The sequence below is a fragment of the Streptomyces ipomoeae 91-03 genome (assembly GCF_000317595.1).
Taxonomy (GTDB): Bacteria; Actinomycetota; Actinomycetes; order Streptomycetales; family Streptomycetaceae; genus Streptomyces; species Streptomyces ipomoeae.
This window is the reverse complement of record NZ_AEJC01000007.1, coordinates 1-49,898: the sequence shown is the minus strand read 5'-3', so window position 1 is coordinate 49,898 and position 49,898 is coordinate 1. Positions and strand designations below refer to the sequence as shown.

Annotated in this window: 39 protein-coding genes and 2 pseudogenes; 8 read left to right on the top strand and 33 right to left on the bottom strand. The window is 71.4% G+C overall.

What is annotated here, in order from left to right; genetic code table 11:
- The 6 genes and pseudogenes from STRIP9103_RS00480 to STRIP9103_RS00455 form a co-directional block, all read right to left on the bottom strand.
- The coding region (locus STRIP9103_RS00480) for a UbiA family prenyltransferase (RefSeq protein ID WP_009293389.1) at positions 1-602 on the bottom strand (602 nt) is incomplete at its 3' end.
- 114 nt (positions 603-716) lie between these two features.
- Positions 717-2,129 (bottom strand): phytoene desaturase family protein, encoded by a 1,413-nt coding sequence (locus STRIP9103_RS00475; RefSeq protein WP_048819446.1) that lies wholly within the window; start codon positions 2,127-2,129, stop codon positions 717-719.
- Between the two features lie 238 nt (positions 2,130-2,367).
- Positions 2,368-3,213, bottom strand: coding sequence for an inositol monophosphatase family protein (locus STRIP9103_RS00470; RefSeq protein WP_009293391.1), 846 nt, complete (start codon positions 3,211-3,213; stop codon positions 2,368-2,370).
- Positions 3,214-3,325: 112 nt separating this feature from the next.
- A complete protein-coding gene (locus STRIP9103_RS00465; RefSeq protein WP_009293349.1) occupies positions 3,326-5,110 on the bottom strand; it encodes a gamma-glutamyltransferase family protein in 1,785 nt (594 codons plus the stop codon).
- Positions 5,111-5,227: 117 nt separating this feature from the next.
- Positions 5,228-6,057: pseudogene (locus STRIP9103_RS00460) on the bottom strand (class I SAM-dependent methyltransferase).
- 56 nt (positions 6,058-6,113) lie between these two features.
- Positions 6,114-6,668, bottom strand: coding sequence for a Uma2 family endonuclease (locus STRIP9103_RS00455; protein ID WP_009293369.1), 555 nt, complete (start codon positions 6,666-6,668; stop codon positions 6,114-6,116).
- Between the two features lie 251 nt (positions 6,669-6,919).
- Here STRIP9103_RS00455 and STRIP9103_RS00450 point away from each other — a divergent pair, with 251 nt between their 5' ends.
- Entirely contained in the window at positions 6,920-7,591 is a 672-nt protein-coding gene (locus tag STRIP9103_RS00450; protein ID WP_009293394.1) for a hypothetical protein, read from the top strand.
- Positions 7,592-7,674: 83 nt separating this feature from the next.
- On the opposite strand, the gene STRIP9103_RS00445 is transcribed toward STRIP9103_RS00450, so the two are convergent.
- The 9 genes from STRIP9103_RS00445 to STRIP9103_RS00405 form a co-directional block, all read right to left on the bottom strand.
- The gene (locus tag STRIP9103_RS00445) at positions 7,675-9,249 is read right to left on the bottom strand and encodes an NCS1 family nucleobase:cation symporter-1 (RefSeq protein WP_009293357.1); all 1,575 of its coding nucleotides are present in this window, start codon (positions 9,247-9,249) and stop codon (positions 7,675-7,677) included.
- A gap of 160 nt (positions 9,250-9,409) precedes the next feature.
- The gene (locus tag STRIP9103_RS00440; RefSeq protein ID WP_009293404.1) at positions 9,410-10,435 is read right to left on the bottom strand and encodes a TIGR03842 family LLM class F420-dependent oxidoreductase; all 1,026 of its coding nucleotides are present in this window, start codon (positions 10,433-10,435) and stop codon (positions 9,410-9,412) included.
- A 10-nt stretch (positions 10,436-10,445) separates the two neighbouring features.
- Positions 10,446-11,849 (bottom strand): dihydropyrimidinase, encoded by a 1,404-nt coding sequence (gene hydA / locus STRIP9103_RS00435; protein WP_009293367.1) that lies wholly within the window; start codon positions 11,847-11,849, stop codon positions 10,446-10,448.
- Between the two features lie 100 nt (positions 11,850-11,949).
- Entirely contained in the window at positions 11,950-12,792 is an 843-nt protein-coding gene (locus STRIP9103_RS00430; protein WP_009293392.1) for a nitrilase-related carbon-nitrogen hydrolase, read from the bottom strand.
- Between the two features lie 155 nt (positions 12,793-12,947).
- Positions 12,948-14,510 (bottom strand): PucR family transcriptional regulator, encoded by a 1,563-nt coding sequence (locus tag STRIP9103_RS00425; protein WP_009293363.1) that lies wholly within the window; start codon positions 14,508-14,510, stop codon positions 12,948-12,950.
- A gap of 28 nt (positions 14,511-14,538) precedes the next feature.
- A complete protein-coding gene (locus STRIP9103_RS00420; protein WP_009293379.1) occupies positions 14,539-15,825 on the bottom strand; it encodes an aspartate aminotransferase family protein in 1,287 nt (428 codons plus the stop codon).
- Positions 15,822-16,664, bottom strand: coding sequence for a nitrilase-related carbon-nitrogen hydrolase (locus STRIP9103_RS00415; RefSeq protein WP_009293347.1), 843 nt, complete (start codon positions 16,662-16,664; stop codon positions 15,822-15,824). The genes STRIP9103_RS00420 and STRIP9103_RS00415 overlap by 4 nt, the downstream gene beginning before the upstream one ends.
- A gap of 200 nt (positions 16,665-16,864) precedes the next feature.
- Complete coding sequence (locus STRIP9103_RS00410) at positions 16,865-18,430, bottom strand: hypothetical protein (RefSeq protein ID WP_009293371.1); 1,566 nt, start codon at positions 18,428-18,430, stop codon at positions 16,865-16,867.
- Between the two features lie 289 nt (positions 18,431-18,719).
- Positions 18,720-19,004 (bottom strand): helix-turn-helix domain-containing protein, encoded by a 285-nt coding sequence (locus tag STRIP9103_RS00405; protein ID WP_009293360.1) that lies wholly within the window; start codon positions 19,002-19,004, stop codon positions 18,720-18,722.
- A gap of 73 nt (positions 19,005-19,077) precedes the next feature.
- Between STRIP9103_RS00405 and map the strand changes: the two genes are divergently transcribed.
- Positions 19,078-19,845 carry a type I methionyl aminopeptidase gene (gene map / locus STRIP9103_RS00400; RefSeq protein ID WP_009293381.1) on the top strand — a complete coding sequence of 256 codons (768 nt, stop codon included), beginning with the start codon at positions 19,078-19,080 and terminating at the stop codon, positions 19,843-19,845.
- A gap of 108 nt (positions 19,846-19,953) precedes the next feature.
- On the opposite strand, the gene ggt is transcribed toward map, so the two are convergent.
- A complete protein-coding gene (ggt, locus tag STRIP9103_RS00395) occupies positions 19,954-21,777 on the bottom strand; it encodes a gamma-glutamyltransferase (protein ID WP_009293383.1) in 1,824 nt (607 codons plus the stop codon).
- A 240-nt stretch (positions 21,778-22,017) separates the two neighbouring features.
- Here ggt and STRIP9103_RS00390 point away from each other — a divergent pair, with 240 nt between their 5' ends.
- Both STRIP9103_RS00390 and STRIP9103_RS00385 read left to right on the top strand, forming a co-directional pair.
- On the top strand, positions 22,018-22,776 hold the full coding sequence (locus STRIP9103_RS00390) for a hypothetical protein (protein WP_048819444.1): 759 nt from the start codon (positions 22,018-22,020) through the stop codon (positions 22,774-22,776).
- A gap of 133 nt (positions 22,777-22,909) precedes the next feature.
- Positions 22,910-24,502: an alpha/beta fold hydrolase gene (locus STRIP9103_RS00385; RefSeq protein ID WP_009293373.1), complete on the top strand. Its 1,593-nt coding sequence runs from the start codon at positions 22,910-22,912 to the stop codon at positions 24,500-24,502.
- A gap of 252 nt (positions 24,503-24,754) precedes the next feature.
- On the opposite strand, the gene STRIP9103_RS00380 is transcribed toward STRIP9103_RS00385, so the two are convergent.
- Positions 24,755-25,198: a DUF6278 family protein gene (locus STRIP9103_RS00380; protein WP_009293372.1), complete on the bottom strand. Its 444-nt coding sequence runs from the start codon at positions 25,196-25,198 to the stop codon at positions 24,755-24,757.
- A gap of 218 nt (positions 25,199-25,416) precedes the next feature.
- On the opposite strand from STRIP9103_RS00380, the gene STRIP9103_RS00375 reads away from it, so the two are divergent.
- A complete protein-coding gene (locus STRIP9103_RS00375; RefSeq protein ID WP_009293353.1) occupies positions 25,417-27,192 on the top strand; it encodes an SGNH/GDSL hydrolase family protein in 1,776 nt (591 codons plus the stop codon).
- Positions 27,193-27,276: 84 nt separating this feature from the next.
- Here STRIP9103_RS00375 and STRIP9103_RS00370 read toward each other — a convergent pair whose 3' ends face one another.
- From STRIP9103_RS00370 to STRIP9103_RS00335, 8 genes are all read right to left on the bottom strand, one after another.
- Positions 27,277-28,056, bottom strand: a complete 780-nt coding sequence (locus STRIP9103_RS00370; protein ID WP_009293365.1) for an exodeoxyribonuclease III — start codon at positions 28,054-28,056, stop codon at positions 27,277-27,279.
- A 137-nt stretch (positions 28,057-28,193) separates the two neighbouring features.
- Positions 28,194-28,835 (bottom strand): MBL fold metallo-hydrolase, encoded by a 642-nt coding sequence (locus STRIP9103_RS00365; protein ID WP_009293351.1) that lies wholly within the window; start codon positions 28,833-28,835, stop codon positions 28,194-28,196.
- A 61-nt stretch (positions 28,836-28,896) separates the two neighbouring features.
- Positions 28,897-30,231, bottom strand: coding sequence for a bifunctional 3-oxoadipate enol-lactonase/4-carboxymuconolactone decarboxylase PcaDC (pcaDC, locus tag STRIP9103_RS00360; RefSeq protein WP_009293346.1), 1,335 nt, complete (start codon positions 30,229-30,231; stop codon positions 28,897-28,899).
- 219 nt (positions 30,232-30,450) lie between these two features.
- Entirely contained in the window at positions 30,451-32,607 is a 2,157-nt protein-coding gene (locus STRIP9103_RS00355; RefSeq protein WP_086019200.1) for an SWIM zinc finger family protein, read from the bottom strand.
- A 128-nt stretch (positions 32,608-32,735) separates the two neighbouring features.
- Entirely contained in the window at positions 32,736-35,579 is a 2,844-nt protein-coding gene (locus STRIP9103_RS00350; RefSeq protein WP_009293358.1) for a DEAD/DEAH box helicase, read from the bottom strand.
- A 114-nt stretch (positions 35,580-35,693) separates the two neighbouring features.
- Positions 35,694-36,275, bottom strand: a complete 582-nt coding sequence (locus STRIP9103_RS00345) for a hypothetical protein (protein ID WP_009293354.1) — start codon at positions 36,273-36,275, stop codon at positions 35,694-35,696.
- Entirely contained in the window at positions 36,272-37,417 is a 1,146-nt protein-coding gene (locus STRIP9103_RS00340; RefSeq protein WP_009293406.1) for an ROK family glucokinase, read from the bottom strand. The genes STRIP9103_RS00345 and STRIP9103_RS00340 overlap by 4 nt, the downstream gene beginning before the upstream one ends.
- Before the next feature lie 247 nt (positions 37,418-37,664).
- Positions 37,665-38,402: a GntR family transcriptional regulator gene (locus tag STRIP9103_RS00335; RefSeq protein WP_009293370.1), complete on the bottom strand. Its 738-nt coding sequence runs from the start codon at positions 38,400-38,402 to the stop codon at positions 37,665-37,667.
- A 129-nt stretch (positions 38,403-38,531) separates the two neighbouring features.
- On the opposite strand from STRIP9103_RS00335, the gene STRIP9103_RS00330 reads away from it, so the two are divergent.
- Complete coding sequence (locus tag STRIP9103_RS00330) at positions 38,532-39,542, top strand: Gfo/Idh/MocA family oxidoreductase (protein WP_009293408.1); 1,011 nt, start codon at positions 38,532-38,534, stop codon at positions 39,540-39,542.
- A 54-nt stretch (positions 39,543-39,596) separates the two neighbouring features.
- On the opposite strand, the gene STRIP9103_RS00325 is transcribed toward STRIP9103_RS00330, so the two are convergent.
- From STRIP9103_RS00325 to STRIP9103_RS00315, 3 genes are all read right to left on the bottom strand, one after another.
- Positions 39,597-40,151 carry a hypothetical protein gene (locus tag STRIP9103_RS00325; protein WP_009293364.1) on the bottom strand — a complete coding sequence of 185 codons (555 nt, stop codon included), beginning with the start codon at positions 40,149-40,151 and terminating at the stop codon, positions 39,597-39,599.
- Positions 40,148-41,338 (bottom strand): cytochrome P450 family protein, encoded by a 1,191-nt coding sequence (locus STRIP9103_RS00320; RefSeq protein ID WP_009293375.1) that lies wholly within the window; start codon positions 41,336-41,338, stop codon positions 40,148-40,150. The genes STRIP9103_RS00325 and STRIP9103_RS00320 overlap by 4 nt, the downstream gene beginning before the upstream one ends.
- Before the next feature lie 104 nt (positions 41,339-41,442).
- Positions 41,443-42,114 (bottom strand): response regulator transcription factor, encoded by a 672-nt coding sequence (locus STRIP9103_RS00315; RefSeq protein ID WP_009293398.1) that lies wholly within the window; start codon positions 42,112-42,114, stop codon positions 41,443-41,445.
- Between the two features lie 160 nt (positions 42,115-42,274).
- Here STRIP9103_RS00315 and STRIP9103_RS00310 point away from each other — a divergent pair, with 160 nt between their 5' ends.
- On the top strand, positions 42,275-43,303 hold the full coding sequence (locus tag STRIP9103_RS00310; protein ID WP_009293361.1) for an aldo/keto reductase: 1,029 nt from the start codon (positions 42,275-42,277) through the stop codon (positions 43,301-43,303).
- Between the two features lie 316 nt (positions 43,304-43,619).
- Here STRIP9103_RS00310 and STRIP9103_RS00305 read toward each other — a convergent pair whose 3' ends face one another.
- The 5 genes from STRIP9103_RS00305 to allB form a co-directional block, all read right to left on the bottom strand.
- Positions 43,620-44,888, bottom strand: coding sequence for a sensor histidine kinase (locus tag STRIP9103_RS00305; protein WP_009293387.1), 1,269 nt, complete (start codon positions 44,886-44,888; stop codon positions 43,620-43,622).
- A 554-nt stretch (positions 44,889-45,442) separates the two neighbouring features.
- On the bottom strand, positions 45,443-45,838 hold the full coding sequence (locus tag STRIP9103_RS00295; RefSeq protein ID WP_009293402.1) for a guanyl-specific ribonuclease: 396 nt from the start codon (positions 45,836-45,838) through the stop codon (positions 45,443-45,445).
- A gap of 205 nt (positions 45,839-46,043) precedes the next feature.
- Positions 46,044-46,190, bottom strand: coding sequence for a dihydrofolate reductase family protein (locus STRIP9103_RS49675; protein WP_009293368.1), 147 nt, complete (start codon positions 46,188-46,190; stop codon positions 46,044-46,046).
- Between the two features lie 32 nt (positions 46,191-46,222).
- Positions 46,223-47,356, bottom strand: a complete 1,134-nt coding sequence (alc, locus tag STRIP9103_RS00290) for an allantoicase (RefSeq protein WP_009293359.1) — start codon at positions 47,354-47,356, stop codon at positions 46,223-46,225.
- 51 nt (positions 47,357-47,407) lie between these two features.
- Positions 47,408-48,745 carry an allantoinase AllB gene (allB, locus tag STRIP9103_RS00285; RefSeq protein ID WP_009293366.1) on the bottom strand — a complete coding sequence of 446 codons (1,338 nt, stop codon included), beginning with the start codon at positions 48,743-48,745 and terminating at the stop codon, positions 47,408-47,410.
- Positions 48,746-49,058: 313 nt separating this feature from the next.
- Here allB and STRIP9103_RS00280 point away from each other — a divergent pair.
- Positions 49,059-49,861, top strand: a pseudogene (locus STRIP9103_RS00280) (IclR family transcriptional regulator).
- The last annotated feature ends 37 nt before the right edge of the window (positions 49,862-49,898 follow it).

Genomic DNA, 49,898 nt, shown 5'->3' with positions numbered 1-49,898 from the left:
TGGCGGCTCAGCGCGGTCAGCGTGTAGGTGTGGGCGCCGACCAGCGCGGCGGGCACGGCACCCCGCAGCAGGGCCGCGCCGGTTCCGCCCGTACGGCTGCCACTCCCCCGTCCGGCGGCCAGGGCACCGGCGAGGACGTCCAGGGCGCGCGCCGAGGCCATCGCGGCCGGGCCCGCCGGGGTGGACTTGAGCTTCAGGTCGTATGCCCAGACGGCCCCGACCAGTGGAAGCGCTCCCAGCAGGCTCCGGCGGCCTCCGGAGGCGGCGGCGAGTCCGAGGCCCCCGGCGGTCAGGGCACCGGCGACGGCGAGCGCGGTACGGCGCGGGACCCGGCCGGAGGGAACGGGACGCTCGGGGCGCTCGACGGCGTCGACGGTGGCGTCGGCGTAGTCGTTGAGGGCCATGCCGGCCCAGTAGAAGCAGACGGACGATCCCATGACGCCGAGGGTCCGCGCGCTCAGTGGACGCCCGGCAGCGGCGGCACCCGCCAGGACGTCACCCGGGACGCTCAACGCGGCCGGGGCGCGCAGCAGTTGTACGAGGTCGGCGAGGCTCGTCGTCGGCCGACCACTGGAGCGAAGTTCCGCTCTCCGATCTTTCATGACGGCAACTTACCTGCACCACTTGAACATTCACATGGAAAAACCGTGAAGGTCTTGCCGTATCCATGACTTGGACCGGTTATTTTTCCGCCACCCGCCGCATTTTCCATGCGTTCATGCGGCCTGTCGCAGTCTTCGCCAGACCGCCTTGGCCGCGTTGTGCCCCGACATTCCGTGCACTCCCGGGCCCGGCGGGGTGGCCGAGGAACAGATGAAGACGGCCGGGTGCGGGGTGTGGTACGGGAACAGCGACAGCTTGGGGCGCAGCAGCAACTGCAGCCCGGAGGCGGCCCCGCAGGCGATGTCACCGCCGACGTAGTTCGCGTTGTGCGCGGCGAGGTCCGGCGGGCCGGCGGTGGCGCGGGCGAGGACCCGGTCGCGGAACCCCGGGGCGAACCGCTCCAGTTGCCGCTCGACGGCGTCCGTCAGATCCCCCGTCCAGCCGTTCGGGACATGGCCGTACGCCCAGAAGACATGCTTGCCCTCGGGAGCGCGGGTCGGGTCGACGAGGCTGGGCTGAGCGGTGATCAGGAACGGCGTGTCGGGGGCGCGGCCCCGGCGGGCGGCGTCGTCGAGCGCGGCGCCGATCTCCGCCTTGCTCGCCCCCACCTGGACCGTACCGGCGCGGCGCGCCTCCTCGGCCGTCCAGGGCACGGGGCCGTCCAGCGCGTAGTCGATCTTGAAGACGCTCGCGCCGTACCGGTACGACTCGTAGTGGCGCCCGAAGCCCGCGATCCGGGCCAGCGCGGTGGGCGAGGTGTCGAAGACATACGCGCGGGCGGGCGGCAGGTCGTCGAGCCGTTTGACCTCGTAGTCGGTGTGGACGGTGCCGCCGAGGTCCTTGAGATACGCGGTGAGCGCGTCGGAGATGGCCTGGGAGCCGCCGCGCGCCACCGGCCAGCCGGCGGCGTGGGCGGCCAGCGCGAAGACCAGGCCGACGGCGCCTGTCGCGAGGCCGCCGAGCGGGGCGATGACATGCGCGACCAGCCCGGAGAACAGCGCCTTGGCCTTCTCGTCCTTGAAGCGGCGCATCAGCCACGTCGAGGGCGGCAGTCCGGCCAGGCCGAAGCGGGCGAGGGTGACCGGGTCGCGGGGCAGCGCGGACAGCGGCAGCGACATGAAGTCCTGGACCAGGGTGTCCCACCTGGGCAGGAACGGCTCGACCAGCCTGCGGTACGCGCCCGCGTCACGCGGCCCGAACGAGGCGGCCGTCTCCCCCACCGAGCGCGCCAGCACGGCGGCCGTGCCGTCCAGGAACGGGTGTGCCATGGGCAGCTCGGCGTGCAGCCACTCCAGGCCGTAGCGGGCCAGCGGCATCGCCTTGAACGCGGGCGAGTTGACGCCCAGCGGGTGGGCGGCCGAGCACGGGTCGTGGCGGAAGCCGGGCAGGGTCAGCTCCGCCGTGCGGGCGCCGCCGCCCACCGTGTCCTTCGCCTCGAACACCGCCACGGAGAAGCCGCGACGGGCCAGCTCCACGGCGGCCGTCAGCCCGTTCGGCCCCGCCCCCACCACCACCGCGTCGAGCATCGACGGCACGTCCGGACCCCTTCGTCAGCCGCTGGACATTCGGGATCAGGATATGCCCGGCCACTGACAGTGGCCGGGGTCGGGTGGCCGGACCGCGACCGGGCCGGGCGGGACCGCCGTCGGGCTCGGGAGTTCTGCGGACCGACGCGGTGGTTCCGCTTCACCGCTCCCGACGAGACAGTCCGGTGCGGCTTCCCGACGTCCCGATGCGCCGGTGGTGCTGTTCCCGGCGCCGCTGTCAGGCTCCGTCCGACAGCAGCCCGACCACACGACGCGCCGTCGCCGTGTCCCGGGCCGCCGTGAACGGCAGCGCATTGCCGCCGGTTATCCGGAAGGGCTCGCCCGTGCGGGTCAGATGGGCGCCGCCCGCCTCCTCGACCAGGAGCAGGCCGGCCGCGTGGTCCCAGGCGGCCTCCCACGAGAACGCCGTGGCGTCCAACCGGCCCCGGGCGACGGCGAGATACTCCAGCCCCGCCGAACCGCACGCGCGCGGGGCGACGCCCTCCGTCCAGAGGCCGAGCAGCGCCTCCTTCTGCTCCTCCGTGGTGTAGTCCGGGTGGGAGGTGGCCACTTCGAGGTCACGGCCGGGCTCCGGCGAGCCGGCCCGCAGGGGTTCGCCGTCCAGCGTGGCGCCCTGGCCCCGGATGGCCACGGCGAGCCGGTCGAGGGCGGGCGCGTACGTCCAGGAGGCCCGCAGGACACCGCTCTGGGCGAGGGCGACGAGGGTGCAGAAGCCCGGTTCGCCGCGCACGAACGGGCGGGTGCCGTCCACCGGGTCGACGATCCAGACCGGTGCCTCGCCCCGGATCGCGTCGTACGACGCCGGGTTGGCGTGCACCGCCTCCTCGCCGACCACGACCGAGCCGGGCAGCAGCTCGGCGAGCGCCTCGGTCAGATGGAGCTCGGCCTTGCGGTCGGCGTCGGTCACCAGGTCGTGCGGGCCGTTCTTCTGGTCGACCTCGTGCGCGGCGAGCTGCCGGAAGCGCGGCATGATCTCCGCGGCGGCGGCCTTGCGGATCGCTTCCTCCACGTCGCAGGCGTGCCGGGCGAGAAACTCGTCGATGGTTTCGTTGTCCTCGATCATGCCCCCATGAGAGCACGCGCCACTGACAATCCCCACCCCACCGGTGCACTCCGTGTGGAATCACCGTGAACAACGAGGGTGACCGGGCGTCGGGAGACGCCGCGCCCTCGGCTCAGCGCCCCACCGCGTACCCCTGCGTCCCCCGAGGGTTCGCCGCCGCCGACAGCACGCCGGTCTCGGGGTCCCGGGCCACCGCGCACAGGCGGCCCTCGGACCAGGCCGGGCCGACGGTGACGTCATGGCCGCGTCGGCGCAGTTCCTCGACGACCTCGGACGGCATGCGGGACTCCACGGTGAGGCTGCCGGGGCGCATGCCGCGCGGATAGAAGGAGCTGGGGAAGCCGTCGTTGTGCCAGTTCGGGGCGTCGATCGCGCCCTGGAGGTCGAGGCCGCCGCGGACCGGTGGGCGCAGGGCGACGGCCAGGAAGAAGTGCGGCTGCCACTGGTCCTGCTGGTCGCCGCCGGGCGTACCGAACGCCATGACGGGCACTCCGTCGCGCAGCGCGAGCGACGGGGTGAGCGTGGTGCGCGGCCGGCGCCCGGGGGTGAGGGAGTTCGGCAGCCCCTCGTCCAGCCAGGCCATCTGCAACCGGGTGCCGAGCGGAAAGCCCAGCTCGGGCACGACCGGGTTGGACTGCAGCCAGCCGCCGCTGGGCGTGGCCGCGACCATGTTGCCCCAGCGGTCGACGACGTCGAGGTGGCAGGTGTCGCCCCGGGTGCCCCCGTGGGACGCGACCGTGGGCTCACCGGCCCCCAGCGGATTGAACCCGGGCTCTCCGGAGGCCACCACGCGCGCGTGCGCACTCATCCGGGGGACACGCCCGCCGGGACCGCCGGGCCGCAGCTCGTACGACGCCGTGTCACCGACCAGCGCCCGCCGCCCGGCGTTGTACTCGTCCGACAGCAGCTCGGCCAGCGGTACGGGCGCCGCGTCCCCGTACCAGGCCTCCCGGTCGGCCATGGCGAGCTTGCAGCCCTCGACGAGGAGGTGCACGTACTCGGCGGACCCGTACTGGGGCAGTTCGGGCGGCAGCAGGGCGAGTTGCTGGAGGAAGGCCGGTCCCTGGCTCCAGGGGCCGGCCTTGCACACGGTCCAGCCGTGCCAGTCGTAGGTCGCCGGGGGCTCGTAGGAGGCGGACCAGCCGGCCAGGTCGGCCGCCGTGAGCGTGCCGCCGTGGCGCTCGCCGCTGGTGTCCATGGTGGGCCGCGCGGCCTGCCGTACAAGGGCCTCGGCGATGAAGCCGGAGCGCCACACCTCCCGCGCCGCCTCGATCCGGGCCTCCCGGTCCCCCGCCCCCGCGATCTCGGTGAGCAGCCGCCGCCAGGTCGCGGCCAGCGCCGGATTGCGGAACAGCTCCCCGGGGCGGGGCGCCTTGCCGCCCGGCAGATACACCTCCGCCGACGAAATCCACTCCTCCTCGAAGAGGGCACGCACCGACTCGACCGTCGCCGCGACGTTCTCCACGGGTGGGTGCCCGTCCTCCGCGTATCCGATGGCGTACTTCAGGACGTCGGCCAGGTCCTTGGTGCCGTAGTCCCGAAGCAGCAGCATCCAGGCGTCGAACGCGCCCGGCACGGCCGCCGCCAAGGGTCCCGTACCGGGTACGAGATCCAGACCGAGTCCCCTGTAGTGCTCGATCGTCGCCCCGGCGGGCGCCACACCCTGCCCGCACACGACCCGGACCTCCCCGTCCGCCGTCGCGAGGACGATGGGGACCTCTCCGGCGGGCCCGTTGAGATGCGGTTCGACGACATGCAGGACGAAACCGGCGGCCACGGCCGCGTCGTACGCGTTGCCGCCGTCCTCCAGCACGGCCATCGCCGACTGGGAGGCCAGCCAGTGTGTGGAGGACACCATGCCGAAGGTGCCCTGGAGCGTCGGTCGAGTGGTGAACACGGGCGGACTCCTCACTGCGCGACGGGCGTTCGATGATCGTACGCAGCGGACGGGAGGGCCCTCGGAAAGCAGCGGCGGGAAGGGGCCGCCGACAGCGGCCGACCGGCGTCCGCCCTCTCAGGACCGCCGCCCCACCGTCAGCACATGCCCGCTCGCCCCAGCAGCGACGGCTCCGACTCGATCCGCCGCGTCGCCGTCAGCACGGCCTCCCGACGCTCCGGGTCGTCCAGCCACTCCTCGACCCCGCCCATCAGCCAGGCGACGCCCTCAAGGCCGTACTGCCCCTCGCAGACGAGCCCCGCCCCGGTGAACTCGCCCGGAACCTCGGCCGGGTCGGCGAAGTAGGCGGTGGTGAAGTTCGGGTCGTCCGGTGAGTGCGTGTGCCTGCCGTGGGCCGAGACGGCGTTGGTCCGGGCCCGGCGCTCCGGGATGAAGTAGTTCCCCTGCCGGAGAGTGTCGTTGAGCCCCGCGAACCGGTTGATGGTGGCCCCGATCACGAGCCCGCCCGGGCGCACGGCCCGATACGCCTCCCCCAAGGCCCGTATCCGGTCCGCGCGTTCGGGCAGATGGTAGAGCGGCCTGAGGAGGAGCACGACGTCGTACGCGGCGTCCTCGGCGGGCAGTTCGCGGGCGTCCCCCTGCCGGGCGGTGACCCCGGGCAGCCGCCCGGCCCGCTCGACGTGCATCGGTACGGGATCGACGACTTCGACGGCGTACCCGTCCCGCGCCAGCCACTCCGCGTGGATCCCCGTACCTCCGCCGACGTCGAGCACACGCGCGGGAGCGTCGGGAAGGAACCGCCGGAGGATCTCCTGGGTGCGCCAGAACTCCAGCCGTCCGGCGCCCTCTCTGAGGCGGGCGTCCTCCTTCCCCTGCTCGTAGTAGGCGAGGATCTCCTCGCGCACGGAAGGGAGTTCGGCGTCGGTGGCAGATGATAACCGGGTCATACGTCAAGGGTGCTGATCACGCGGAGAGCGGTGCAACCGGTTAACGGTCCGCAGGGTCAGAACTCCGAGGTGTCGAGTTCCAGCCCGAACGGTTCGGGAAGCGGGACGGAGGTTCCGAAGGGCAGGGGGCCCTCCACCTTGGTGTATCCGAGTCGGCCTGGGGCGGCACAGAGAGTGCAGGACCGCTCCTGACGGTCGACGAGCAGGCAGAGCGGGGCGCCGTATTCCGCGTAGCGCTTCCGCTCGACGATCCGGTCCGTGTCGCCGTTGGACTCCGAGGTGACCTCGACGATCAACAGTGTTTGGCCGGGCACCAGAGCTCCCGTCCCCTTGGTGAGTTCCCTCGGCACTACTGCCAGGTCCGGCATATACCAGTTACTCGTTCCCGGCAGGTCCAGATTCCCCGAACCGGCACTACAGCCCAACCTGTCCAACGCTGGAATGAGCTGCCGACGGATCTGATCCGCGACACCCTCGTGATCCCAAGACGGCACGACTTGCTGGATGGCCCCCTCGACGATCTGCACCCGATCGCCTTCGATGTGCTGGATCGCGTACTTCAGTGCTGTTTCAGGGTCAGCCACGGCATAGGTGCGCGGTCGAGTACTCATCGCTTCTCCGTCTTACGTCGCGCCTGCAGCATGACCACGGTCCCCGGCGTACCGCGATCCGTCACAACAACGGCCGCGATTCCCCCAGCCCTTCACTCCAACAGGTGATCGACACCCATGGAGGCGATCCGCGAACCGGAGTCACCACCCGCACACGGAGCGAGGTCGCACTTTCGCCCCACAGGTAGTCGTGTGACACTGACGTACCCACCGCCCGGCGGTACCGCCGCCTCGACCCCGAGAAGTGCGCTGTGCGTGATCTTCCTCTGCCGCTCGCCCTCACCGCGCGTCTGCTGCCGGTCGCCGTACTCGCCGCCGCGGGATGGACGATGTCGTCCGGTCCGTTCGCCGAGAGCCCGGCCAAGGCGGACTCCGCGCAGGACACGGCGTCCGGGCCCGTCTCCACCAACGCGTCCGCGCCTTCGACGTCGGCCGCGTCCAAGACGTACGCGAAGGCACCCTCGCCCTGTGGCGGCATCACGGCGAAGACCATCAAATCCCTTGTTCCGGGCGCCAAGACGGCTGGCAAGGAGATCGCGTCCACGAATGAGTCCGTGCGCCGCACCTGCTCCTGGAACGCCCTCAAGGGCTACGACTACCGCTGGCTCGACATCTCTTACGAGATTCACGAAACGGACGAGAAGGCCGCAAGCACGTACAAGGAGCGCATTTCCGAGAAGAGCGGTGGCGGTGCCGTTCCCGGTGTCGGCGACGAGGCCTACTCCGTGGTGAACCTCACCACGGAGGACAAGCAGCAGACACGCGAGGGAGTCGTGTACGCGCGCGTGTCCAACGCCCTGGTCGTCATCACGTACAACGGCAGTGACTTCGAGTCGAAGAAGGCGCCCAGTACGGACGAGATCAACAAGGGCGCCATCAAGGCCGCGAAGGAGGCGGCGGCCACGCTGGAGGACTCCCAGTAAGGGACCACGAGGGGACCACAGGGGTACGTCTCTCCGGCGCGGCCACCGCCGCCACGGTCACCGTCCGGCGGTCACTCGCTCCTTCACACCTTGGAGAGGGTCACCCGGTCCCGCTCCGTCGACTCCTCCTTCGCCGACACCATCAGCACCACGTACAGCAGCATCGACGCGGCCAGGCCCACCGCCCAGCCGTAGTCGGCGAGCGGCTTGAGGAACGGGATGAGTCCGTCGGCCGGGAACGGGCCGGACGAGACGCCGTCCGCGGACACGGTCGAGTACGAGCCGCCGACCGCGAGGACGCCACCGACCACGAAGGCCACGATCGCCCGCCAGTTCCAGCCGGACGAGTACCAGTAGCGCCCGCCGGGCGTGTACAGGTCCGTCAGGTGCAGGACCGTACGGCGGATGATCCAGTAGTCGGCGATGAGGATGCCCGCGACCGTGCCGAGCAGTCCGCCGACCACGCCGAGCCAGGTGAAGATGTAGAACTCGGGCGTCGAGATCAGCTTCCACGGGAAGATCAGGATGCCCACGACACCGGTGATCAGCGCGCCCGTACGGAAGTTGATGAACTTCGGGGCGAGGTTCGCCAGGTCGTACGCGGGTGAGACCACGTTCGCCGCGATGTTGACGGAGATCGTGGCGACCAGCACGGTGATCAGGGCGAAGAGCAGACCGAAGACGTTGTCGGCCTTGGCGGCCAGCGTGACCGGGTCCCAGATGGCCTCGCCGTAGACGACCTCGGAGCCGGAGGTGACCAGGACGGCCAGGATCGCGAAGAGGGTCATGGTCGTCGGCAGACCGAGGGACTGGCCCCAGGTCTGTGCCTTCTGGCTGGCGCCGAAGCGGGTGAAGTCGGGGATGTTCAGGGAGAGGGTCGCCCAGAAGCCGATCATGCCCATGAGGGACGGGAAGAAGACCGGCCAGAAGTCGGGGCCCCAGCCGAGCTTCGAGGGCTGGTCGAGCAGCGCGCCGAAGCCGTCGGCCTTGACCGCGATCCAGATCAGCAGCACGAGGGCGCCGACGATCACGAAGGGCGCGGCCCAGTTCTCGAAGTGGCGCAGGAAGTCCATGCCGCGGTAGATGATCGCGATCTGCAGCGCCCAGAAGAGGATGAAGCACAGCCACAGCGGCCACGGGTTGCCCGCGATCTTCCCCGCGTTCTCCCATTCACCGCCGGTGAGCTTGGAACCGAGGGCGAAGATGCCGCTGCCGCCGATCCACGTCTGGATACCGAACCAGCCGCAGGCCACGGCGGCGCGGATCAGTGCCGGGATGTTGGCGCCGCGCAGCCCGAAGGAGGCGCGGGCGAGCACCGGGAACGGGATGCCGTACTTGGGTCCGGCGTGCCCGGTGGCCAGCATCGGCAGCAGCACGATGACGTTGGCCAGGGCGATGGTGAAGACGGCCTGCTTCCAGTCCATGCCGAGGGCGACCAGGCCGGAGGCCAGGGTCCAGCTGGGGATGCAGTGCGCCATGGAGATCCACAGCGCCGCGAAGTTGTACGTCGTCCACTTGCGCTCGGAGACGGGTACGGGACGCAGATCCTCGTTGGCGAAGGGGCTGTCGGCGGGGAAGGCCTCGGGGGCCAGCTCGATCCGGCCCGACGAGTCGGCGGACTGGGCTATCGGCGACCCCGTGGGGACTGTTTCGGTCATGGGCAGGCCAATCAGGGAGGTGGGACGGGAACGAAAGGCCGTGCGGAGGCCTTGGGCCCCTCCCCGGGGACGGCCGAGGAGGGAGTCAAGGTGTGGGGGGTCGGAGTGGAGCGGGCCGTTCCGGATTGTTGCAGTCGCTGACCTGGGAAAGGAACCCGGGTCAGGCGTTGACGGCCGGGATGACCGTCGTGCCGTACACGTCGATCACCCGTTCCTGCGCGTCGTGCATGTCGTACACGGCGAACTGGTCGACGCCCAGCTCACGCAGCGCGTTCAGCTTCTCGATGTGCTTCTCGGGGGTGCGATGACGCAGAACCGGTCGACGATCTCGTCCGGCACGAACGCGGGTCGGGGTTGTCGGCACGCCCGTGGGGGAGTAGTCGTACCCCTCGCGGGCCTTGATGTAGTCCGTCAGCTCCTCCGGTACGGCGGCGGAGTGCTCCCCGTACTTCGACACCAGGTCGGCCACGTGGTTGCCGACCATCCCGCCGAACCAGCGGCACTGCTCGCGCGCGTGGGCCAGCGCCTCCGGCGAGTCGTCCTCGGTGATGTACGCGGGCGCCGCCACGCAGATCTTCACCTCGGACGGGTCGCGTCCGGCGGCCACGGCCGCGTCCTTGACCGCCTTGACCATGTACTCGGTCAAATAGAGATCAGCCAGCTGAAGGATGAAGCCGTCGGCCTCCTCCCCCGTCATCTTCAGCGCCTTGGGGCCGTACGCGGCCATCCAGACCGGGAGTTCGGCGTCCTCCTTGATCCAGGGGAACCTGATCACCGTGCCGCCGAGGTCGGCCTCCTGGCCCGAGCCCAGCGCGCGGATGACCTTCATCGCCTGGCTGATCCGGGCCAGGGTGTTCGGGGTGCGGCCGGCGACGCGCATCGCGGAGTCGCCGCGCCCGATGCCGCAGACCGTGCGGTTGCCGAACATGTCGTTGAGCGTGGCGAAGGTGGAGGCGGTGACCTCCCAGGTGCGGGTGCCCGGGTTGGTGACCATGGGGCCGACCGTCAGCTTCGTGGTGTTGGCGAGGATCTGGCTGTAGATCACGAACGGCTCCTGCCACAGCACGGCGGAGTCGAAGGTCCAGCCGTGGGTGAAGCCGTTGTTCTCGGCGCGTTTCATCAGCTCGACGACCCGCGAGGCCGGTGGGTCGGTCTGCAGGACGAGTCCGAAATCCATGGCGTCCATGGCCCCCTTCCTAGTTGAGGTACTGACAGGTGGAGCGGGGCGTGTAGATGCCGTGCCCGGCGTGGCCGGTGTACTCCCGCTCGGTGATGACGAGTTCGCCGCGCGAGAGAACGGTCTCGACCCGGCCGGTGGTGCGCTTGCCCTCGTACGCCGAGTAGTCGACGTTCATGTGGTGCTCTGAAGCGGACATGACCTGCTCGGCGTGCGGGTCGTAGATGACGATGTCGGCGTCCGCGCCCGGCGCGATCGTGCCCTTCTTCGGGTACATGCCGAACATCCGGGCCGGGGTGGCGCAGGCGATCTCGATCCAGCGGCGCCGCGAGATGTGCCCGTCGAGGACCGCCTGGTGGAGCAGGTCCATACGGTTCTCGACGCCCGGCAGCCCGTTGGGGATCTTGGAGAAGTCGCCGCGACCGAGCTCCTTCTGGCCGACGAAGCAGAAGGGGCAGTGGTCGGTGGAGACGACCTGCAGGTCGTTGGTCCTGAGGCCCCGCCACAGCTTGGCCTGGTGCTCCTTGGGCCTGAGCGGGGTGCTGCACACATACTTGGCGCCCTCGAAGTCCGGCTCCGCGAGGTTGTCCGTCGACAGGAACAGATACTGCGGGCAGGTCTCGCCGAAGACGTTGAGCCCCTCGTCGCGCGCCTTGGCCAGCTCGGCGACTGCCTCCATCGCCGAGACGTGCACGACATACAGGGGCGCGCCGGCCACCTGGGCGAGTTTGATGGCCCGATGGGTGGCCTCGGCCTCCAGCAGGGCCTTGCGCACTTCACCGTGGTACCGGGGGTCGGTCTCGCCGCGCGCCAGCGCCTGCTCCACCAGCACGTCGATCGCGATGCCGTTCTCCGCGTGCATCATGATCAGTCCGCCGTTCTCGGCGGAGCGCTGCATGGCGCGCAGGATCTGGCCGTCATCGGAGTAGAAAACCCCTGGATACGCCATAAATTGCTTGAACGACGTAACACCCTCTTCGACCAAAAGGTCCATTTCTTTGAGCGTGTCCTGGTTCACGTCGGACACGATCATGTGGAAGGCGTAGTCGATCGCGCAGTTGCCCTCCGCCTTCGCGTGCCAGGCGTCCAGCCCCTCGCGCAGACTGTGGCCCACGCTCTGCACCGCGAAGTCGACGATCGTGGTCGTACCGCCCCAGGCGGCGGCCCGGGTACCGGTCTCGAAGGTGTCCGACGCGAAGGTGCCGCCGAACGGCAGCTCCATGTGGGTGTGCGCGTCGACGCCACCCGGGATGACGTACTTGCCGGTGGCGTCGATCGTGCGGTCCGCCGTCCAGGCTTCGGCGGCGGGGGTGCCTGCGGCGGCGAGGGCGGCGATACGGCCGTCCTCGATCAGGACGTCGGCGTGCAATTCGTCTGACGCGGTGATGACGAGACCGCCGCGAATCAGGGTACGGCCGCTCATACGGTCACGCTCCGTTCGGTTGTCGGGACAGTGCCGGTCCTCTGTGGCTGGTCGTCACAGCCCCGCGCCCCCAAAAGACTGGGGGCGCGGGCAGGCTTCGCTACGGCGCCGTCAGCGGGGCATACGCGTCCGGGCGGCGGTCCCTGAAGAACTGCCAGCGGTCGCGGACCTCGCGGAGCTTGGCCAGATCCAGGTCGCGGACGACCAACTCCGTCTCCTTGTCGCTCGCCACCTCGCCGACGAACTGGGCCTCCGGGTCCACGAAGTAGGAGGTGCCGTAGAAGTCGTTGTCGCCGAGGTCCTCGACGCCGACCCGGTTGATCGCGCCGATGAAGTACTCGTTGGCGACGGCCGCCGCCGGCTGCTCCAGCTGCCACAGGTAGCGGGAGAGGCCGCGGGAGGTGGCCGAGGGGTTGAACACGATCTCGGCGCCGCCGAGACCCAGGGCGCGCCAGCCCTCCGGGAAGTGCCGGTCGTAGCAGATGTAGACGCCGATCCTGCCGACGGCGGTGTCGAACACCGGCCAACCCGCGTTGCCGGGGCGGAAGTAGAACTTCTCCCAGAAGCCCGGCACCTGCGGGATGTGGTGCTTGCGGTACTTGCCGAGGTACGTGCCGTCCGCGTCGATCACGGCGGCGGTGTTGTAGAGGACGCCCGGCTGCTCCTCCTCGTACATCGGCAGCACGAGGACGAGGCCCAGTTCCCGGGCGAGCGCCTGGAAGCGCTTGACGATCGGTCCGTCCGGGATGGCTTCCGCGTACTCGTAGAAGGCCTTGTCCTGGACCTGGCAGAAGTAGGGCCCGTAGAACAGCTCCTGGAAGCACATGACCCGGGCGCCCTGTGCCGCCGCGTCGCGGGCCGCCTGCTCGTGGACCTTGATCATCGATTCCTTGTCGCCGGTCCAGGCGGTCTGGAAGATGGCTGCGCGGATGACTCTGCTCATCGGGACCTCCGGTCACTCGGTGTACGGAGACAGTAGAAAGTCCGGATGACCGGTTTGAGTGGCACGGTGTCACGTCTGCGGGCGTGGAGCGTTCCACCGTGTCACCCCTTCGTGGGCGCATGTTTCACCGCCGTTTTCCCAGGTCCCGGCATGTTTCAGCCCTGTTGCGCGTCGTGTGCGAGGAGGGCGATGTGGACGGACGCGGCCTGCTCGAAGTCATCGAGGTCGACGCCGAGCCGGGTCTCTATGGCTTCGAGTCGGCGGTACAGCGCCGGCCGGCTGACGTGATGCAGCTGGGCGGTGTGCGACTTGTTGCGGCCGGTCGCGAGATAGGTCCGCAGCACCGGCAGCAGATCCTGCTCGGCGTGCCGGTCGCCGCACAGCAGCCCGTCCAGCTCCCGCTCGGCGAAGGCCTGCACATGCGGGTCGTCACGCAGCAGCCGGATCAGGCCGCGCAGATGGACGTCCCGGAGGCGTACGACCACGGGCAGGTCGAGGCCGGTCGGCGACTGGGCCACGGCGTCGGCCACATGCTGGGCCTCGCGCAGCCCGGCGGGCACGTCCTCCCACACGGCCCTCGGTTCGGCGGCGGCCACGACCGTCTGCCGCGTCCCCGACTCCGACCGCAGCCGGGTCGCGAAGTGCGTGGTCAGCGCGGTCGCGTCCTGGTCCCGGGCGAGGCTGAGCAGTACGGCGGTGGCGCCCTCCGCCAGTTCCGCGACGAGCCCGGACAGGCCCAACCGCCTTAGTACACGGTCGAGTTGGGCAGGATCGCCGTCCCGTACGACGAGCGGCACGAACGTACGGCGGTTGACCGGGAGCCCGGCCGCCCGCGCCATCGGCAGCAGCTGCCGTGCCGGTACGACCCCGGAGACCAGGTCCGTCAGCAGGCTCTGCGCCGACTCCTCCTCCCAGGAGTGCGCCGAGCCGCCGAGCATCCGGTGCAGGACGAGCGCTTCGGCGGCCCGGTCGGCGAGCAGTCGCCCGGTGGCGGTGTCGCCGCGATACCCGCACAGCACGATCTGGCCCCAGCGCTCCCCGCGCCCGCCCAGTTCGGCCCGTACCCAGCCGCCGCCCTCGTTGCCGCCCGCCTGCCGGGAGATGCGCTCCCAGTCGCGCAGCACGTCGTCGACGGCGGACCGCTGGCCCGCCGTGGCGAGAACACGGTGCGCGAGGTTGGTGACGACGAGCGGACAGCCCGCGTGCTTGGCGATCTCGTCGAGCAGCCGTTGCAGCGGGGCGCCGGCCGTGATCAGTCCGGTCAGGGCGGTCCGTACGGACTCCGACAGGCTGACGGCCGCGAACTTCCGCCGTACGAGCCGGGACTGGACCTCTTCGGTCAGCTCGGCGAACGGGAACGGCCGGTGCAGGACCACCAGGGGCAGCCCGCACCGCTCCGCCGCCCGGCGCATCACGTCGGGCGGCGTCGGGAAGGCCCGGCCGAGGCCGAGAACGACCGCCGAGGCCTCCGCCCGGTGCAGGGACCGGATGTACTCGGCCTGGGCCTCCTCGTCGCCGGCGAGGAGGACCCCGGTGGTGAGGACCATCTCGCCGCCGCTGAGCATGACGCCCACGTCGGGCGCCTCGGCGACATGCACCCAGCGCACGGGCCGGTCGAGCTGCCCGGCACCGGCCACCACCTCGGGCTCTCCGGCGAGCACCCGGTCCAGGCCGAGGACCTGGCGTACCGACAGGGCGGGTTCCAAGGCGGTGGTCATGGTGTTCCTCAGATCTGTTCTTCTGGTGTTACTGAATGCTCCTCAGAGCCCGTTCGAGGGCGTCGGCACCCTCCTCGGCCTCGGCGACGGTCAGGGAGAGCGGGGGCGCGATGCGCAAGGCGCTGGTGTTGTGGCCACCGCCCTTGCCGAGCAGCAGGCCTTCCCGGCGGGCGGCTTCGAGGACCGCGGACGCGGCGTCCGGGTCGGCCTCGTCGGTGCCCGGCTTGACCAGCTCGATGCCGATCATGAGGCCCCGGCCGCGCACTTCCTTCACCTCGGGGAAGTGTGCCGTGATCGCCCTCAGCCGCTCGATGAGCAGTCCGCCGACGCGCCGGGCGTTGCCCTGGAGGTCGTGCTCGACCAGGTAGTTCAGGTTGGCGAGGCCGGCGGCCATGGTGATCTGGGTGCCGCCGAAGGTCGAGATCGAGTTGCTGTCGAGGCAGTTCATGATCTCGGGGCGGGCGACGACACCGCCGATGGACATGCCGTTGCCGATGCCCTTGGCGAAGGTGAGGATGTCCGGCGGCCCGCTCTGCCCGTGCGCCTGCCAGCCCCAGAAGTGGTCGCCGGTGCGGCCCCAGCCGGTCTGCACCTCGTCGGTGATCCACAGCACGCCGTGCCGCCGCAGCACCTCGCGGAAGGCGGCGTACAGGCCGTCCGGCGGTGAGGTGAAGCCGCCGACGCCCTGGATGGGCTCGGCGATCAGCGCGGCCGGCGGGCGGACATGGCCGAGCAGGTCCTCCAGGTCGGCGACGCAGGCCTTGATGAAGTCGGCGTCGCTGAGGTCGGCGTACGGGCCGCGGGTGCGGACGCCGCCGTGCACGTACAGCGTCTGGAGCGGGGACAGCGAGGTCGGCGACCAGCCCTTGTTCCCGGTGATGCCGACCGCGCTGAACGAGCGGCCGTGGTAGCTGTTGCGCATCGCCAGGATCTGGTTGCTCTGCCGGTACGTCGTCGCCAGCAGTAGCGCGGTGTCGTTGGCCTCGGTGCCGGAGGTGGTGAAGAAGACGCGGGCGTCCGGGATGCCGGACAACTGGGCGACGCGCTCGGCGAGTTCGACCATCGGCCGGTTGAGGTAGAGCGTGGAGGAGTGGATGATCCGTCCGGCCTGCTCGCTCACCGCCTTGGTGACCTCGGGCAGCGCGTGCGCGGTCATGGTGGTGAGGATGCCGCCGAAGAAGTCGAGGTACTTGTTGCCCTCGGCGTCCCAGACATGGCGGCCCTCGCCGTGGGTGATCTCCAACGGGTTCGCGTAGTAGAGCGCGAGCCAGTCGGGCATGACGGCCTTGTGCCGTCCGAGCAGTTCGTTGGTCACGGCTGTACCAGTCCTTCGTAGGCGTCGGGTCGACGATCACGGTAGAACGCCCACTGCTGTCGTACGTCCTCGATCAGGTCGAAGTCGAGATCCCGTACGACCAGTTCCTCGTCCTTGTCGCTCGCCGTCTCCCCGACGAACTGGCCGCGCGGGTCGACGAAGTACGAGGTGCCGTAGAAGTCGTTGTCCCCGTACTCCTCCACGCCGACCCGGTTGATCGCGGCGACGAAGTACTCGTTGGCGACGGCCGCGGCGGGCTGTTCCAGGCGCCAGAGGTGGGAGGAGAGTCCCCGGTGGGTGGCCGACGGATTGTAGACGAGCTGGGCGCCGTTCAGGCCGAGCTGACGCCAGCCCTCCGGGAAGTGGCGGTCGTAGCAGATGTAGACGCCGACCTTGCCGACGGCCGTGTCGAAGACCGGCCAGCCCAGGTTCCCCGGTTTGAAGTAGTACTTCTCCCAGAACCCCTTCACCTGGGGGATGTGGTGCTTGCGGTACTTGCCCAGGTAGGTGCCGTCGGCGTCGATCACGGCCGCGGTGTTGTAGTAGAAGCCGGACTGCTCGACCTCGAAGACCGGTACGACGATCACCATGCCGGTCTCGCGGGCGAGCTCCCGCATCCGGGTGACGGTCGGCCCGTCCGGCACGGGTTCCGCCCAGCGGTAGTGCTCGGGTTCCTGGACCTGGCAGAAGTACGGCGAGTTGAAGACCTCCTGGAACCCGATCACCTTCGCGCCCTGCCGGGCGGCCTCGCGGGCGTGCTCGATGTGCTTGGCGACCATGGACTCGGTGTCGCCGGTCCAGGTGGCCTGGACGAGGGCGGCGCGGACGACGTTGGCCATGTCAGCTGCTCCTTCGACGGGGACGTCAGAGAGCCTCTACGCCCGTAGACGCAGGCCGTAGAGGCTTGAAAGTAAGCCCCGTCGACGGGCTGGGCAAGACCATCGCCGTTAACCAGCCGAGTCGATCATGTTTCGCACCCCAGTGGGTGACTACCCCGGTGTTTCGGGTGGTGAACCAACGGCGGGACCGGAGTCGTCCCTCAGGCGAGCCCCGCCACGCGCAGCGCGTGCGTCACGTCCCGGTGGCGGTCCTCCGAGACACCTCGGGCCGCCTTCAGGACCAGGGGCGTGAGCCGCTGGGGGTGGACTTCCGCGACGCGCGCCGCCTCCTCCGGCGTACGGACACCCACATACGCGTCGAGCAGCGCGCGCGCCTGTCGCTCACGCCCCTCGGCGACGAGCGCGACCACCGCCTCGCCGATCTCCTCGGTGGGCCGTGCGACCCCCTGCCGCAGCATCTGCTCCCCGTCCGCGGTACGGCCCACCGCGTTCAGGGCGTCCACGACGGTGACCAGCCGGTCCATCGGCAATGAGCCCGCCTCCCACAGGAGGGTCGCCCAGTCGGCGCCCAGCCCCGCCCGGTGCAGATCGGCCGCGAGCAGCGGGAAACGGGCGGCGGGCCAGTACGCCACCTCGACGAGCAGCGCGTGCGCCTCCCCACTGCGCCCCTCCCGGCGCAGCCGCTGCAGCCGCTCGACGGTCCCGGCGACCTCCCGCCGCGCCTCGTCGTCCACCGGCTGCCGGGCGCCCTGCTCCTGCTTCTTCGACGCCGCCGGCTCGGCCTGCGCCGCGACACCGGCGTAACGGGCGCCTCGGGGCGCCCGTCCTTTGGGCGCGGCGACGGGTGCGGGCGCGGTCTCGGGGACGACGGCCGGAGGAGCCTCCTCCGCGTCCGCGACACCGGCGAACCGGGCGCCGCCACGGAGGCGGCGCTTGGAGCGCTGCCTGGCGGGGGCTTCCGGGGCGGGGGCTTCCGGGCTGGGGTTCCGGGACTCGGGGTCGGGGGCGGCCGTGGGAGCGGGGGTGGGCGTGGGGCCGGCGGCTTGCGGCGGTGTGTCGAGGTCGGGGAAGGCTGCCGCCGCCCGAGCGTCGTGCGAGGTGTTGTCGTGGGTACGGCCTTGGTCCGCGCCGCCGCCGTGCGTACGGCTCTCGCCGCCCGCCCCCTGCGGCGACCGCCCGTTGTGGTCCGGCACCCGGAAGACGTCGCCGGCGGCCTGCCCGGAAAAGCCCGACGCGCCCTGCGCGGTGGTGTGCGGGGCGCGTCGGTCGTGGTTCTCCATGCGGGTGCGCAACTCGGCGCAGCGGGCGGTGGCGCGTTCGTGGTCGTCGTGGGCCCAGGCCAGGTCGAGGCGGAGGGAGTCGGCCTCCTCCTGGGTGGTGGCGGCCCGGAGCCGCCGGGTCAGCTCGGCGGTGCGCTCGGCGGCGTAGCGCTGTTCGCGGATCATGACGTCGAGCCGGTCGCCGAGGGCGTCGCGTCCGCCGGGCCGGGAGTCGTACGCGGTGACCGAGGCGCTGTGCAGGGCGCGGGCCCGCTCGGTCTCCTGGGCCGCAGCCGCCGGGCCGTACGCGGCGGCGAGGTCGTGCATGAGGGCTTCGACGACGTCCCAGGGCGGCACCTCCGAGCCGTCGAGGCAGGCCCGCATGCCGTCGGGGTCGCGCTGCCAGAACACGACGCACCAGCCGCCGCCCTGGTCCAGCTTTGTCATCAGCCTGTTCAGGTACCCCGCGAACTCCCGCACCTGCCCCGGGAGTTGGTCCACAGTCATCGCATGCTCCCTGGCCGACTGGAGTTCTCCGGCCCGCTAGAAAACACCAGTTGTGTTACAGCGCGGCTACGTGAAGTTTTCGGAGTGGACGCAGTGTGCTGTGCGCGGCCGAGCGGCGGCTGTGCGTGAGGTGTGGGCGAGGTGTGGGTGAGGTGCCGTCGCGGGGCCGACGAAGGGTGTCGCGTCGTGGGCGAAGTACGACCGCGCCGCCGGTGAAGTGAGCGAAATCCGGCCCAAGGGGTCTTTGCGCCATGCCCGCCCGGGTCGCGCGCTCATCGCGCAAGGACCCCTAAGCGACAGCCGCGGTCGGCACCTCCGCGGGGACCGTCTCGACCGGTGTGCACCGTCCGGCGAGTTCGTCCATGGACAGGCCCAGCGTGCGGGCCAGGGCGGCGATCGTGAAGAAGGCCGGGGTGGGGGCGCGGCCGGTCTCGATCTTGCGGAGCGTCTCCGCGGAGATACCGGCGCCGGCGGCGATCTCCGCCATGCTGCGACCGCCGCGGGCCTCGCGCAGCAACCGGCCCAGCCGCTCGCCGCGTTCGCGCTCTTCGGGGGTCAGGGGGGTGCGCACCATGGCCCCATTCTAATCCCGGCCCCGACCAGGCGACCGGTATATTAATTGGGTTCCGAGCGGTATAGTAATTGGCATGGTGGAACTCAAGACGAACGCGTCCATCGACGCGATGTATGAAGCCGGACAGGTCGTGGGACAAGCGCTCACCGCGGTGCGCAAGGCCGCCGACGTGGGCGTATCGCTCCTGGAACTGGACGAGGTGGCACGCGAGGTACTGCGTGGGGCGGGCGCGTCCTCGCCCTTCCTGGGCTACCGGCCCTCTTTCGCTCCCACGCCCTTCCCCGCGGTCATCTGCGCCTCGGTCAACGACGCGATCGTGCACGGCATCCCGACCTCGTACCGGCTGCGTGACGGCGACCTCGTCTCCATCGACTGCGGCGCGGAACTGGGCGGCTGGGCCGGGGACTCCGCCATCAGCTTCGTCGTGGGTGAGCCCCGTGCGGCCGACCTGCGGCTCGTCGAGACCGCCGAGCGCGCGCTCGCCGCCGGCATCGACGCCGCCGTCGTCGGCAACCGCATCGGCGACATCGCCCACGCCATCGGCTCCGTCTGCCGCGCCGCCGGGTACGGCATCCCCGACGGCTTCGGCGGGCACGGTGTGGGGCGCCATATGCACGAGGACCCGCCGGTACCGAACGAAGGGCGGCCGGGGCGGGGGATGCCTCTGCGGCACGGGATGGTGCTGGCCATCGAGCCCATGCTGATCGGGGGTGGCACGGACGGGTTCCACGCGGCGCCGGACGGGTGGACGTTGCGCACGGACGACGGGTCCCGGGCGGCGCATGCGGAGCACACGGTGGCCATCACCGAAGGCGGGCCCCGGGTTCTGACTGAGCGGTAGTGCGGCCGGGCCGTTCGGGTGCGCCGTGGGGTCGTGGTTGCTCGCGCAGAGTCCCGCGCCCCTTTCAGGGGCGCGGGACTCTGTCGATTTACGGCTCCTCCGGGTGCCCTACTTCGTGGGGTGCACGACCATCGCCGAGCCGCCCCCGCGTCGTACCGTCTCCGCCGCGGCCAGCCACTTGCCGTTGGACAGGCGCTGGACGGCGGTGGCGGCGCCGATCTCGGGGTTCTGGCGGAAGCCGTGGCCGATGGCTTCGAGTTCGGTCTTCAGCGGGCTGGTCCACAGGCCCGGTTCGAGCTCGGTGGTCGTCTGGTTGCGCTGGCTGGCGCGCGGGGCGGCGATCGCGTCGACGAGCGGCATGCCCCGGTCGAGGAATCCGGTCAGGGTCTGCAGCACGGTCGTGATGATGGTCGCCCCGCCCGGTGAACCGAGGGCCACCACCGGCTTGCCGTGCTGGTCGAGGACGATCGTCGGCGACATGGACGAGCGCGGTCGCTTGCCCGGGCCCGGCAGGTTCGGGTCGTGGACGGCCGGGTTGGCCGGGGTGAAGGAGAAGTCCGTCAGCTCGTTGTTGAGCAGGAAGCCGCGGCCCGGCACGGTGATGGCGCTGCCGCCGGTCTGCTCGATGGTGAGGGTGTAGGAGACGACGTTGCCCCACTTGTCGGCGACCGTGAGGTGGGTCGTGCTGTCACCCTCGTACGTCGTCGGGGCGGCCGTACCGCCCGTGGAGCAGGCCGCCGGGTCGCGCGGGTCGCCCGGCGCGACGGGGCTGGTGAGCACCGCGTCGTCCTTGATCAGGCACTCGCGCGAGTCGGTGAACTTCTGCGACAGCAGCCCCTTGGTCGGTACGTCCTCGAAGGCGGGGTCGCCGACCCAGCGACCGCGGTCGGCGAACGCGATCCGGCCGGCCTCGATGTAGCGGTGCAGATACTGGACGTCGCTCGCCTTCGACAGGTCCGTCCGCTCAAGGATGTTGAGCGCCTCGCCGACCGTCGTACCGCCGGAGGACGACGGGGCCATCCCGTAGACGTCGAGACCGCGGTACGACATCTTCGTGGGCGCCTGGCGCTTGGTCCGGTACGTGGCGAGGTCGCGGGCCGTCAGGTCGCCGGGCCGGGCGTTGTATCCCGAACTCGGGTCCACCGGCGGCTTGTTGACCGTGTCGACGATGTCCTCGGCGATGTCGCCCCGGTACAGGGCGTCGGTGCCCTTGCGGCCCAACTCCGCGTAGGTGCGGGCCAGATCGGGGTTCTTCAGGGTCGAGCCGACCACCGGCAGCTTCCCACCCGGCAGATACAGCTCGGCGGTGTCCGGGAAGTTCCTGAACCGGGCCTCGTTGGAGGCGGTCTGGGAGCGGAAGGTGGCGTCGACGACGAACCCTTCGCGCGCGAGCCGTTCGGCGGGCTTCAGCAGCTTGGCGAGCGGCTTGCTGCCCCAGCTCCGCAGTGCCGTCTGCCAGGTGGCGGGCGTGCCGGGCGTACCCACGCTCAGCCCGCTGGTCACGGCCTCCGCGAACGGGATCGCCGTGCCGTTCTCCAGGAAGAGCTTCTCGTCGGCGCTCAGCGGTGCCGTCTCACGGCCGTCGACGGTGTGCACCGTACGGGACTTGGCGTCGTAGTAGACGAAGTAGCCGCCTCCGCCGATGCCCGCCGAGTACGGCTCGGTGACACCGAGCGCGGCGGCCGTGGCGACGGCGGCGTCCACCGCGTTGCCGCCCTTCCTCAGCACCTCGATACCGGCGGCCGAGGCGTCCGGGTCGACACTCGACACGGCGCCGCCGTAGCCGACGGCGACCGGCGCCTTCTCGACGGTGCCGGTCGCGGCGGTGTCCGTCACGGTGGAGGTCGGTGGCGCCGCCGCCCCCATCGACACCACGGCGGACACCGCCGCCAGAACCGCCAGTTTCCGCGCGACAGGGCGACGCAGACGCATCAGTACCTCCAGTCAAGGACCGTCTGCGCAGAGTAACGCGGTTGCCATGGTCCCGTCAGTGCCATCGGTACCGCGGAGGGGGGTGTGTCGGTCGGCGGGCCCGGACACCGAATACGGGCGCCGGGTACGGGCATCGGACACCGACACCCGCTACGGACATCGACCACGGCCGGGGCCCGGACAGCACAATCGGACACGGATTCGGACGGCGGTCGGCGGCGCCCGCTACCATGCGCGGCCATGAATGACGACGTGCGCAATATCGTCCTCGGCGTGATCGCGGCCGGCATCAGCGCCTCGCTGGGCTGGTTCGTCCGGACGTATCTGTGGAGGCGGAAGCTCCGCCGCAAGCAGGAGTTCTTCGGGCTGCCCGCCAACTCCGAGACGCTGCTGGTGGTCAACCGCGATCCGTCGAGCGCGGACATGGCGGTGCACCGCTTCGACGTGTTCGCCCTGCTGGAACTCTCCGCCCTGATCAAGGACTGCGGCGCGCACGCGCAGATCATCACCCAGGACGCCGCCCGGCAGGGCTTCGGCGAACGCACCGAGTTCTGCGTCGGGGGGCCCGGTTCGAATCGCCGTATGGCCGCCCACATCGGGGCCATGCTGCCCGGCATACAGTTCAACGTCGATCCCGAACCCGGCCCCGACCGGGGCTCCTTCCGGATCGGCGGCGAGCACTACCGGCTGGAGCCCGGCGTCACCGAGCATGTGTTCCTGGCCCGGCTCACCACCGGCCAGCCGGACCAGTCGCGGCCCGTCTTCCTCTTCTGCGGCCAGCGCGCGATCACCAACCAGGCCGCGACCCGCTACCTCGCCCGCAACCACGAACGGCTCCGCCGCAAGTACGGCACCGGAAACTTCGTGCTGCTCCTGAAGGTCATCAACTCCCAGGCGTACGGCCCCGACGTCGTGGAGGTCGTCGCCGACGTCACCCGCGCCGCCCAGACCCCACTCCCGGAAACGGCCCCGGCGAGAGCGACACATCGGGCTCCCTAGCCACACGCCCCCCGGCAGGCGCTCGCCACCCGGGCAACCGTTACCGTCACGTAACTTACCGGGGAGTTACCTCTGATAAGGGGGCGCGGTTACCGTCGGGTCACTTTGCACTGACACGAGTGAGGAGTGACCCGTGAGACACCCGCACAGCAAGACGTCGCGTACGGCGAGGGCGCTGCGTACGACCACCGTGGGGGCCGTGTCGGCCACCCTGGTCGCCGGTACGGCGCTGGGCCTCGCCCCTGCCGCGCAGGCGGCCTCCGCCGACGCGCCGACCACGCGGTTCGTGGACATCGAGGGCCATGGCGGCACCGTCCTCAAGGCGAACGTGGTCGCGCCGGCCGACGCCTCCCGTGCGTACCCGCTGCTCGTGCTGCCCACGAGCTGGGGTCTGCCGCAGGTCGAGTACCTGGCGCGGGCGCAGAAGCTGGCGGACGCCGGTTATGTGGTGGTGAGTTACAACGTCCGCGGATTCTGGGAGTCCGGCGGACATATAGAAGTAGCCGGGCCACCGGACATAGCCGACGCGTCCAAGGTGATCGACTGGGCGCTCGCCAACACCCCGGCCGACGCGGGACATGTGGGCATGGCGGGGCTGTCGTACGGCGCGGGGATCAGTCTGCTCACCGCGGCGCACGACAAGCGGGTCAAGGCGGTCGCCGCGCTGAGCGGCTGGGCCGATCTGATCGACTCGATCTACTCGGGGCGCACCCAGCACATCCAGGCGACCGGCCTGCTGGACGGGGCCGGGCGGATCACCGGGCGGCAGAGCCCCGAACTCCAGCAGATCTTCCAGGACTTCTACGCGTCCAACCTGGAGAAGGAACCGGAGCTGATCGCCTGGGGGAAGAAGCGCTCCCCCGCGAGTCATGTGGACCGGATCAACGCCAACGGCACGGCTGTCATGCTCGCCAACGGCTGGGGCGACTCCATCTTCCCGCCCAACCAGTACGCCGACTTCTACGAGAAGCTCAGCGGCCCGAAGCGGCTGGAGCTGCGGCCCGGTGACCATGCCACCACCGAGTTGACGGGGCTGTTCGGGCTGCCCAACGACGTGTGGACGGACACCCGGCGCTGGTTCGACCACTATCTGAAGGGCGTGGCCAACGGGATCGACCGTGAGCAGCCCGTGCGGCTGAAGTCCCGTACCGGGGGCGGCTTCGAGGGCTATCCGGACTGGAAGTCGGTCACGGCGACCCGGAAGAAGATCGCTCTCACGAGCGGTACCACGATCCACACGAACGTCGACTCGGGGGCGAACGGCGGGATCATCTTCCTGTCCGGCGTCCTGGACCAGGTGGCCCAACTCCCGCCCGTGGCCTCGATTCCGCTTCTCCCGCGCCGCTACGCGGCCGTGTGGCAGTCGGAGAAGTACCGGACGACGCAGGCCGTGCGGGGCACCGCCGCGCTGCACACCACGGTCACCGCCACCAAGGAGAGCGGCACCCTCGTCGCGTACCTCTACGACGTGGGCCCGCTCGGCCTCGGCAAGCTGGTCAGCAACGCGCCGTACACCTTCCACGGCAAGACGCCCGGCCAACCGTTCGGCGTGGACCTGGAGTTGTTCTCCACGGCCTACGACGTTCCGGCGGGCCACCGTCTCGCCCTGGTCGTCGACACGGTCGACCCGCTCTACATCGAGCACAACCCGTCCGGCGCGCAGCTGACCTTCTCCTCGCCGCCGAACGACCCGTCGTACGTGTCGATACCGCTGCGCGAGCAGTGATCTCCGGCTGCCGCCGGGCGGGCCTGGCCCCTTGGCTACTGCGCGCCTGGCAGCAGCGTTACCTGTTCGGCCGGGGTGGCGCCCACGGCCTCGCTCACCCCCCAAGTGGGTGAACCGCTCATCGTAGTCGAGGCCCGGCGCCGCTTCGGCGGCGGTCGCGTCGGTCAGTGCTTGAGGATCTTGGAGAGGAAGGCCTCGGCGCGGGCACGGGCGATGGTCGCACTCCCCCAGTGCCTCGAGAGATACCGGCAGTCAGCCCTCGGCGATCTCGGCGTACATCTGTGAAAGTTCCGGTACGCCGCTGACGGCCCAGTCGTGGCCGGCCTCGACCACGTCGATCTCGCGGCCGGAGGCCAGCCGTACCACGGGTTGGCCGTTGGCCCAGATCTCCCAGCGGGCGCCGGGGACCGTGCGGACGGCGACCGTGCCGAGATAGAGCCCGGCGTCGTTGCCGAGCCAGGACTCGGCCTCCTCGTCGCCGCGCCAGCGCGGCAGCAACTGGTCTAGGGCCTCCAACGAGGCGGCGGAGTCGTCCAGTTCGACGCCCGCCTCCTGGGCCTGCGCGCGCAGCAGTTCGCATTCGGAGAGGAGTGCGGCAAGGCCCTCGTGACCGCCGCCGTCGCCGTCGGTGAACACCGCGACCCCGCGAGCGAGGCCATGCCGCTTGCGCCAGTTGCCCAGGAAAGAGATGTTCATGTGGTCAGCGTGTCATTCGCATGGCCATTCGCACCACAGGCGCGCGGGCACCGTCCGTTCGCCCGGAGTTCGCCCGCTGTTACCACTCACCTCGTTCTGACGGCCCTCTGACGCCTCTGTGGTTTCGTGGCGCCTCTGTCGGCTCATCGTTGTATCGATGCCGCGTGCGTCGTCATCGGCGCCGGCGAGATGGTCACCACCAGGGGGAGGGATCGCGCGTGCGTCGACGCGTCTGCGGAACGGCCGCCGTACTGGGTCTGCTGGGTGTCCTGGCGGCACTCGCCCCCGCCGCCTCCGCCCGGGCCGCCACCGGCGGCCGGGCCGCACCGGCATCACTCGAACAGATATTCGACAATAGAGCGGTCAGCGACGACACACGGCCCGCCGAGGCCGACTTCGACGGCTCCGGCGGCTCCCTCTCGGCCCAGGACCTGACCGCCGCCGGCTGGACGCCCGGCCGTTCCCTGACCGTCCAGGGCGCCCGCCTGACCTGGCCGCGCCGCACGGCGGGCGAGCCGGACAACGTCCGCGCCGCCGGTCAGTCCGTACGCGTACGGGGCCGTGGCGACGCCCTCGCCCTCCTCGTCGCCGGCACCGGCGGCACCGACGCGACCGGCACCGGCACGGTCCACTACTCCGGCGGCACGCGCTCCTCGTACCGGCTGACCGCCCCGGACTGGCGCACCGGCCCCCTCGCCGCCAAGGCGGTGGCGCTCCCGCACATCAACACCCCCGGCGGTCAACTCGCCGAGAAGGCACGGCTGTACGTCGTCACCGTGCCGATCGTCCGTGGTCGCGCGGTGACTTCGGTGACCCTGCCGCGCAACCGGGACCTGCATGTGTTCGCCCTGTCGGTACGGCCCGAATCCCGTGGCTGGACAGGGAGTTGGGCGGCGTCGTCGTCGGGCCGCACGGCCGTCGGGCCCTGGACCGACCGGACCCTGCGGCTCGTCGTCCACGCCTCGGCGGGCGGCCCCCGGGTGCGGATCCGGCTCGACAACACGTTCGCGTCGGCGCCGGTACGGGTCGCAAGCGCGACGGTGGCCCTGCAGGCGGAGGGCGCGGCTGCCCGGAGCGCGCCGGTGCCGTTGTCGTTCCGGGGCGCGGCGGGCACCGAGATCCCGGCGGGCGCCCAGGCGTTCAGTGATCCGCTGGGCTTCGAGGTGCCCGCGGACGCCAACCTGCTGGTGAGCTTCCATCTGCCGGGGACGGTGACGGCCGCGCCCGTGCACCGGCTCGCCCAGCAGACCTCGTACGTCAGCGAACCGGGCGACCACGCCGGTGACGGCTCGGCGGCGGCGTACACCTCGACGATCACGACATGGCCGCTGCTCACCGGAGTGGACGTCGGTGGCGGGCCGGGGTCCGTCGTGCTCCTCGGCGACTCGATCACCGACGGGGAGAAGTCGACGGTGGGTGCGAACCGCCGGTGGCCGGATCTGCTGGCCAGGCGGCTCGCGCAGCAGAACGCGGTCCCGCGCTACGGGGTCCTCAACCAGGGGATCTCGGCGAACCGGGTGCTGACCGACCGCTATCCGGGGGACGGTGTCTCCACCGACACCGGCGGTGTGAGCGCCCTGCACCGCCTCGACCGTGACGTCCTCGCCCAGACCTCCGCCCGTACCGCCGTCGTCTTCCAGGGCGTCAACGACGTCCGCTGGGGCGCCACGGCGGCCGAGGTCATCGCCGGGCTGCGGGAGATCGCCGCCCGGGGGCACGAACGCGGCCTGCGCATGCTCGTCGCGACCATCGCGCCCTGCGCGGGCGAGGCCCGCTGCACGCCCGCCGTCGACGCCCAGCGGGTCACGGTGAACGAGTGGATCCGCGGCAACCAGGAGTTCGACGGCGTGCTCGACTTCGACGCGGTGCTCCGGGATCCGGAGCAGCCGACGAGGATGCTTGCCGCTTACGACAGCGGGGACCATCTGCATCCCGGGGACGCGGGGCTCGCCGCGCTGGCCGCGTCGGTGGACCTGCGGGCCCTGGTGCCCTGATCGTCCGGGGGCCGCGCCCCCGGGCCCCGCCGCGGCCCGAACGGCCTCGTCCTGGAACGCCGGACGGGCTGTTCGAGTCGGCGGCTACACCTCCAGGTCCACCACCACCGGCGCGTGGTCGGAGGCGCCCTTGCCCTTGCGCTCCTCGCGGTCCACGTACGCGTCCTTCACGGCCTCCTCGAACGGCTTGTTGCCGTAGACGAGGTCGATGCGCATGCCGCGGTTCTTGGGGAAGCAGAGCTGGCGGTAGTCCCAGTAGGTGTAGGGGTGGTCGTACTTGAGGGGGCGGGGGACCACGTCGAAGAGGCCGGATTCGCGGAGGGAGGCGAGGGCGGCGCGCTCGGCGGGGGTGACGTGGGTGAGGCCCTCGAAGGCGGCGACGTCGTACACGTCGTCGTCCGTCGGAGCCACGTTGTAGTCGCCCATGACGGCGAAGGGGCGGCTGCCGCTCGCGTCACCGGCGACGGCGGCCTTCAGGGCCTCGAACCACTGGAGCTTGTACGCGTAGTGCGGGTGGTCGACCTCGCGGCCGTTCGGCACGTACACCGACCAGACGCGGACCGGGCCGCAGGTCGCGGAGATCGCGCGGGGCTCCACGACGCCGTCGTAGCCGGGGTCGCCGGGCAGGCCCTTGACCACGTCCTCGATGCCGACGCGGGAGATCACCGCCACGCCGTTCCACCGGCCCGTGGCGTGCACCGCGGCCTCGTAGCCCTTCTCCCGCAGCTCGGCGAACGGGAAGCCGTCCTCGGCGATCTTGGCCTCCTGGAGGCAGAGCACGTCCGTGCCGGTGCTCTCCAGCCAGGCGAGCAGCCTCGGGAGGCGGGCGGTGATCGAGTTCACGTTCCAGGTGGCGATACGCATGCTCCACAACTTACCGGGCGGGTACGACAACGCCGTCCCGCCCGGTGGCCACCGGCGCATCCGCCCAGGTCATGAGGGTCCTGACCGCCGCCGGGACCGCTTTCTCACCCTGGCCGGCCGCCGGGTCGCGGCAGTGCTCAGAGGTCCGCCGATGCGCCGGGCGCCAGCCGCAGGTGTTCCGCGCCGCCCAGGGCGCCGATCTGGCGGTCGTAGATCGGGCGGGCGAGGTCGGTGAGGAGGGCGTCGTGGATGTCGTACGCGCGCTGCGGCCCGACCTCGCGGACGTAGTCGATGACCTCGGAGATCTTGCTCCAGGGGGCCATGACGGGGAGCATCAGCGTCTCGACGGCGTGGCCGGGGACGGTGAGGGCGTCGCCGGGGTGGAAGACGCGGCCGTCGTCGACGAGGTAGCCGACGTTGGTGATGCGGGGGATGTCCGGGTGGATGACGGCGTGGAGTTCGCCGTGGACCTGGACGTCGAAACCGGCCGCCGTGAACGTGTCGCCGTGACCGACGGTGTGGACCCGGCCCGGGAAGGCGGCGGAGATCTGCTCGGCGACGGACCGCAGGGTCCAGATCTCGGCGGCCGGGTTGGCCTCCAGGGCCGCCCGCAGCCGTCCCTCGTCGAAGTGGTCGGGGTGCTCGTGGGTGACCAGGACGGCGTCCGCGCCGACCGCGGCGTCCTCCTCGCTGAAGGCGCCGGGGTCGATGACGAGCGTGCGTCCGTCCTTCTCCAGACGGACGCAGGCGTGCGACTTCTTCGTGAGCGTGAGCTTCATGGGTCCATCCTGCCCCGGTCACCGGTCGTGGGCTCACTCACGGGGCGCGCTCCCACAAGGCTCACTCCGCGGGCGTGGTCTCCTCGCGGATGACCTGCTGGGCCACCTTGAACGCGCTGTTCGCGGCCGGGACGCCGCAGTAGACGGCGGCCTGCAGGAGAACCTCCTTGATCTCGTTCGGGGTGAGGCCGTTGCGGAGGGCGGCGCGGGTGTGGAAGGCGAGTTCCTCCAGGTGCCCGCCGGCGACCAGGGCGGTCAGGGTGACGCAGCTGCGGGAGCGGCGGTCGAGACCGGGCCGGTCCCAGATCTCGCCCCAGGCGTAGCGGGTGATGAACTCCTGGAAGTCGCCGGAGAACTCGTCCGCCGACGCCAGCGCCCGGTCCACGTGCGCGTCGCCGAGCACCTCCCGGCGGACCTTCAGTCCGGCGTCGTACGGGTCCGGTCTCCCCGTGGCCTCGGGCTGCGCGGCGGCCGGGGCGATCTCGGCGACGGGTCCGGTCTGCGGCCCGATCTGGGGCCCGGTCTGGGGTCCGCTCTGCGGCGCCACGGTGGCGAGGGCCGGCTTGACGGGGGCCGCCGGGATCGCGATCTGGCCGGTGTCCGCGTCGTAGGCCGGCTGCCAGGCCGTGGAGAAGTGCCGTACGAGGAGGTCGGTGACGGCGGCGGGCTGCTCGACCGGCACCAGGTGCGAGGCGCCGGGGACGACGGCGAGGCGGGCGTCCGGGATGCCCGCGACCAGGGTGCGGGCCTCGGCGGGGCCGGTGACCTGGTCATCCGAGCCGACGAGGACGAGGGTGGGGACGCCGATACGGCCCAGGTCCGCGCGGACGTCGAACGAGGCGAGCGCCTCGCAGGCGGCGATGTAGCAGCCGGGGTCGGTGGTGCGGACCATCTGCACGGCCCACTCGGTGATCGCGGGCTGCGCCGCCGCGAACCCGGCGGTGAACCAGCGGTCCGGGGACGTACGGGCGATGGGGTCGAGGCCGTTCGTCCGTACGATCACCCCGCGCTGACGGAACTCGTCGGCCGTGCCGAAGCGGGGTGAGGCCGCGATCAGTGCGAGCGAGGCGATGCGTTCCGGGTGGCGCAGGGCGAGTTCGGCACCGATGGCACCGCCCAGCGCGCAACCCGCGTAGCCGAAGCGCTGCACCCCGACGGCGTCCAGTGTCGCCAGCAGCCGGGCCGCCAGCTCGGTGACCGAGCCGCCGGGATACGCGGGCGCGCCGCCGTGGCCCGGCAGGTCGAACCGGAAGACCCGCCACTGTTTGGTCAGTTCCGGGACCTGTCGATCCCACATGTGCCACGTCGTTCCGAGCGAGGGGCCGAGGATCAGGACCGGGGCGTCGTCCGGTCCGTCGAAACGGTACTGGAGGGCGGGGGTCGTCGTCTCACTCACCGCTCCACGCTAACGTCCCTCTCCTGGTGCTCATGCCCTGGGCCCCGAATACGCCCAGACGGCTCCCGAACATCAGCGGGCAACTCTCACACCCTCTTCACCGAAGCGCAGGTCAGCCGCCGGGCCATTGTCTTCTCCGGATGCCGGATGACCACTTCGAACAAACTTCCCCGATGTCTCGGGGAGGTGAGTGCTCGCGTTGTGGCGGCGGGCGAGCGGTCATGCCTCCCCCAGGCCGGTCAGGGCGCCCACCGGGTCGAGGTCCGGGGTGCCTCGCGGCCACCAGTCGTCCTGGCCCGGTTCGGACTCGTAGGCGTACCACAGGCCGTCGCGGCCCAGGCGCAGTTGGACATGGCCGAAGGGGTGGGTGAGGTGGTTGCGCCAAGGGCGGAACGCCGGGAGGTCGGCGGCCAGGAGCAGGGGCCGGGCGCGGTCGAAGCGGCCGGCCGGTGGGTCCCAGGGTTCCTCCAGGACGGTGAGCCCTTCGAGTCCGCCCTGGCGCCAGGCGGCGACCGCTCGGGCCAGGTCGGCCGGGGTGCGGCCGGTGGCGGCGGCCAGGGAGGAGTACAGCGCTCGGGTCGTGGCCGTCAGACCCGAGCCGGGGCGGGCGGCGGCCAGCCGTACCGCGTCCTGCCACAGCGTCAGCTCGGCCACTGGGTCCCTTCCGGTGGTGAGCAGCGCGTGCGCGCGGGCCGCCGCGTCCGTGGCCAACTGGTCCAGCGCGAACGGGTCCGGGCCGCCCGGTGCGCCCGGATACACCGGGGGCTGTTCCGGGTGCGGTGGCGGGGGCAGCGGGGCGGGCAACGGCGGGAGCGTGCGCGGGGCGAGGGCGTCTCGCGCACGGACGCCGGGGAGGGCCTGGGGTTCCCCGTCCTGAGCGGCACGGGCCGCACGCGTGGCACTGCGCCGCGACAGCGCGTCGAGCAACTGACGCTCGCCCCGGCCCCGCAGGAGCAACAGCACGAAGGGGTCCTCGTCCAGCAGTCGGGCGGTCTGGTAGCAGAGGGCCGCCGCGTGCTTGCAGGGGTGGCCGAAGTCGGGGCAACTGCAATGGGGGTCGAGCTCACCAGGGCCCGGCAGCAGGCGCACGCCTGGTCCGGCTCGGGTTCCGGTGTCTCCAGTGTCTCCGGCGTCTCGGGGGCCGGTGTCGGCGAGCGCCTGCGGCAGCTGCTTGTCCAGCAGTGCGGCGATGCGGCCGGGGCGTTCGGCCGCCGCGTCCAGGAGGCGGTCCCATTCGGTGTCGTCCAGCGTTCGCACACGGATCTGCACGCGATACGGCCGTGGTCTGCTGCCGTGGACATACGCCAGCACCAGCCCCGGCGTCACGGTGATCGCGTCCACGTGCCCCTTGTCGGCGTACGCCCGCCCGCGCGCCAGCCGCGCCGCGTCCAGTGCCCCTTCCTCCAGCGCCGACACCCACGCATTGCCCCACCAACTCTCCGCGAACGCCTCCCCGCCCGAGGGACGCGGCGGGAACGCCGGGAAGGTACGGCGCAGTTCACCGTCGCGGGAGGGGGCGGCCATGGTGCGGGGGACGCGTGGCGTCGTGGGGGTGTCCGGTGCGGCGGTGCCGGGTGCGTCGTGGGCACGAGGGCGTGCGGAATCGTCTGGGGGGTGGGTGCCGGGTACGTGGTGGCTGCGGGAGTGTGCGGAGCCGTCCGACAGGTAGGTGCCGGGGACGTCGTGGGCATGAGGGCGTGCGGAATAGTCCGGCGGCGGGTCGTCCTTGGCGGCGGAGCCGGCGTGAGCAGCCACGGCCCGCTGGATGTCCGTGCCCTTCGCGGACGGGGCATCGGTGGGTGCGTCATCAGGCGGCAACCGGAAGGCACCGGCGAGCAGTTCGTGCACGTCCCGCGTCGGACGCCCTCCACCACGATCAGCGCCCCGGCCGCCTTCCCGGCCATCGCCTCGCCCCCGGGTCTCCTGCCGTGCCCGGGAGCGGATCGACCCCCGGTCGGCAGTTCGACGCGAGGTGACGGCCCCCTTGGCGCCCACCTCGGCTTCGGTTTCCGCCCGTGCCCGCTCGGCCGCGCGGGCCGCCCGCAACGCTTCCCTGGCGATGTCACCGGGTCGGGCGCCCGCCGGGGACACCGCGTCGGAGCGCTCGGCTCCCGAAGGGGTTCCTTTTCGCTCCCCTTCCGGCTCCTCAAGAGTGGCCGCCTCGGCATTCACGGCCCGCCGCAGCGCCTCCCGCGCCACATCACCGGGACGAGCGCCGCCCGGTGCGGCAGGCGTGCCGTACTCGTCGCCCGCCTCGGACCCTCGCGTCGTCCCCCGCGCCCGCGCCGCCCTCAGCGCCCGACGGGCCACATCGGCGGGACGTGACCCGGCACCGGAATCCACGGACGCCCTCTCCACGACCCCTGAATCCCCCATGGCCGAACCTTCCCCGGCTCCCGGCTCCCCCACGGCGGGGCCTTCCTCGGCCTCCGACTCCCCCACGGCCCAGTCCTCAACGCCCCCGCGTTGCTCCACGCCTCCGTGCCGCCGCTCCTCGTCCCCGCTCACGCCGGCCTCCGCAGTGAGACCAAGGCCTTCAGTTCTCGGTCGGTCAGTTCGGTGAGGGCGGCCTCGCCGGAGCCGAGGATGGCATCGGAGAGGGCTCGCTTGGACTCCAGCATTTCGGCGATGTGGTCTTCGACGGTGCCCTCGGTGATGAGGCGGTGGACCTGGACGGGCTGGGTCTGGCCGATGCGGTAGGCGCGGTCGGTGGCCTGTTCTTCGACGGCGGGGTTCCACCAGCGGTCGTAGTGGATGACGTGGCCGGCGCGGGTGAGGTTCAGGCCGGTGCCGGCGGCCTTCAGGGACAGGACCAGTACCGGTGTCCGCCCGCTCTGGAAGCGGTCCACCATCTGTTCGCGGTCCTTGACCGGTGTACCGCCGTGGAGCAGTTCGACCGGCACCGCCCGCGCGGTGAGGTGGGCGGTGATGAGGCGGGCCATGCCGACGTACTGGGTGAAGACGAGTGCCGAGCCGTCCTCGGACAGCAGCGTGTCCAACAGCTCGTCCAGCAGGGCGAGTTTCCCGGAACGACCGGTCAGCCGGTCCCCCGCGCCGGCCGCGTCCTCCTTCAGATACAGGGCCGGGTGGTCGCAGATCTGCTTCAGGGCGCCGAGCAGCTTCAGGACCAGGCCTCGGCGTGCGATGCCCTCCGCCGTCTCGATGGCGAGCAGCGACTCGCGCACCACCGCCTCGTAGAGCGCGGCCTGTTCACGGGTGAGCGGGACGGGGTGGTCGGTCTCGGTCTTGGGCGGGAGTTCGGGGACGATACCCGGGTCGGACTTCTTGCGGCGGAGCAGGAAGGGGCGGACCAGGCGGGCGAGGCGGGTCACGGCCTCCTCGTCCTCGCCGTTCTCCACGGCTCGGGCGTGGCGGGCGCGGAAGGACTTCAGCGGGCCCAGCAGACCCGGTGTCGTCCAGTCGAGCAGGGCCCAGAGTTCGGAGAGGTTGTTCTCCACCGGCGTGCCGGTCAGGGCCACGCGCGCGGGCGTCGGGATCGTGCGCAGGGCCTTCGCCGTCGCCGAGTAGGGGTTCTTGACGTGCTGGGCCTCGTCGGCGACGACCATGCCCCAGTCCTGCTGGGCCAGTTGAGGTGCCGATGAGCGCATCGTGCCGTACGTGGTGAGGACGAAGCCGCCGACGGGGCTCTGGGAGCCCCGTAGTTCGTCCAGGGTGCGGTCGGGGCCGTGGAAGCGGCGTACGGGCACGCCGGGGGCGAAACGGGTGATCTCCCGCTGCCAGTTGCCCAGCAGCGACGCGGGGCAGACGACGAGCGTGGGCTGGGGGCGCGCCCGGCGCAGATGGAGGGCGATGACCGTGATGGTCTTGCCGAGGCCCATGTCGTCGGCGAGGCAGCCGCCGAGGCCGAGGGAGGTCATGAGGTCCAGCCAGGCCAGACCGCGGAGTTGGTAGTCGCGCAGGGTGGCCGCGAGGCCCGGGGGCGGGTCGACCGGGGTGATGCCCGCCGTCAGGCGGTCCCGCAGCGCCGCCAGCGCGCCCACCGGCACCGCCTCCACCGTCTCGCCGTCGACCTCGGCGGTGCCCGTGAGGGCCACGGACAGGGCGTCGATCGGGTCGAGCAGGCCCAGTTCGCGTTTGCGGGCCTTGCGGACGAGGGCCGGGTCGACGAGGACCCACTGGTCGCGGAGGCGGACGACGGGGCGGTGGGCCTCGGCGAGGGTGTCCATCTCCGCGTCGGTGAGCGGGTCGCCGCCGAGCGCCAACTGCCAGCGGAACCGGAGCAGTTCCTCGCTGTCGAAGAAGCCGGTGCCGTCGGTGGCGGAGCCGGGCGCCGGGCGCACCTCGGCCCGGGCGCTCAGATCGTGGGCCAGGTCCCGGGGCCAGTGCACGGCGACCCCGGCCGCGCCGAGCCGGGTCGCGGCGACGCCCAGCAGGTCGGACAGTTCCTCTTCGGAGAGGGCGAGGACATCGGGCACGTCCTGCTCGGAGAGCCGGTCCAGCGGAGGCCAGACGCGGGCCGCGCGGCGTACGGCGAGGGCCGCGTCCACGCGCGCGCGTGGTCCGAACGCCGCCTCCGCGTCGCCCGCCCACAGCGCCGTCGCGTCGGCGACGAGGGTGGGGTCGGCGAGGCTGTGCACCTGGACCACGGCCGCGCCCGCCCGCCGGGCTCCTTCGCCGTCGTCGAACAGGTCGTACGCCGAGAGGTCGAGCCGCAACGAGATCCGTACGCCCGCGTCCATGCCCGCGGCGACCTCGGCCGCCCAGTCGCGTGCGGCCGGCAGCCGCTGTCCGGCGTTCGCCGCGAACGGCTTGCCGGAGACATACGGCGCCGCCGGGCCGCGCGGGAGCGTGTCGGCGACCGCGTCGAGGAAGGACCGCATCAGCGCCTCCGGCTCGGGCAGCCGGAGTGGGCCCTTGCCGGGCAGCGGTACGGCATGGCCCTCGTACGGAAGTGCCGCGGCGACGGCCCTGAGGTGGGCGACGTCGTCCTGGTCGAGCGGTCCCGCCCGCCAGGCGTCGAAGCCGTCGACGGTCAGCCCCGGCAGCAGCCGCCCCCGGGCGACGAGCCGCAGCGCGTGCAGAGTGGCCGCACCCCAGCAGGCCGTGGCGGGGTGCGCGGCCGGGTCACGCCTGGCCCAGGCCAGCAGGGGCAGGGCCTCGCCGATCGGCAGGGACACGGCGGGAACGGTGCCCCTGCGGACCGCGGAGCCGTGGCGTCGTACGACCGTGAGGTCCGTGTGGTTCCCCGTCTCGCCGGCGGGCCGTTCCCCGTCCTCCGGGTCCCAGAAGGCGACCCGGCCGTGGCGGGGCAGCGGGGCGGGCAGGAAGACGGCGGCCAGCCGCACGGGAACGGCCGTGTCGGCCTCGGGAACAGCCATGTCCCGCATACGTCCGGTCACCTCCCGCCCTTGAGTCGGATGAGCCGTCTCCGGCTCGGATCAGCTGTCTCCGACTCTACGGGCGGGGTCTGACAATCGGCCCTCACCCCGTTCGTGCCCTGGTCAGGGCACCGTCCGTGACACCAGGTACACCATCGGATGGTCCGGGTTGGACCGGTTCACGACGATGTCGTGGGTGGGTGCCGGGTTCTTCCGCTTGCTGACGATGCCGTACCAGGGGCCTTCCCCGGTGAACTTCCAGCCGACGATCCGCCGGTCCCGGGCGTTGACGGCGATCTCGTCCTTCTCCAGGTCGTCCGTGCTGAGGCCGATCTGGTTGAGGAAGCTCTCCAGGCCTTCGTTGCTCGTGTAGAACTGCACGTACAGACGGCTGGTCCTCCAGTTGTTCGTCTCGTAGTACGCGACGTGCTTGGAGTACGGCGGGATCGGCACCTGGTAGAGGCGCTGCTGGACTCGGGAGGGCCAGTGCGCGGTGAGGCCGGTCGCCGCGTACCTCGCCTCCTTGTCCTTGCCGCTGTCACGGCTCTGGTTGGCGGAGATCACCAGATAGCCGGCCGGTACACCGATGAGCAGCACGATGATCGCCAGGGTGAGCGCCCGGCGGCGGATCATGTGGCGGCGGTCCTCGGTGGGCCCCTCGGGCCCCTCCGACGAGGCGCCCGGGTACGGCACCGCGGAGGTCACGCCGAGTCCTGGGTCGTGCGGCGGGCCTCCACGTACCGCGCGTAACGCTCGTACCGCTCGACTCGGCGCCGGTTGGCGCGGCGGAAGCGGCGGGCGACGAGGCGGGCGAGGTCGGCGGCGCCCACCATGCCGGCCTCGGGCCCGAGCTGGGCGCGCGCGATCCGGGCCTCGGGGCGGTAGCCGCGCCCGGTGAGCTGGCGCTTGAACGCGTCCCGCGCGGGGGCGATCAGCAGGTCGTCGGCGGCCGAGACACCGCCGCCGATGACGAAGCAGGACGGGTCGAGCGCGGCGGCCAGATTGGCGATGCCGACGCCGAGCCACTGGCCGATGTCCTGGAGCAGCTCGATGCACATCGCGTCGCCCTCACGGGCGAGTTCCGTGATCATCGGCCCTGTGATGTCGCCGATGTTGCCCTTGACGTGCTCGATGATCCCGTACGCCACCGGGGAGTCCGCGGCGGCCAGTTCACGGGCCTCTCTGACGAGGGCGTTGCCGGAGCTGTACTGCTCCCAGCAGCCGCGGTTGCCGCACGGGCAGCGGTGGCCGCCGGGCACGACCTGCATATGGCCGAACTCGCCCGCGACACCGTACTTGCCGCGCTTGACCTGGCCGTCCTCCAGGATCGCGCCGCCGATGCCGGTACCGAGGGTGATCATGACCAGGTGGTCCTCGTCGCGGCCGGCGCCGAAGCGCCACTCCGCCCAGGCGGCGGCGTTGGCGTCGTTGTCGACGAGGACGGGCACGGCGAGGCGGCCCGCGAGCCGGTCGCGCAGCGGCTCGTTGCGCCAGGAGAGGTGGGGGGCGAACAGGACGCGGTTGCGGTCCGCGTCGACCCAGCCGGCCGCGCCGATGCCGACCGCGTGCACGTCGTGCCGGTCGGAGAGGTCCAGGACCAGCTCGACGATGGTGTCCTCGACCACCTGCGGGCTCTTCGACTTGTCCGGGGTCTCCGTGCGGAGCTTCTCCAGGATGTTGCCGTCGGCGTCCACGACGCCCGCCATCACCTTCGTGCCGCCGATGTCGATGCCGACGGTGGGGACGCGCGGGGCCGTCAGGTGGGAGCGGCGCTCGCGCGTTCCCACGGTCCGCAGGACGGTGGCCCGCGCGGAGCCGCGGTGGGTGAAGTCGCGGTAAGTGCTCATCGGGCCGATTCTGCCTTAGCGCTCCGCTTGGCGCGCCGTGGGGGTTGGGGGTGGCGTGGGTTGAGTTTCGGCTGCGGGTGAGTGGGGGTTGCTCGCTCCCCCACTCTCGGCTTCTCCCCCACTCTCGACTTCGCTCGAGCGGGAGGGACCCCCATGAGCGGGGGGACCCCCATCGCGGCGGAGCCGCATATCGATACAGCCCCGCGCCCCTTTCAGGGGCGCTCCACTTGGCGGCCTCAGAAAGTACTCATGACCTCACCAGCAATTGGAAGTCGAAGGAATAGCGGGATGCCCGGTAGATGTGGGTGCCGTATTCGACTGCTCTTCCCGTGTCGTCGAAGGTGGTGCGTTGCATGGTCAGGAGAGGGGCGTTTTCCGGTTCACTCAGGCGGTCGGCCTCTTCCGGGGTGGCCGTTTTCGCTCCGATGGTTTGGCGGGCGCTGTGGAGGGTGATTCCCGCGCCTCGCATCAGGCGGTAGAGGCCTGTTGCCTCCAGTTGGGCGGAGTCGAGGTCGAGGAGGTCGGTGGGGAGGTAGTTGCAGAGGTAGGCCATGGGGTCGCCGTGGGCCAGACGGAGACGTTCGATGCGGTGGACCTCGGTGCCCTCGGCGATGGCGAGGGCGGCGGCGACCTCGGCGGAGGCGGCGACCGTGGTGTTGAGCAGGACCCGGGTGGCGGGGCGCTGACCGGCGGCCTCCAGGTCGTCGTAGAGGCTGCTGAGCTCCAGGGGGCGTCTGACCTGGCTGTGGACGACCTGCGTGCCCACGCCGCGGCGGCGTACGAGCAGACCCTTGTCGACGAGGGACTGGATGGCCTGGCGGACGGTCGGGCGGGACAGGCCGAGGCGTGCGGCCAGCTCGATCTCGTTGCCCAGCAGGCTGCCCGGCGTCAGTTCGCCCTGCTCGATCGCGGCCTCCAGTTGCTGGGACAGCTGGAAGTAGAGCGGGACCGGGCTGCTGCGGTCGACGCTGAGCTGGAGCGACACGGTCGGATCCACTTCTGGTTTCGGCACGGCCCGAGCGTAGCCCCGGTATCTGGTGACGGGAAGTTGCGTAGTTCGGTTGTCCGGACAAACCATTGACACGGCGACGGGTACGACCCCACTTTGTTTCCCATGCGCATCGGACTCATCGGAGCTGGTCGGATCGGGACGATTCACGCGACCACGCTCAGCCGCCACCGTGATGTCGGCTCCCTGATCATCACGGATGTCGACCCGGCACGGGCCCATGACCTCGCGGATCGTCTCGGCGAGACGGTGGCGCCGGGCGTGGACGAGATCTTCACCTGGGGTGTGGACGCCGTGGTCATCACGGCCGCGACGTCGGCCCACGGCGAACTGATCGGTCGGGCAGCACGCTCGGGTCTCCCTGTGTTCTGCGAGAAACCCATCGCCGTGGATCTGCCGGGCACCTTAAACGCGCTCGCCGAGGTCGACGCGGCCGGAACCGTGCTGCAGATGGGCTTCCAGCGCCGCTTCGACTCCGGTTACGTCACCGCGCGGGAGGCGGTGCGCTCGGGGCGGCTCGGGCGACTGCACACCGTACGGGCTCTGACGGCCGATCAGACGCCGCCGCCCGCGGAGTACCTGCCGCTGTCCGGGGGGATCTACCGGGACTGCCTGATCCACGACTTCGACATCGTGCGCTGGGTGACGGGCCACGAGGTCGTCACGGTGTACGCCACCGGGTCGGACGCCGGGCACCCGATGTTCCGGGAGGCCCACGACGTCGACACCGCGGTCGCCGTGCTCACCCTTGAGGACGGGACCCTGGTGACGGCCACCGGAGCGCGCATGAACGGGGCGGGGTACGACGTGCGCATGGAGCTTGCCGGGGAGCTGGACACCGTCGTGGTCGGGCTCGACGACCGTACGCCGCTGGCGTCCGCCGAGCCGACCGGGCCGCCGCCCGCCGACAAGCCGTGGACCGGCTTCCTGGAACGTTTCGCCGCCGCGTACGAGGCCGAGGTGGCCGCCTTCGTCGAGGTCGTGCGTGGTGAGCGGGCCAACCCCTGCGACGGCCGTGAGGCCCTCCAGGCCCTGCGCATCGCCGAGGCCTGCGAGCTGTCGCGCCAGGAGCAGCGGCCGGTGAACGTCGGGGAGATCGCGGGCGGACGGGACTGAGCCGGCGGACGCGCGTCGTGCGTGCGAGCGCCGGGAAGGCCGATGAGCGCCGCATCAGACGAGGAGTCGTATCGCCGGGGTCTCGGCGTCGGTGGCCAGGGGCTCGTCGCAGTGGGTGCAGCGCAGGTTCCAGGGTCGGCCCGCATTGGTCTGGGTGCTCGTTTTGCCCGACTCCCGGGATTCCTGGCAGTAGTACCCGATGTTCAGCCGCACCCAGGGGTGCAGGGTCGGTGCCGCGGAGTGGCCGCCGTCGCGGGCGTCCTCGAAGGGTGCCCACCAGAAGTCGATCAGGATGCGTGCCGTGAGCCGTTCGTCCGTGGAGGTGCTGGTGAACGCGGCGATACGGGCCGCGATGTTGTGGCGTCCGAGACCCTTGCGGGTGCCGGAGCACAGGGCCTTCTCGGCGCCGCGCTCGAAGAACGTGGTGCGTCCGAACCGCTCGCAGATGAAGCAGTCCAAGCTGAACTCCAGGTTGGAGCGCCAGTACAGCTGATGGCCCTGCTCGGTGCCCGGAGGGCGGGTCAGCTCCGCCGTGATCTCCGCGGTGCGCAGCGTGCTCCCGGGTCTCCTGGGGCTTGGTGGGTCGGTGGTCGGGGCGAGGATACTCACCAGCGCAGCGGCAGGCTCCGTACGCCCCGTATCAGCATCCCCGGCAGCCAGGGGCCCGGTGGGCCGTCCAGGGCGAGGTCGGGGCAGCGGTCCAGGAGGGCGGCTATGGCTGTGCGGGCCTCCAGGCGGGCCAGGGGTGCGCCCAGGCAGTAGTGGATGCCGTGGCCGAAGGCGAGATGGCCGCGGGTGTCGCGGTGGATGTCGAAGCGATCGGGGGTGGGATAACGGGTGTCGTCGCGGTCGGCGGCGGCCAGGCCGATCATCACCGTCTCGCCCGGCGCCACGGCCGTACCGGCTATGTCGAGCGGCTCGGCGGCGTACCGGAACGTCCCGGTCTCCACCGGGCCCTCGTAGCGCAGTGTCTCCTCGACGGCCGCGTCGACAAGGCTCTTGTCGGCTCGCACGGCGGCGAGTTGATCAGGGTGGGCGAGCAGGGCGTGGACGGCGCCGGTGATGAGGTTGACCGTCGTCTCGTGGCCGGCGATCAGCAGGACGAAGGCCATGCCCCGCAGTTCGTCGGGGGACAGCCGGTCGCCGTCCTCGTCGGTCGTCCGTATCAGGGCGCTCAGCAGGTCGTCGGCGGGCGGGGAGCATCGTTTGTCCTCGATCAACTCCCGCAGGTACACGGCGAGTTGGACGAAGGCGTCGTACTCGCTCTCCGCGCTGGTGGGTGCCACGGCCTCCGTGGAGAGCTTGCGGAACGCGGCGCGGTCCAACTCGGGCACCCCGAGCAGCTCGCAGATGACGGTGAGCGGCAGCGGGTACGCGAAGGACTCCACCAGGTCGGCGCGGCCGAGCGGCAGCATCGCGTCCAGCAGCGAGTCGGTGATCTCCCGCACCCGCGGCCGTAGTTGCTCGACCCGGCGGGCGGTGAATTCGCGGGCTATCAGCCTGCGCAGCCGGGTGTGGTCCGGTGGGTCGCTGACCAGCAGATACTTGCCGATCAGCTCCTCGTCGAGGAACGTGACCCCGATCTTCGAGCCGTCCTTGGACAGCCGGGGGTCGGCGAGCGCCGCCCGCGCCTCCTCGTAGCCGACGACCAGCCAGACCTCGTGACGCGCGTCGGGCTCCGGCAGCCGCACCCGGTGCACCGGGCCGAGCGCGCGCAGCTCGGCGTACACGGGGTACGGGTCCTCGGTGAACCGCGGCCCGTACTCCCCCAGATCGATGACGTTCGCATTCCCCATGAGTTCCCCCTCGCCCCTCCAACGCGCGAGGCCACCGCCGAGTGCCTGGCGCCGCGAAAGAGGATTCAGGACCGCTGGGAACGCCTCAGGACCGCCGACGCGCCTCAGCGCCCCTCCTCCTCCAACAACCCCGCGTCGTACGTCAGCAGGGCGATCTGTACGCGGTTGTTGAGGCCGAGCTTGGCGAGGATGCGGGAGACATGGGTCTTGACGGTCGCGACGCTCATGAACAGTTCGGCGGCGATCTCGGCGTTGGAGGCGCCCCGGCCGACCGCGACGGCGACCTCGCGTTCGCGGTCGTTGAGGGCGGTGATGCGGGAACGGGCCTGGCCACGGCGGGTGTCGGGCCCGGTGCCGACGGCATGGGCCATGAGCTGGCGGGTGACCGCGGGCGAGAGCACGGGGTCGCCGGACGCGACCCGCCGTACCGCTTCGACGATCTCGGCGGGTGGGGTGTCCTTGAGGACGAACCCGGCGGCGCCCGCGCGCAGGGCCCGTAACACCTGGTCGTCGGCGTGGAAGGTGGTGAGAACGACGACCTGGGGCGCGTCCGCGCGGGCGCGGAGGCGTTCGGTGGCCGAGAGCCCGTCGACCGTCGGCATCCGGATGTCCATGAGGACGACATCGGGGCGCGTACGGTCGACGAGCGCGTCCACCTCGCTGCCGTCGGCGGCCTCACCCACGATCTCGATGTCGTCGGCGCCGCCCAGCATGAAGGACAGTCCGGCGCGTACGAGGGGGTCGTCGTCGACGACGAGCAGTCGGATCACGGTCATCGGCCCACCGTTCGGATAGTCATCGGCCCGCCGTTCGGATATCGGTCATGGGGCACTACCGTAGTGAGCTTCGTCCTGAGCCGCCCCGTCGTAGCGCGCCAACCCCTTGCTGTCGGTGGGCGGTGCGATCATCGCGGCAGTCGACTCGTGGAGGTTGTGGGTGCGTTACCGACTCCTTGGCCGGACCGGGCTCCGTGTCTCCGAGCTGTTCCTCGGCGCCATGACGTTCGGCGAGCAGGGCGGGGTCGGGGCGCCCCGGGCGGAGTGCGAGCGGATCCTCGACGCGTACGAGGAGGCCGGCGGCAATGTGATCGACACCGCCGTCAACTACCGGGGCGGGGAGAGCGAGCGGATCGTCGGCGACCTGCTCAAGGGGCGGCGCGACCGGTTCGTGCTGTCCACCAAGTACACCGTCTCCCGCGACGGCTCCGACCCCAACGCCGCGGGCAACCACCGCAAAAACCTCACGCTGTCGCTGGAGACCAGCCTGCGGCGCCTGGCGACCGACTACATCGACATCTACTGGGTGCACATCTGGGACCGGAACACCCCGGTCGAGGAGACCATGCGGGCCCTCGACGACGCCGTACGGTCGGGGAAGGTGCTGTACGTGGGCATCTCGGACGCCCCGGCCTGGGTGGTCTCGCGCGCCAACACCCTGGCCGAGTGGCGGGGTTGGTCGCAGCTGTCGGCGCTCCAGGTGCCGTACAGCCTGCTCAACCGGGACATCGAGCGCGAACTGCTGCCGATGGCGGAGGCGTTCGGGATGTCGGTCGCGGCCTGGAGCCCGCTGCACAACGGTGTCCTGTCCGGCAAGTACACCCGCCCGGGCGGGGTGCGGCCGGGCACCGCGACCCGGCTGTCCGCCGAGGCGATCGGGGAGCGCGAGCGGGCCGTGGCCGAGGCCGTGCAGACGGCCGCTGACGAGCTCGACGCCACCCCGGCGCAGGTGGCCATCGCCTGGACCATGGCCCACTCCCCCGCCGTCCATCCCATCCTGGGCGCCCGTCGGGTCGAACAGCTCACGGACAACCTCGGCGCGGCCCGACTCGTCCTGCCCCCCGAGGTGTTGGCCCGCCTGGAGGACGCCACCGACTTCCGCCTCGGCTTCCCGGGCGACTTCATCGGCGACGCGTCGGCGTGGGTGTACGGGACGGCCGGGCAGCGCGTGGTGCCGCGTACGACGTGACCGCCGGGTCGGCGGGGTCGGCCGGGTCAGCCGGGGCCGAGGGGATGACCGGGGCCGAGGGGGCCGCGGGGTTGGTCTCGTCTACCGGGCCGACGGCGTCACTCGCGTACCCGGGACGGCGGCCCATGCCCAGCACCAGGGGCCCGCTCTCAGACCGAGGTGCCGGTGCCCAGTCCCAGGGGCCGCGCTCAGTCCCAGGGGACCGTGCCCAATCCCAGAGCCCGCGCTCAGCCCCAGGGGACCGTGCCCAATCCCACGGCCCGCGCTCAGCCCCAGGGGCTCATGCTCACTCCCAGGGGCCCGCGCTCGCCCGCGCTCAATCCCACGGCAGCCAGGCCCGTACGCCGAAGCCGCCGTCGGTCTCGGGGCCGGCTTCCAGCAGGCCGCCGGCCAGCGTGGCTCGCTCGGTCAGGCCGATGAGGCCCTGGCCGGAGCCGGGGACGGGCGGGGTCTCTCCAGGTGGTGCCGGGTTGCGTACGGAGACGGTGAGGCCCTTGCCCGGGGCTCCGGTGACGGAGACGGTGACCTCGGCGCCGGGGGCGTGTTTGCGGGCGTTGGTCAGGCACTCCTGGGCGATGCGGTAGGCGGTGCGGCCGAGGGAGGCGGGGACGGCGGCGGGGTCGGTGACATGGTTGTCGAGGGTCACCTTCATGCCGGCCTCGCGGGACTCGGCGACCAGGGTGTCCAGCGCGGCGAGCGTCGGCTGGGGCCGCCCCGCCTCGTCGGGCTCGGCCGCGCGCAGCACGCCGATGATCTCCCGTAGGTCCTGCAACGCCTCGTGGGCGCTCTCCCGGATGACACCGGCGGCGCGGGCGATCTCCGCCCGGGGCGCGTCGGGCCGGAACTCCAGTGCGCCCGCGTGCACGCTGAGCAGCGTCAGCCGGTGGGCGAGCACGTCGTGCATCTCGCGGGCGATGGCCTCCCGGGCGAGCCGCTGGGCCTGCTCGGCCCTCAGCGCCGCCTCCGTCTCGGCGCGCCGGGCACGGTCCCGGAAGCTCAGCATGAGCTGTCGCTTGGAGCGCACGAACATGCCCCAGCCGACCACCGCGGCCGTGAGCAGTCCGAAGAAGACCACCGCGCCGGCGTACGACAGGTCGGGGTCGGGGCGCAGCCAGAAGAACAACGGGATCGTCACGACGGAGGAGCCGGCCACCCACGCCACATACCGGAAGGGCCGGTGCACGGCCAGGGTGAAGAGGGCGATCAGACCGGCACCGCCCGCGGTGTTGGACACGAAGCAGACCGGGACCATCGCCAGGGCGAGCCCCACCGGCCAGCGCCGGCGCAGCCAGACCGCGGCGCAGGCGAGCGCGCCGAGCAGTTGGTCGAAAACGGCGAAGGCGTGCGGAATCGTCTCCCTGTTCACCGCGTCGGCGCTCATGAGGCCGATGAACACGGCCAGCAGGAAGCAGGTGAAGTCGACGACCCAGTCGCGCGCGGTGCGCCGGGGCCGCCGCCCGAGCCATCGGAGGCGCCCGGACCGCTCGTCGTCGTGGTCCGGGGCGGGGTCGAGCACGGCCGACGGCAACAGCCAGCGCCGCCCCGGGAAGGTCGGCGGCTCGGGTACCGGCTTGTCACCACTCACGGTCGACAAATCTACGCAGAGTCGGCCGCCCTCACCCCCTCCTCGGCGGCGATCGCGACCAAAGTCGTGACCTCGTCGACTTTCGGTGCTCCGCCCGTGCGCGAACCGGGACTCGGGTCGGGCACTCCTCGCCCCGCGGCCGATGAGCGTGGGGGGTCCGCGGGGCGAGGATCCCGGACATGAAGCAGTTGTTGGAGTTTCTCGGATTCATCGCCCTGTTGCAGGGCTCCGGCGGTCTGGTCTACGAGCTCACCGGCAAGCTCCGGTGGGGATCACCCAGCGGTGGAGCGTTCTGGACGGCTACGAGATCTATGTGAGCATCGCGCTGATCGTCCTGGCCCTCGCGTTGTTCGCGGCGGCCGAGAGCCGGAAGTCGTGACCACCGGCCGCCGTCGGAGGCCCGGCTGTGGGGAGCCGGACCTCCGACGGGCGGACGGACACACGTCCCGGGTGTCCCGCCGACCGCCCGGTGGGGGGAGAAGGACGGGCGGTCGGTGGGACGGGGCGTCGAATCGGTGCCGACCGGATCAGCAGCCGAATCGGTGCCGACCGGATCAGCAGTCGTAGTCGATCAGGTCGAACGAGGCGTAGTGGTCCGCGGTGTAGTAGTCCTCCTCGTAAGCCTCACCGGTGACGATGCGGCGGGCGCCGCGGGTCGAGGAGCCGGGGGTCTTCACCGTGTACTCGTGGTAGTAGCCCGTGGGTTGGCTGGGCAGGACGCGCTCCCGGTTCTGGAAGACGCTCCCGTCCTGGGAGTACGGGTACGGGCCGCCCCGGGCGATCAGGTTGAGCGTGGTGTACGCCTGGGAGGGCAGGTCGCTGTAGCAGATGCTGCCGACCGCTGTCGTGGCGGCACCCGCCGGGCCGGCGGCGACGGTGCCGCCGACGAGGAGGGCGGACAGAAGGGCGGCGGCTGCGCCGATGCGTGTGGTGCGTGAGGGGAATCTCATGCCCCCATGATGACGCGCGTAGACAGTGGCATGTCAATGACAAGTCCGTCGATTTTTCCGGCACGTCCGGTAAGTTTTCCGCGAGTTAACCGGGGTTCACGGAGGTGCCCGCGATCTTCACATCGGGGGCCCGCGGAGCGCCGGTCGCGACCGGTCAGCGAGACCCCTGAGCGGCCGGGCCGCAGGTCAGGCGTTCTCCGGGAGTTCATGGCCGCCGTACCGGCAGGTGCACGGTGTCGACCAGGTCGAGGGCGAGCAGCGACTGGTCCAGGTCCGCGCCGCCGTGGACCTGGACCTCGCCGTCGGTGCGCTCCTTGAGGGACCGGGGCGCGCAACTCATCGGTGTCGACACAGCCCCGCGCCCCTGTGCAGGGCACCCAGCAGCTACTGGGCGTCCAATTCCTGATGGCGCGCCCTCAGGCTCGTCCTGCCCTCCTCCGTCAAGGAGCCGTGGAGGCGCAGGCGGGAGATGCCGCCGTCCGGGTAGATGTCCATGCGGGCGTGGGTGGCCACAACCGGGGCAGGGAGAGTGAAGCGATGGTTGGTGTCGGGCTGGAGGCGGGTGCGGGGGAGGATCTCGCGCCAGTCGCCGTCGTCTCCGTCCTTCACCGAGACCGTGGCCCAACCCGCGGCGTTGCCCTTCAGGTACGCCGTGTCGATCTCCAGTGCCCTGATCTCCGACTGGGCCGCGAGGCGGTAGCGGATCCAGTCGTTGCCCTGGTCGCGGCGGCGGCGGGTCTCCCAGCACTCGTGCATCACGCGGGCGCGGCCGGGCTGGATGGTGTTGATGGCGGGTGAGTAGAAGAGGTTGGAGGCGTCCTCGGCCTGGCCGCCGTTCTCCAGGGCGACCACGTCGAAGGTGCCGAGGACGGCCAGCCACTCGGGGTCCGGGACGACCTCGCCGTGGACGCGCAGGCGGGCGATGCCGCCGTCGGGGTGCTGGTTGAGGCGCAGGTGGGTGAAGCGCTGTTCGACCGAGACGGAGAAACCATTGGCCGCGTGCCCGCCGACCGGCGTGCGCGGGACCAGCGTCGTCCACTTCACGTCGTCGGAGAGGAGCTCCTCCGGGGACGGGGCGCCGGGTACCGAGGTGGCCTCGATCGAGACCGCCTGCGGGTAGTTGCCGCGGAAGTGGGCCGTGTCGACGACGATGCCGCGGATCGCTCCGGGCGCGCCGAGGCGGATCAGCGCCCAGTCGTGGTCGTCGGCCGTCGGCCAGGGATGGTCGGCGGAGGCGCCCCGGCGCCTGCGGGTCTCCCAGCCGTCCATGATCTTGCCCTTGTGCCCGAAGTGTTCGGGGTCGAACTCGGCGCGCTCGGGCAGCAGCAGGTTCTCGCGGTGGGCGAAGAACTCGTCGTTGGCGGCGATGACTCCGGCGCCGAGCCTGCGGTCGGCGAGATCGGCGTACTGGGTGAAGGGGAAGTCGGCGGTGCGGTAGTCCGCGTACGGGTCGCCGCCGCCGTAGGGGTTCGCGTCGCCGGTGAAGCTCGCCAGGGGGAACTGCTGCTGCGCCGTCACGATGATCAGGTCTGCCTTTCGGTGGTCGGCCGCTGCGGGTGCGGGGTCGGATCAAGAGGGCCGGGTGAGGAGTCGTCCCTTCGGTTCGGTGAACTCGCCGTCGGCGACGATGCGTTCGCCGCGCAGCCAGGTGGACCTGACCACTCCGTACAGGGTCCTGCCCGCGTACGCCGTGACGGGGTTGCGGTGCTGGAGGGCCGCCGGGTCGACGGTGAAGGTCTCGTCGGGAGCGAGGACGGCGAAGTCGGCGTCGCGGCCGGGCTCGATGGCGCCCTTCCGGGCCAGACCCACGAGGTCGGCCGTACGCGTGGACATCCAGCGGACGATGTCGTCCAGGCCGTGGCCGCGCTTGCGGGCCTCCGTCCAGACCGCCGCGAGGCTGAGCTGGAGGCCGGAGATGCCGCCCCAGGCGGTGGCGAAGTCGTCGGTCTTCAGGTCGGCCGTCGACGGGGAGTGGTCGGTGACCACGCAGTCGATGGTGCCGTCGGCCAGCGCCTGCCAGAGCAGGTCCTGGTTGGCGGCCTCGCGGATGGGCGGACAGCACTTGAACTCGCTGGCGCCGTCCGGGACTTCCTCGGCGATGAGGGTGAGGTAGTGCGGGCAGGTCTCGACCGTGATGCGGACGCCCTCGGCCTTGGCGGCAGCGATCAGCGGCAACGCGTCGCTCGACGACAGGTGGAGGACGTGCACGCGTGCGTCGAGGCGCTTCGCCTGGGCGATGAGGCCGGCGATCGCCGTGTCCTCGGCGTCGCGCGGGCGGGAGGCGAGGAAGTCGGCGTACCTGGGGCCGCCCTGTTGCGGGGCCGCGTCGAGGTGGTGCGGGTCCTCGGCGTGCACGATGAGCAGTCCGCCGAAGCCGGCGATCTCGGCGAGGGAGCGGGCGAGGCCGTCCTGGTCGAGGTGCGGGAACTCGTCCACGCCGGACGGGGACAGGAACGCCTTGAAGCCGAAGACACCGGCGTCGTGCAGCGGGCGCAGGTCCTTGACGTTGTCGGGCAGGGCGCCGCCCCAGAAGCCGACGTCGATGTGCGCCTTGTCGGCGGCCACCTGCCGCTTGGTACGGAGGTGGTCGACGGTGGTGGTCGGCGGGAGGGAGTTGAGAGGCATGTCGACGAGGGTGGTGATGCCGCCGGCCGCCGCCGCGCGCGTGGCGGTCCAGAAGCCCTCCCAGTGGGTGCGGCCCGGGTCGTTGACGTGCACATGAGTGTCGACCAGGCCGGGGAGCAGGACGTCGTCGCCGAAGTCCTCCAGGCGGGCGGCGGGCGGTACGTCGGCGTCATACGGCAGTATGGCCGTGATCTTCCCGGCGGCGACCGCGACCGATGCCGCACGGATCCCCTCCGGGGTGATGACGCGCGTCGAGCGCAGCACCAGTTCAGCGTCGGACACCCGGACCCCTCTCGCCGTACCGCTTCTCACTTCCGCGCAGCCGTCGCCCTGCGGCCGTTTCCGTATGGCTTGCGCGCGGCGGGATTTACTTCCACGTAACGGAATTCAACGTTCTGTTGAAGGAGTCTTCACTCCAGGTCCAGCCCCGTCAAGGGCCCACCTCTCCACTCTGCCCCCAGCCCACGCACCCTAGATGTTTTCACAACCCGGAATTAAGATTCCACTACGCAGAACGTAATAACACACAAGCGGGCAGTCAACGAACTGCCCGGTAGGCTGCGTCCTTGCCCGCCACGTGAAAGGACCCGCGCCCGTGCCGACGTCCAGCGCCAGCACCACCGACTCCGCCAAGTCGTCCTCGTCCAGCGGTGGCGTCCAGTCCCTGGAGCGCGCCTTCGATCTGCTGGAGCGGATGGCGGACGCCGGCGGTGAGGTCGGGCTCAGCGAGCTGTCCGCGAGCAGCGGACTGCCCCTGCCGACCATCCACCGGCTGATGCGGACCCTGGTCGTCTGCGGCTACGTACGTCAGCAGCCCAACCGGCGGTACGCCCTCGGCCCGCGACTGATCCGCCTCGGCGAGTCGGCGTCCCGGCTGCTCGGCACCTGGGCGCGCCCCTACCTCGCGCGCCTGGTCGAGGAGACCGGCGAGACGGCGAACATGGCGCTCCTCGACGGCGACGAGATCGTGTACGTCGCGCAGGTGCCGTCCAAGCACTCGATGCGGATGTTCACCGAGGTGGGGCGCCGGGTGCTGCCGCACTCCACGGGGGTCGGCAAGGCGCTGCTCGCCGACTTCCCCGATGACGAGGTGCGGGCCCTGCTGGCGCGTACGGGTATGCCGGCCGCCACGGAGAAGACGATCACCACGCCTGATGGGTTTCTCGCCGCGCTCGACGATGTGCGCAGGCTTGGGTACGCGGTTGACGACAACGAGCAGAGATCGGTGTTCGTTGTCTCGCTGTTTCCGTTCCCGACTCTCCCACCGCGGCGGCCATTTCCATCTCCGGGCCGGCGGGGCGGGTCACCGAGGCGGCGACGGAGCGGATTGTGCCGGTGCTGCAGGAGGTGGCCGTGGAGTTGTCGGGCGCCTTGGCCAGCTCGGGCACCGGGGCTTGAGGCGAGGGGTTTTCGCCCCCACCCGTCCCTGTCGCGC

Coding starts and splice junctions, on each gene's coding strand:
- STRIP9103_RS00475 (WP_048819446.1), bottom strand. CDS start 2,129: ATGCTCGACGCGGTGGTGGTGGGGGCGGGGCCGAACGGGCTGACGGCC.
- STRIP9103_RS00470 (WP_009293391.1), bottom strand. CDS start 3,213: ATGATCGAGGACAACGAAACCATCGACGAGTTTCTCGCCCGGCACGCC.
- STRIP9103_RS00455 (WP_009293369.1), bottom strand. CDS start 6,668: ATGAGTACTCGACCGCGCACCTATGCCGTGGCTGACCCTGAAACAGCA.
- STRIP9103_RS00445 (WP_009293357.1), bottom strand. CDS start 9,249: ATGACCGAAACAGTCCCCACGGGGTCGCCGATAGCCCAGTCCGCCGAC.
- STRIP9103_RS00440 (WP_009293404.1), bottom strand. CDS start 10,435: ATGGACGCCATGGATTTCGGACTCGTCCTGCAGACCGACCCACCGGCC.
- hydA (WP_009293367.1), bottom strand. CDS start 11,849: ATGAGCGGCCGTACCCTGATTCGCGGCGGTCTCGTCATCACCGCGTCA.
- STRIP9103_RS00430 (WP_009293392.1), bottom strand. CDS start 12,792: ATGAGCAGAGTCATCCGCGCAGCCATCTTCCAGACCGCCTGGACCGGC.
- STRIP9103_RS00425 (WP_009293363.1), bottom strand. CDS start 14,510: ATGACCACCGCCTTGGAACCCGCCCTGTCGGTACGCCAGGTCCTCGGC.
- STRIP9103_RS00415 (WP_009293347.1), bottom strand. CDS start 16,664: ATGGCCAACGTCGTCCGCGCCGCCCTCGTCCAGGCCACCTGGACCGGC.
- STRIP9103_RS00410 (WP_009293371.1), bottom strand. CDS start 18,430: ATGACTGTGGACCAACTCCCGGGGCAGGTGCGGGAGTTCGCGGGGTAC.
- STRIP9103_RS00405 (WP_009293360.1), bottom strand. CDS start 19,004: ATGGTGCGCACCCCCCTGACCCCCGAAGAGCGCGAACGCGGCGAGCGG.
- map (WP_009293381.1), top strand. CDS start 19,078: ATGGTGGAACTCAAGACGAACGCGTCCATCGACGCGATGTATGAAGCC.
- ggt (WP_009293383.1), bottom strand. CDS start 21,777: ATGCGTCTGCGTCGCCCTGTCGCGCGGAAACTGGCGGTTCTGGCGGCG.
- STRIP9103_RS00390 (WP_048819444.1), top strand. CDS start 22,018: ATGAATGACGACGTGCGCAATATCGTCCTCGGCGTGATCGCGGCCGGC.
- STRIP9103_RS00380 (WP_009293372.1), bottom strand. CDS start 25,198: ATGAACATCTCTTTCCTGGGCAACTGGCGCAAGCGGCATGGCCTCGCT.
- STRIP9103_RS00370 (WP_009293365.1), bottom strand. CDS start 28,056: ATGCGTATCGCCACCTGGAACGTGAACTCGATCACCGCCCGCCTCCCG.
- STRIP9103_RS00365 (WP_009293351.1), bottom strand. CDS start 28,835: ATGAAGCTCACGCTCACGAAGAAGTCGCACGCCTGCGTCCGTCTGGAG.
- STRIP9103_RS00355 (WP_086019200.1), bottom strand. CDS start 32,607: ATGGGGGATTCAGGGGTCGTGGAGAGGGCGTCCGTGGATTCCGGTGCC.
- STRIP9103_RS00350 (WP_009293358.1), bottom strand. CDS start 35,579: ATGCGGGACATGGCTGTTCCCGAGGCCGACACGGCCGTTCCCGTGCGG.
- STRIP9103_RS00340 (WP_009293406.1), bottom strand. CDS start 37,417: ATGAGCACTTACCGCGACTTCACCCACCGCGGCTCCGCGCGGGCCACC.
- STRIP9103_RS00330 (WP_009293408.1), top strand. CDS start 38,532: ATGCGCATCGGACTCATCGGAGCTGGTCGGATCGGGACGATTCACGCG.
- STRIP9103_RS00320 (WP_009293375.1), bottom strand. CDS start 41,338: ATGGGGAATGCGAACGTCATCGATCTGGGGGAGTACGGGCCGCGGTTC.
- STRIP9103_RS00315 (WP_009293398.1), bottom strand. CDS start 42,114: ATGACCGTGATCCGACTGCTCGTCGTCGACGACGACCCCCTCGTACGC.
- STRIP9103_RS00295 (WP_009293402.1), bottom strand. CDS start 45,838: ATGAGATTCCCCTCACGCACCACACGCATCGGCGCAGCCGCCGCCCTT.